Below are 57671 nucleotides of genomic sequence, written 5' to 3' on the forward strand. Positions count from 1 at the left end.
CGCGCGGCAAAAAAGTTGCTAAATGCGGTTTGTAGGTGTCTTAACCCCTGTTGCAAGGGGACACAACTGACTTCGTTTAAGAAATCTAACTCTTCTTGTTTTTTCCAGGCAGTCAACATTGAAGAGGTTTGAGCGTAATCGATTCTTTCTTGTAGTGAGTACCAAGCCTGAGTTCTTTCATGGAGCGCTTTGTTGTAAACTAATCTTACACAACCCAAAGTGCGCCGCAATAGCGAGTCTTGCTCTAAGGTTGGGTAAAATCGGTAGTTAAATGCTCTTTCCATGTGGGATTCAAAGGAGTTCTCACATTGTAGCACCTAAGATGTAATTGTGGTAGTCTATGGTTAGTAAAGCCGCCCTGGAAGGGCGGGGTTTCAGACCCAATTTTTCTGATGAGTTTCAAATTGCCCAGTAAACTGCATGAATCGTGGATAGTTTTTTTGATTACTTCTTGCTTATTATTTTGGGGAATAGTTGAGAATACTGGTCAATATCGAGCCGATCTGGAGGATTAAGACTGTCTGTTTGCAGTTGAGTCAGTAAAGTTTTGCTCTTCAGGAGTAGTTGGCGAATATCTAACCCTGCATATTCCGGTTGATAGCGACTTAAGCGGCTGATCCCTTCACCGAGTAGAATCATGGCCCCCCGTAAATTTTGATTGCCCAGATGATAAATAGCGACAGCAATTTGTAAGATACCTTGATAGAGGGTGCGTTCGGGTTCCGAGGCTTCGAGCCAAAGGGCTTCTAGGGTATCGTGACAGGCATAAAATTCTTGTTGGTTAAATTGTTGAATACCGTGCCAAAATTCAGGGGGCAGTTGATTAGACATAGGATGGGATTTTATTCTGACTCTGGATCGTCTTGCTCTAAGTGTTCTTGGATCTCTTCTAAGCTCTGATGACCAGAGGCGATCGCCCTCGAACAAGTCCAACTACTTGGTAACATAGCTGGCCATCCTTTGCGGATCGCTTCTGGACAGATGGCATGAATGGTTAATTGACAATCAATCATTTGTACGCCGGTTTTACAAGCTTGTTTTAAGCTTTGCTTGAGAATTGTATCATTCTTGAATTCTAGGGTTTGGTTACACTGAATGCAGACAATATGATGATGGTGATGGGGATAGGGATGATTCAATTCGTAGTGTTTATGACCCTCTGCCAGTTCCAGTTCCCGAATAATCCCCATTCTAGCCATCAATTTCACCGTGCGGTAAATGGTTGATAAGCTAATCTTCTCCCCCCTTTGTTTGAGCAGATCGTGGAGTTCTTCAGCGCTCAGATGGTTACCCCTGGGTAGATTCTGGAAAACATGCAGAATCGTTTCTCGTTGGGGAGTTAAGCGCCAACCTTTGGCATTGAGTTCAGCCTTGAGAGAGGTGGGAGTACATAAAGACATGAGAAATTCTCAATAACAGTGGTGTTCTTAAAATTATAAAGCCCCAATTACTGATTTGCAAAAAAGCAACATTATTGAGAATATCTTGCAACGTCCTCTACTGGGCTGTTTCAGCTAAAATACTCAATGGCTGGACTCAAAGAATCCCCGAACTGAAGAGACGGGGATTCTTTGAGCTTTTTAAGCACTTTTATACTCGTTTTTGGATTCCGGTAAGGTAAGGATTTCAGCTCCATTATCGGTAACGGCGATCGTATGTTCAAACTGGGCCGATAGCTTGCCATCTTTGGTTATCGCTGTCCAATTATCCTCTAAAACCTGAGCCTCATAGGTTCCCTCATTAATCATCGGTTCAATGGTAAACACCATCCCTTTACGCAGGCGTTTCCCTTTTCCTCTGACTCCATAATGGGGAACCTGGGGAGCGGTATGAAATTCACGGTTAATTCCATGGCCGACAAAATCTCGCACTACGGAAAACCCATGGGCTTCAGCATACTCTTGAATGGCTGCACCAATATCGCCAATTCTACCCCCTGGTTTCACGGCCGCAATCCCGCGCATCATACATTCATAGGTGACTTCTACCAGCTTTTTGGCGACGGGTGAAGGAGTGCCGACAAAAAACGTCCGCGATGTATCTCCATAATAGCCATCAAGGATCGGAGTTACATCGATATTAATAATGTCACCGTCCTTGAGTTTTTGTTTGCTATTGGGGATACCGTGACAAATCACTTCATTGACACTGGTACAAATGGATTTGGGGAAGCCATGATATCCTAATGGCGCACTAATGGCCCCATGTTCGCGAGTCCAACGCTCGGCTTCATCATTTAACTCTAAGGTACTGACTCCAGGTTGTACCATGGGCGCTAGGTGATCGAGTAACTGACTGGCTAAGAGGCCCGCTTTTCGCATTTTGTCGATTTCGCGACGTGATAGCAATACAATTGTTTCGCTTCCCATGTTTCTAATATCTCAAAGGTGATGTCTTCACTATTGATCTATGATACGGGAATGAGTGATGGGGAGATAGCAGGGCTGTTGTATTCTTTCCTCAACTATCCGGTGAGGATGTCAATTGGGAATTTTGGGCTAAAATCCCGTACTTGGGAGCCAAGACCATGGCGAGAATGAAGAAGAGGGTCAAGAGTACGACGATCGCCCCTCCTGTGGAGATATCGAGATGATAGCTGAAATAGGTTCCCAGGATGCACGATAGGACGCTACTGGTAATGGAGAGTCCCATCATGCGATCGAAGCGATCGGTGAGTAAATAGGCGATCGCTCCCGGAGTCACTAACATGGCAATAACCAGAATAATCCCCGCCGTTTGCAGAGCGGTGACAATGGTTAACGCCAACACCGACAACAACGTATAGTACATCAATTGAATATTTAACCCGATCGCCTTGGCATGATTGGGATCGAAACAGAATAATAACAAATCCTTGCGCCGCAACCCAATCACCAATAGGGTAATTGTCCCCGCGATTAAGGTTTGGATAATATCACTGTTGGAAATTCCCAACACATTGCCAAACAGGATATGAAACAAATCTACATTACTGGGGATTTTAGTAATCAACACAATCCCAAAGGCAAAAAAACCGGTAAAGACAACCCCAATTACTGCATCCTCTTTTAACCGCGTTTTTGATTGCACATAACCGATGGCAACGGTTGCGCCAAATCCAAATAGGAATGCTCCCACCGCAAAGGGAATATTCAAAGCATAGGCAACGACTACCCCAGGAACCACCGCATGGGAAACTGCATCCCCCATCAGCGACCAACCTTTGAGGGTAATATAACAGGAGAGTACGGCACAGACTAAGCCGACAAAGGCACTCACCCATAAGGCTCGGACTAAAAACCCATATTCTAGGGGTTCGATGAGCCAATCTAAAATGGGTATAGTGGTGATTAAAGAATTCATAGATATTAAGTAATAAGTAATGAGTAATAAGTAAGAAATAAATCCTTCAGCTTGGGAGAGAGATTTAGTAGGTTGGGTTGAGGAACGAAACCCAACAAATACCTTGGGTTTGTGTTGGGTTTCACTTCGTTCAACCCAACCTACAGAACCTAAAACTGCTGGGGAATAGGGAATAGTCAAGAATCAACCTCGAAATTTGGGGAAAAAGAGCGCAAACTTTGCACGGGTAAGCCGCCAAATGTCATGGCGAGATTTTCTGGGGTAAAGGTTTCTTCTGTGGTTCCGGAGGCGAGAATGGTTTGATTGATTAAAATGGTGCGATCGCAGAATGTGGAAATCGAGGCTAAATCGTGGGTAGACACCAGAATGGTGTGTCCCTCATCGCGCAACTGCATCAGCAAATCAACGATCCGCTTCTCGGTTTTCACGTCTACGCCGGTAAACGGTTCGTCTAATAAGATGACTTTACCCTCTTGAGCGAGCGATCGGGCCAAAAATGCCCGTTTCTTTTGTCCTCCCGACAGCTCCCCTATTTGCCGATGGCGAAATTCCACCATTCCCACCCGCTCTAAACTTTCCATCACCAACCGCCGATCTTTAGCGCTGGGAATGCGTAACAAATTCATATAGCCATAGCGCCCCATCATCACCACATCAAACACGCTCACCGGAAAATTCCAATCCACTTCATCCGACTGGGGTACATAGGCCATTATCTGCCGCTTTTGAGCTATTTGCACCCGCATACCACCCACCCGAATTTGTCCTTGCTTCGGCGGTAAAAAGCCCATAATTGATTTAAATAATGTTGATTTTCCGCCCCCATTGGGCCCGACTAGGGCGGTAATCGTTCCCGGTTCCACGGTACAGGTGGCATTATAAATTGCCAGTCGAGCATTACTGTAAGTCACACTGAGTTGATCGACAGTTATATTGAGCGATTCAGTCAAAGATGGCATGGTGTTCTCCAATGGGTTAAGTTCAGGCAAATATCAATGAACAATTAACAATGAACAATGAACAATTAAATAATTGATCTGGTTTGGGGCAGGTTCACAAAGGTTATGGATAGGAATTGGGGATATTGGTAAACCTGCCCCTACAGATTACTTATTACTTATCAACAATCCCTCCGTAATCAGTTGCACATCATATTCGAGTAGCTCTAAAAATGTCGGCACGGGGCCATCTGCCGTAGACAAAGAATCAACATAAAGATTGCCGCCAAAGGTTGCGCCCGTGGTTTGGGCGACTTGCTTTTGTCCTTTATCATTCACCGTTGTTTCACAAAAAATGGCGGGAATGTTCTGACTTTTGACGCGATCGATTACCCCTGCCACTTGTTTGGGCGTAAACTGTTGCTCGGAATTAATCGGCCAAATATAAATTTCTTTCATTCCATAATCGCGAGCCAGATAAGAAAAAGCGCCTTCACAGGTGACTAAGTAGCGTTGATTTGGGGGCACTTTTTCTATGGCTTCGCGCAATTTTTGGTCAATGGCCTTGAGTTTTTCGCTATAGGCTGCTGCATTGGCGTTATAGGTTTTGGCATTTTCTGGATCGAGGGTAACAAAGGCTTGGCGGATATTTTCCACATAAATCAGGGCGTTTTGGGGAGACATCCAAGCGTGGGGATTGGGTTTGTCGGTGTAGGGGCCTTCGGCAATGGGGATGGGTTTAATGCCTTTGGTTAAGAGGACAGAGGGCACGTTGTCGAGGTTGCCTAAGAATTGTTCAAACCAGCGCTCTAGATTCATGCCGTTATAGAGAATGAGATCGGCTTCTTGTGCTTGGGTGAGGTCGCTGGGGGTGGGTTCGTAACCGTGGATTTCTGCACCGATGCGGGTTATGGACTCGACGGTTAGTTTGTCTCCGGCAATGTTTTGGGCAATGTCGGCCAGAACGGTAAAGGTGGTGAGGACTTTCTTTTTGTTTTCGGTTTCTCCGGGGAGGGAGGCTGAGTTTTCAGGGGTTGAGCTGAGGGTTGAGGGGGTAGGGGGGTCTGGGTTTGTACAGCTTGTTAGCCCTAGGGAGAGGACGAGGGAGGCGATCGCCATTAGAGTTCTTGGATAGGAGCAACACATGAAGACATCCGTCTGGTTATTTTCATAATTATTTCATCTTTCATCTTTATATCATAATTGTTTCAACTTGGATCGAAAACTCCCCCATCTCCCTCCAGTAGTGGCTTCGTTTTGCGGTACAATGATTCCGATTAAGGGATTCAAGGATTTAATTGCTGTTTCTGTGCCTGAACTTACCGATCTCGAACAACTCTCTACTGCCCTCTCATCATCGAATGGGAAAACCCAACTGAAAACCATTGAGACTCTCAGCACTTTGGGGAGTTCGGGGGAACAGGTGTTGATGGATTTTTTGGCGAAGGGCGATCGCCATCATCCCACTTGGGTACAAGGAACGGTCTTCCTCAAGCTCAGAACGTCTGAATCGGCTGCTGTGCAAGAGTTTCTCAATCGTGAGTTTCCCCAAGGGGTGGTTCCCCTAAAGAGCGATCGCGATATTGATTACAGTCCCCTACAAGCGCTGTTAATCGAGCAGAAATTTCTAGAGGGCGATCGGCTAACCCTATTAAAAATGTGTGAACTAGCCGGAGAAAGTGCCATGACTCGCAAATGGCTGTATTTCTCCGAAGTCAATCAATTTCCCCGCACCGATTTACGCACCATCAATACCCTATGGCTCGTCTATTCCGAAGGTAAATTTGGCTTCTCCGTACAACGGGAAATCTGGTTATCCTTGGGCAAAAACTGGGATAAACTCTGGCCGAAAATTCAATGGCGCACCGGTAAAGCTTGGACGCGCTATCCGAGCGAATTTATTTGGGATTTAACCGCTCCCAAAGGCCATTTACCCCTCACCAACCAACTGCGAGGGGTACGGGTGATGAACTCCCTGCTCTCCCATCCCGCTTGGACAGATTAGCAGAGTGAAAAGGAGGCCCCAATTGGGGTCACTTTTGCCCTGAAAATCTTGGCTCAAAGGTAATATCAAATAAGTTGGATTGATTTGGATGCTGAAGGTTCCTAAGTAGAATGAATCAAAATCTCGAAATCCCAAATATTACTGATTTACTAGAGAAGATTGGGGTATCAAAATGCTTAAACGATCGTGCCAGAGATCCTTTAATTGCGTCCTTAGAGGTAATGACTTTAGAACCCTTAGAAGTCTTATTCCGAGAGGCTGAAACAGGGGATGCACTCTACTTAGTTGCAGAGGGTGAATTAGAAGTTTACAAAGGGGATGAATCGAACTCCCCCCTGGTTTTGGGTCGTATTCAACCAGGGGAGTGGGTGGGAGAACTGCAAGTATTGTTAGGGGGAAAACGCACGGCCTCAATTCGATCGCTGAGTGCGAGTCAAGTGATTCGGTTTCCCAAAAGCAATATGCTCGAGGCGATCGCCCAATGTCCAGAACTGGGTCAATATTTCCTCAATCTGGTTCAGAACCGCTTAAGAGAACAGCAAATGACTGCTTTCTTCTCCCAAACCTTTGGCAGCTTAGAAGAGGGTTGTATGCAGGAATTAAAAACTAGAGGGGAGTGGATACAACTGCGTCGGGGTGAGTGTTTGTGCAAGCAAGGAGAGGAGGGGGATAGTGTATATTGGGTCTTGCATGGACGGTTTAATACCTTGTTAGAAGATGAGCAAGGTCAGATCAAAGTTTTAGGCACAATTGGTTCTGGGGAAATTATTGGCGAACTCTCGGTCATTACCCATGAACCCAGAAGTGCCAGCGTTTATGCTCTGCGAGATAGCTGGTTGATTCGGTATCGTCAAGCAGATTTTCAAGCTTTAATTCAACAGTATCCTGTGCTGCTGCTCAAGACCACAGAGCGCTTAATTGAGCGGTTTAAGCAACGGGAGCGAGAATCGAGTACCGTGAGCCAAAAAACCGATTATCAAACGATTGCTCTGTTACCGATCGAGGAACAAACGCCTCTCAGGGATTTTACGGAATCTTTGGTTACGGCCTTATCTGCCCATGGCAAGGTTTTGCATCTGAACCGCGATCGCCTGGCAGAATCGTTAGAATTCCCCGATATTGCCGATGTCGATCCCGAAGAACCCCGTGGTGTGAGGTTGCAACTGTGGCTAGAGGAACAGGAGGAAGACCATCAGTTTATTATTTTTGAAGCCGATTCTGCTCACTCTCCCTGGACAGAGCGCTGTATTCGACAAGCAGATCATCTGGTTTGGGTGGCTCACTCTTGGGCAGATCCAGGGTTAACCCCCCTAGAACAACGGGTGCAAGCAGAGCAAAATCCAGCCACCACCATTGAACAAAGCTTGATTTTAATCCATGAAGAGGGGGAAAGCTTACCCACACGAACGCGATTTTGGCTAGAGACGAGAACCCTGTCTCTGCATCATCATGTGCGATCGCACCATCAAGGAGATATAGAACGGGTGGGTCGGTTTTTAGCTGGTTGTGCGATCGGTGTAGCCCTCGGTGGAGGAGGGGGACGAGGAATGGCCCATATTGGGGTTTTACAAGCCCTAGAAATGACCGGTATTCCCATCGATTTTATTGGTGGAACCAGCATGGGATCGTTATTGGCCGCAGCATATGCCATGAATTGGGATATTCCGACCATAATTGCCAAAGGGAAGGAAAATACGGCTAGAAATGATGCTTTTAGCGATGTTACCCTTCCCATCACTTCATTTCTCAGTCACAAAAAATTCGATCGGGGACTCAAATGGTTATATGGAGACACTCGCATTGAAGATCTCTGGCTTAATTTTTTTGCTTGTTCCACCAATATCACTACAGGACAGAAAACAGTCCATCGTCAGGGATATGTTTGGCAAGCCATTCGCGCGTCTGCTTCCTTACCCGGCGCTTTTATTCCCTTTATTGCAGATGGGGAGCTGTTTATTGATGGGGGAGGACTCGATAACGATCCGAGTTTAACGATGAAAGAATTGCATTCTGGGCCGATTATCCTATCGAGTGTTGCCCCATGGTCGATGAACAAAATCACTTTTTCTTATGAAGAGTTTCCGTCCCCTTGGAAAATTCTCTGGAGTCGCATCAATCCTTGGATGAAACCGATAGAATGCCCGACACTTATGGATTTTTTGGGTTTGTCTATAGGAACAAATAGTCTTGCTAATATGCAAAAAACCTTTGCTGCTGCTGACTTGGTTCTCACACCGAATTTGCAGGATTATCCTGTCTTCGAGGTGAGTAAAATTGATGAGCTAATTGAGATTGGGCGGGAATATACCCTAGAGAAATTGAAGGATCGGCCTGATACCATTTTCCAGTATTTGTAAACACTATAGAGCGCAGCGCTATAATAGCTTTACTGTAGTGCCGTGACAACCCTAAAATGGTGGGTTACGGCGGATTGAGAGATTGCTATTACAGTCTAGGTTTTAGCCGCCTAACCCACCCTACGCTAATGCTATAGAGCGCAGCGCTATAATAGCTTTACTGTAGGGTGCGTTAGCGGCAGCGTAACGCACCGTAAAATTGACATATTGAGTGGGGAGTTAATTGGTTAAGGTTGCAGGCTCAGTTCAGGTAGACCGGGAAATAAGACGGATTCGATTTCGGCTAAGGCTCGATCGAAGTCATCATTGACAATTTTTACGTCAAACTCGTCAGCCGCCTCAATTTCAATGGTGGCACGGTTGAGGCGACGGGTAATGGCTTCTGGGGATTCACTTTGGCGATCGCGTAATCTGCGCTCTAATTCGGACATCGATGGCGGTAAAATAAAGAGTCTCATGGCTTGGGGAAAGGAGGCGCGAATCTGCCGAGCGCCTTCTAATTCAATTTCTAATAAGACTAGGGTTCCTTGCTTGACTTTCTCTTCTACGCTTGCGCGAGGTGTGCCATAATAATTACCGGCAAATTGGGCCCACTCCAACAGTTGCTCGGCAGCAATCAGGTTTTGAAACTTCTCTGGAGTGACAAAAAAATAATCTGTACCGTCCACTTCTCCCGGCCGAGGGGAACGAGTGGTCATGGAAACTGACAGATAGATATCTGGATGGCGCTTAAGGAGCGATCGCACCAAGGTTCCCTTACCCACCCCACTCGGGCCCGTAATCACCACTAATTTTCCTGTCTCAAGCGCTTGTATCATTCCCAATCTATTCTGAACGTTATCCTCTGCTCCCTTAAGATTCCCGGTTCCCCTTTTGGCTCATAAACCGTTGGGACACCGTTTCTGGTTGAATGGCAGAGAGGACAACATGGCCTGAATCCATAATTATCACAGCACGGGTACGTCTACCATAGGTGGCATCAATCAATTCTTGGCGATCGCGACATTCGGCGATCGTTCGTTTAATCGGTGCTGACTCTGGAGTGACGATCGCAACCACTCGATTGGCATTAATAATATTACCAAATCCAATATTAATCAGTTGAACCATAGGAGATGGGGAGATGGGGGGATGGGGAACTTATTGATTAATGATTCGGTTTATTATACATTTATTTATAGCGCTACGCGCCGATCTAACTGCTCTATTTTTATCGCCTATGCCTCCCCGTTGGCCTCGAAAACCCGACCGTAGAGATCCAGACTATCGCCGCTTAGATGACCGGATGAACTTTGCTCTCCATGTAGCAATCTATTTGGCAATCAACTCCGGACTCTGGTTTGTGCATCAAATTAAGCCCGATACTCTCCTATGGCTCACTTGGTTTAGTCTAGGCTGGTTGGCTCTGCTGGCGATCCATGGTATTTTTATTTTTGCGATCGCCGACTACTCCCCCTCTTCTAGTCCTAAATAAATTCCCCAAAGATTTGCCCTCATCCCCCTGCCCCCTTCTCCTGTGGGAGAGGGATATTAGGGAGAGGGCAAACCTTAACTCAACTTAAACCTTAATCATTACTGACTTGCTTCCCCGTAAACTGCTCAATTAACCAGGAAACCAGGGATAAAACAATTGAGCCAAGCACGGCTGGAAAGAACCCAGATACAGTAAATCCAGGGGTAAAATAGCCAACCAGAGCTAGGGAAATGGCGTTAACCACCAATAGGAACAAGCCTAAAGTGAGAATGGTTAACGGTAAGGTAAGAAGGGTTAAAATGGGCTTGACGATAGCATTGACTAACCCCATAACGATCGCCCCCACGGCCGCTGCTTGCCAACTGGCAATCATTAAACCGGGGACAAGATAGGCAGTGATCGCCAGGGCGATCGCCGCTAAAGCCCAAGTGAGAAAAAAGTTAATCATGATCTCAAACGTCTAAAGTTTGGACTTGCGTTCAATAATACCACCTCCCAGGAGGCGATCGCCTTCATACCCAAACGCTAGTCTAGCTTAGGTTGACAATCGCTAAAGGATAAAGCCTCTTCATCCAGATAACCGGCGATCGCAGGTTGAGTTTGCATACAATTAGTCCCTCATGTCAACGGTTGCCCTCATCCCCCTACCCCCTTCTCCCACAGGAGAAGGGGGAAAAAGTCCCTCTCCCACGGGGAGAGGGATTTAGGGAGAGGGCATGTCATCAAAATGCTATAGAAAGCCTCTAACCTTTGGACTTGCGTTCAATAATACCACCTCCCAGGAGGCGATCGCCCTCATACCAAACCGCCCCTTGTCCGGGAGTTACCCCAAACTGCGGCTCATCAAAGCGCAAATGCACCCGATTCTCCGGTAGAGGAACCACCGTCACCGGAACCGGTTGGGAGCGGTAGCGAATGCGAACCTCAGCCCGAATCGGACTATCCGGTGGCGCAATAGACACCCAATTGACCCGACAAACCGTACACTCCGGATCGGCCGCACTATCGCGGGTTCCCACAATCACCCGATTCATCACCGGGTCAAGATCCACCACATACAACGGTTCCGAATAGGCCACGCCTAAGCCGCGCCGTTGACCAATCGTATAATGATGAATCCCTTGGTGTTGTCCTAAAACCTTGCCCCCTTGGTCAACAATATCCCCAGTCTTCTGGTTAATATACTGATCCAAAAACGACTGCATCGAGCCATGGGCCTCCACCAAGCATAAATCTTGACTTTCCGGTTTTTCTGCCGTCGTCAAATTAAACTCAGCCGCTAGGCGACGAGTTTCCGTTTTTGGCGTTTCTCCCAAGGGAAACAACGTAGAAGCCAAAATTTCTTGGGACAAATCATACAAAAAATAAGACTGGTCTTTTCGCGGGTCAATGGCCTTCAAAAGCTGATAGCGCCCCGACTGCTCATCAAACGCAATTCGCGCATAATGGCCCGTAGCAATATAATCAATCCCCAGCTCCGATTTCGCATAATGAATCATCGGGCCAAACTTCACCGCCCGATTACACTGGGAACAGGGTAGGGGTGTAATTCCCTCCCGATATCCCGACACCAAATAGTCAATAATATTCTGCTCAAACAAGTCCCGACTATCCACAATATGGTGGGGGACTCCAAGCTGTTCGCAAATTTTCGCCGCATCCACCATACCTTCCGAGCAGCACTGTCCCTTCCCCTTCATCAACCAAAGGGTTAAGCCCACGATATCGTATCCTTGATGATGAAGAACGGCTGCGGCAGTAGAACTATCTACTCCTCCAGAGAGTCCGACGACAACCTTTTTCATGGTGGTCACTTAGCTAACGGTGAACAAAAGCATTATTTTTGTGTACCCTTCTAAGGTAACACCTCCCTCCTTAATCCGGAGATCTACATTTTTAGCCGACCATGAACGACCAAAAACACCATTCAAGACTCAATCTGGCGATCCTTCTGGGGAGTTTGGGCTTAGGATTAATGGTCAGCCCTAGCGCTCGGGCCCAACCCTTCCTTTTACCTCCACCAGAAATTCAACAACAACCGATGAATTTTCCCCCTCCTCCTCCGAGTAATGCTCTACCCAGGATTCCGGGTAATCCTAATCCACCCTATGTAAATCCCAGTTTCTATCCCTATGTGGTTGTGGTTAATGGCAATTCTCCCCTGTTATTAGAGCAAGTGCAACGGATTGTCCCGGATGCTTTTGTGAGGCAAATGGGTGGCCGCACCGTGATTCAAGCGGGTGCGTTTCAATTCAATGGTTCGGCCCAGGAGCGTTTGTCCGAGTTGCGATCGCGCGGTATTTTAGCTGAAGTAGTGACTCGACAAGGGGAAACTCTAGCCGGTGGTTCAACTTATCCCGCTCCAACCTATCCTACCCCAACTCCCCCTGCCAATCCCATCAATCCTAATCCTGCTGGAGTTTGGGATAAAGGTTATTATGTGGTGATTCCTAGCTCTCAAGATAATGTTACTGTAATTGCTAATCGAGTGCGGCAAATCGTTCCCAATACGGTCAGTGTGATGGCTAAACGCTCTCGTCGGGGAATGCATGTTGCTGTTGGCCCCTATGCTAACCGCAGCGAAGCCGCAGAAATGATGTTATTTTTACATAATTCTGGATTGAATAATGCTCGCGTTTACTTTGGTCGTTAAAACCTTTTCTTCTTCTGTCTATGAGACCCCCAGATGATGATTTTTCTGGATCTGTTCAAGGTTGCTTGGGACAAGTGGTAACTTATCTTGTGGTTGCCGTAGTTCTCTTTTTCTTGGTCTTGTTTGCTTGCGGTTATTTCCATACCACCTTTAATACGGTATTACTGGTTTGGTTGGGATTAATGATGTTTGTTTCTCTTGCATTTATCCTCAAAATGACTGAGGATTAAATTTCATGTTTTGGTCAGGGTGTCATTCAAATTATAAGGAATATTCTTATGGGCTTAGGATTATTAGTCGATGGTCAATGGGTTTCTCGACGGGAACAATCCGATCGAGAAGGAAACTTTGTTCGCCCTCAAACCACTTTTAGAAATGAGATTACAGCCGATGGTTCGAGTGGCTTTAAGGCAGAATCGGGGCGGTATCATCTCTATATTTCTTGGGCTTGTCCTTGGGCCCATCGCACGGCGATTATGAGAAAATTAAAGGGATTAGAATCGGCTATTGGTTTATCCGTGGTCGATCCAGAAATCGATCAAAATGGTTGGGAGTTTTCTGAAGCTGTGGGTTGTATTCCGGATATGATTAATCAGGCTGACTATCTCTGGCAAATATATCTCAAGGCCGATGCTAATTATAGCGGTCGGGTGACGGTTCCGGTTTTGTGGGATAAGAAAACGGAAACTATAGTTAATAATGAATCGCGGGAAATTATCCGCATGTTGGATACGGAGTTTGAGCGACTGGCACAACGTCAAGTTACATTTTACCCGGAAGAATTAAGAGATATTATTGATGGTACGATTGATACCATTTATCAACCGATTAATAATGGAGTGTATCGGGCTGGCTTTGCTACAACTCAAGCAGCCTATGAACGAGGGTTGATGGATCTGTTTGATGCCCTAGAGCATTGGGATCGGGTGTTAGAACAACAACCTTATTTATGTGGCGATTGCATCACTCAGGCGGATTGGTGTTTGTTTACAACCCTGATTCGCTTTGATCTTGTATATTATACTCATTTTAAGTGTAATCTCCATCATATTAGCGATTATCCTAATTTATGGAGCTATTTGAAAGAACTGTATCAAGTGCCAGGAGTATCTGAAACTTGTGATTTTGACCATATTAAGCGCCATTATTATCGCAGTCATACGGATATTAACCCAACCCAAATTGTGCCTAAAGGGCCGATTTTGGATTTTGAAGCTCCTTACGATCGCAAGGTGTTGATGCATTAGTGAGGAGATATTGTTAATTATGATAGATCGCCGAAATCAAATCTCTGAAGTGGTCGTCACTGCGGAGGAAATGCGAGCCATTGAAAACCGCATCTTTGCGGCAGGTATGCCCGTAGCAGCGTTGATGGAAAAGGTGGCGGGGTTGGTGGCTCGGCGGATGATGGCCGAATGGGAAACATTAGGGTTAACTTCGGCTAAAATTGGCGTGATTGTGGGGCCAGGTCATAATGGTGGGGATGCTTTGGTGATTGCGAGGGAATTGCATTGCCAAGGGTATCAAGTCGCCATTACACAACCGTTGGCCAAGTTAAAGGCATTGACCCAAAGCCATGCCCAGTATGGCAAAAGTTTGGGGATTCCTTGGGTGAGTTTAGGGGAATTGCTGCCAAGTTGCGATATTCTGATTGATGGCTTGTTTGGATTTGGTCTAGAGCGCCCCATTTCTGGAGATCTGGCCGAGCAAGTGGAGCAGATTAATCAATCCCAAAAGCGGGTTTTTAGTGTTGATTTACCCTCTGGCATCCATACGGATACGGGGGAAGTTCTCGGCCATGCCATTCGTGCTGATTATACGTTTTGTTTGGGACTGTGGAAAGCGGCTTGTTTGCAAGATGGGGCGGTTGAGTATTTGGGGAAGGTGGAGTTGGTTGATTTTGGGATTCCGTTAGGGGATATTGAGGCGGTTTTAGGGGAGTCTTGCCGATGTTATCGTATCACCAGAGAACGGGCGATCGCCGGTTTGCCCCTTCCCCGTCCTCTCCTATCCCATAAATACAAAGCGGGTCATCTCTTGCTGGTGTGCGGTTCTGAGGAATATGCCGGTAGTGCCATTTTAACCGGTTTAGGGGCCCGCGCTTCTGGGGTGGGGATGCTTTCAATTGCGGTTCCTGGGAGCTTAAAACCCCTGCTCGTTCCCCAGCTCCCGGAAGCACTGATTATTCCTTGTCCAGAAACCGACAGGGGGGCGATCGCCGAATTTCCCGATCCTCTAGACTGGGACAAGTATCAGGCGATCGCCTGCGGCCCGGGAATTGGGCGATCGGCTGAACCCATTATTTCCACTCTCCTCCAAGTTCCCACACCCCTGATCCTCGATGCCGACGGTCTAAATAACCTCGCCAGTCTCGGTATTTCCCAGCTCAAGGGGCGATCGGCTCCCACCCTCCTCACCCCCCATGCCGGAGAATTCAAGCGCCTCTTTCCGCAAATTAACCCCAATGTAGACCGCATCCAAGCCGTTCGCGCAGCGAGTCAACAAACCGGGGCGATCGTTCTTCTTAAAGGCGCAAGAACCGCCATTGGTAGTCCCACCGGAACCGTTTACCTCAACCCCGAAAGCACCCCAGCCCTCGCCAGAGGAGGCAGTGGCGATGTTCTCACCGGCCTTTTGGGGGGCCTGCTGGCCCAACTCCCCAAAGCCCCAGAAATCGCCATCCAAACCGCCACCTGGTGGCACGCCCAAGCAGGAATCTTAGCCGCCCAACACCGCACCCCTTTAGGCGTAGATGCCTTTCATCTCACCGAATACTTGAGTCAAGTTATAGCGCTGCGTGCGGTAATCGGTAATCGGTAATCGGTAATCGGTAATCGGTAATCGGTAATCGGTAGCGTAGCCTGTCCGCAGGAAAAACATCTACCCATTTTTGGGCAATTCCAAAAATCCCAAAGCTATGATGGGAAAAGTTCGCCTCCCCACCCAACCCGATCATGTGGAAATCCATTACTTCCCTCTGTGTCTTCCTATCCTGTGCAGTACCTGCCTACGCTCAACCCTCAATTACCCCAGCCCAAGACGCAACCGGAACCCAAGTTACTCCTAGTGGCCCTCAATATCACATCACCGGCGGAACCCAAGCGGGTTCTAATCTTTTCCACAGCTTTCAACAGCTCGGTTTAAACCCTGGAGAAGTAGCCAACTTCATTGCTAGGCCCCAGATTCAGAACATTCTCGGTCGGGTTGTGGGGGGTGAAGCGTCCCTGATAAACGGCCTCATTCAAGTCGTTGGAGCTAATGCCAACCTCTATCTGATGAACCCTGCGGGCATCATTTTCGGGCCCAACGCCCAGCTCAACGTCCCCGCAGACTTCACTGCCACCACCGCAACGGCGATCGGATTTGGTCATGATACCTGGTTTAATGCCCAAGGAGACAACACTTACGCCAACTTAATCGGTACGCCCCGTGAATTCCAATTTCCCTACCATAATCCCGGCACAATCATCAACGAAGGCAACTTAACCGTTAATCCCCAACAACAGCTCACCCTCCTCGGCGGAACCACCATTAACCTCGGAACCCTAGAAGCACCTGGCGGAAAAATCACCATTGCCGCCATTCCCGGCGAGCAAGTTGTCCGTATTTCCCAAGAAGGCCATTTACTCACCCTAGATTTACCCTTATCCGCAACACCCACAACCGAAGAAAACCCCATTCAACCCGCTTCACTACCGGAATTAATTACCGGCGGTTTTGTCAGTCATGCCAGCCAACTCCAGGTTAATCAACACGGACAAGTTGAATTAACCGGCAGTGGCATCACCTTACCCCCACCAAGCGGACTCAATATTACATCAGGCAGCCTAGGGGTTTCGGGAAATGAAGGGGGAGAAATTCAGATTTTAGGCGAACAAATAGGAGTCATTGATGGCAACATTAATGCATCTGGCATCAATAGCGGTGGTGAAATTTTTATTGGTGGAGATATCCAAGGACAAGGCATTTTACCCAACGCCTCCCGCACCTTTATCAGCCCAGATTCCGTTATTTCTGCCGATGCCCTAGCAGAAGGCAATGGCGGACAAATCATCATTTTTGCCGAAGAAACCGCCAGGATATACGGAACCCTGAGCGCCAGAGCCGGGCAAATTTCCGGCAACGGCGGCTTCATCGAAACCAGTGGCTTACAGTCCTTAGACCTCAGCCAAACCCCTGATACTTCCGCCCCCTTTGGCGAGGGGGGCACATGGTTAATCGATCCCTATAATGTGGAGATTGTTCCAGCAGGGTTTGGAAGTAGTAATATTAACAGCACCAATCCCTTTTCCCCCACGGGAGATTCCGCAAAATTAGAAGTTGGCTTACTTATAGATGCCTTAAAAAACAGCTCAAACGTTGAAATCATCACAGGAACTGGAGGCACTCAACTCGGTGATATCACCTTATCCACTGACTTAGATTTTAATGGCATTGGCAATAGTTCCTTAACCTTAAATGCAGAAGGTGGAATATTTATCAATCGGCCAATTTTTGACAGTAATCTCACTACTCCAGACTCCCTTAATTTAAACTTCCAAGGTCAGAGTCGATCTGTAACCGTCAATGCGCCTATTTCCACGCAAGGCGGTAATATTAACATGACAGCAGAAAGTAGCGGTAATGGTATTCATCTAACTGTACCTCTCAACTCTAGTGGTGGAGCCATTCATCTCACAGGAACCAGCGTAGGATCGGGAGATGGAGTATATATTGAAGGGAGTGCGAGTATTGACTCTGGAGGAGGAGACATTAACATTGAGGCAGCCACAGCTACAGGTGGCACTGCCTTAAATGTTCAAGCTCCCATTAGTGCTGGCACGGGTAACATCAGCCTTATTTCTGATTTACCCTCTATTAACAATAAAATTTCCGGCATGGGTGATTTACTGATCCGACCTCAAAATCCAAATGCCACCATTTTTCTCGGCCCAAATTTATCCGCACCATTCTTTAGTTTGAGCCAAGGAGAACTTGCCCAACGGATTGATATTTCAGGAACTGTCACCATTGAAAATAACAGCACGATTAATATTTCAGCCTTAGATCTCAACAATAGCAGCAACCCTGCTCCTGCACGACAATATACCTTAATCCTCCAAGGACAAACCCTAAATTTTAACAACACTCTAATCTTAAGTCCCAATCAAAACGGACAATTCATTGCCACTGGAAGTATTTTAGATAGCTCCCCAGTTAATTCGGCAATATTTAATGGCAGGGTTCTTTTAGATGCCAATACCATCGGCACAGAAGCCGCTCCCCTCTACATTAAAGGCAGTCAACTAGCTGCCATTACTCGTTCTGGCGATCTCTTTCTCGACACCGGTGATATCTCCATTAATCCCCCTCAAAATACCGTCAGCACCGTTTCCGGAATTAGCGGTATCCAAAGCGCTGGTCAACTCAACATTCAAGGCAGCCAAAACCTTAATTTAGATGCAAATTTGACCTCTAATGGAGCCATGACCATTGCTCCACCCTTGAATTTAGTCAATGATATCACCTTAGAAAGTAACGGCGGATTAATTAATTTAGAGAATACCATTAATGGCAATCAAGACTTAATCCTTAACTCAGGAAGCGTAACCTTTGCTAGTCCTGTCGGCAACACAGCACCCTTAAATAACTTAACCGTTACTGGAGCAACTCAACTCAATGCAGAGATTACCACCACAGACACCCAAACCTATAATAATTCCGTCCAATTAAACGATAATCTCACCCTCAGTAGCACCCATACTATCACCTTTGGGCAAACCCTTGATGGCGCTCAAGATTTAACCCTAAATAGTGATAGTATTACCTTTGCAGATGCGGTGGGAAGTATCGACCCCTTAAATCGTTTAACCGTTAATGGCAATACCAGACTCAATAACACTATTACCACCACCACAGCCCAAATCTATAATGGTTTAGTGCAATTGGATCACTCGGTAATTTTGGATAGTGGTAATGGGAATATCAGCTTTGCCAATACAGTTGATGGGGCTGAAGATTTAACCCTTAATAGTGACAATATTACCTTTGGGGATGAGGTGGGCAGTATCGACCCCTTAAATCAGTTAACCCTGAATGGAAACACGACCCTCAATGGCAATATTACCACAACTGGAGCGCAAGCCTATAACGGCTTAGTGGAATTAAATAACTCGGTTATTTTAGACAGTAGTGGCGCTAATATTACTTTTTCTGATGCAGTGTCTGGCGCTCAGGATTTAAACGTTAATGGGGGCGAAATCAACTTTTCTAATCCGGTGGGAAGTCCTAACCCTTTAACCAGTTTAACCCTGAATGGAAATACGACCCTTAATGGCAATATCACCACAACCGGAGCGCAAACCTATAACGGTTCAGTTCAATTGAATAATAACTCGATCTTACAGAGTGGCAATGGGGATATTACCTTTGAAGGGACGGTTGATGGAACCCAAAATTTTAAGTTAGATGCGGGGACAGGAAATATTACTTTTAATGGACAAGTCGGCAGTACAAATCCCTTAGCTGATTTCACCCTGGAGAGTACGGGATTAACCCAAATTAACGATACGGTGAATGCCAGTCAAATCAGGACAAATGCAGGGGGAACGACTGAAGTTAATGGAGATATCACTACGACAGGAGAGCAGGTTTATAATAATCCCGTTATTTTAGGCAATAGCATTACCTTCAGAACCGATAATAGTAATCTTACCTTTGACAATACGGTTGATGGCACAACCGCAGGAGCGCAAAACTTAACGGTAGAAACGGGTACAGGTAGCCTGAGAGGGTTTGGTGCAGTGGGGAATTCGGTTCCCCTCGGTGACATTACTTTAATTGCTGATGACATGAGTTTTGACAGTTCCCTGGCTGGTACGGGGACTCTAACCCTGGAACCGTTCAGCAATACGCAAAATATTCGACTGGGAGGAACGGATAATAATGACCCGAATACTTTAGAGTTAAGTGCTACGGATATTCAAGGGTGGCAAAATGGATTTCAGTCGATTACTGTGGGACGCAATACTTTATCTGGAGCAATCGTTACTGAGGGGAATTTAACATTTCAAGACCCGATCGCACTGCAAACGGGATCGAGTATAACGGTAAATGGCACACTGACAGGAGCAGATGATGCTTCCATTGGTTTAGAGGGTTCTGAAATCAGGTTGAATGCCGATATTACCACAGCGAATAACGATATTAATCTCAATGGTGCAATTAATCTGGGTGCAGATGCAACCCTGAGTACGGGCACTGGAGAGGGCAATCTCAATATTGCGGGGTCAATTGATGGTAATGCGGGACTCACTTTAGAATCGGGTACGGGAGAGATTAGCCTCAATGGTAATATCGGTGAAATTAACCCGTTAAATCGTTTAAATATTCAAGGTAATGTGACGACAGGGGCGAATGGTTCATCTATTACTACTGTTAATGATATAACGACAGGAGAGATCAGTACCAGTGGCCAAGCCCTGAGTTTAACCAGCAACCAAGGCAATATTCAAACCGGAGATTTGGATACAGCAGCCATAGGAAGCGGTGGCAGTCTTACCCTAAGCAGTCCCACTGGTAGCATCACCACAGGAAATCTGACTTCTGCGGGAGATACAGCCGGAGGCGATATTAATGTACAAGCGCAAGTTTCAATTACGACCGGTGATATTGACTCCAGCGCCACTACAGGAGATGGAGGTTCCGTATTTCTTGACCCCATTGGTAATGTGCAAGTTGGTTTTATTAATGCTCAGGGAGGAACCGCAGGCACGGGGGGCAATGTATTTGCCGAGTCTACGGGGGGATTTTTCCAATCTACGGGAACATTTGTAGACCAAAATGGGCAAAACGCCAGCATATCAACCGCCGGGGGACTTGGTGGGGGAACGATTGAAATTCGTCATCAGGGGGGGACGTTGAATGCACCGATACAACCCTTTGGGGTGGGCAATGGGGGAGTGAATGGCACTCAAGGGGTGATGACAACGGGAGCGTTTACCCTATCCAATCAAGAGTTTGCCGATTCGTTTACGTTGGGAACCATACGAATTGTGACGGATGATGGGGTAATACCGACTGCTGTAACTACTCCGCCAACACGGACTACGGTTCCTTCATCAGTTGTAGTGGAGCCAACGATTGAGCCAAGTGTGCCCATTACGCCTGTACCCACGCCAAGGGTTTCTATTCCTTTGATTCCTACAGAAAGTCCTTCTATTTCCGAGTTTCCCCCGCCAACTCCCTCTAGTTCTGGTGGTGATGGTGGGGGTAATGGTGGGAATGGTAGCGGTAATGGGGGTGGTGCTGCTGTTGCTGTTCCTCCGTCGGCGTTGCCAGTAGTCGGGGTTGCTGTTTCTGAGGAGGAAGGTTCAGATGATGGTGTGGGGAGTGCGGTGAATGCGGTGTTACTGGGACGGGAGAATGGGGCGCAACCCATGGTGATTTCTACAGATGAGGTAAGTTTAGATCAAACCATCGCCGCTTTGGAAGCTCAATTTACCCGTGAATATGAGGTGTATTTGGGTTTGGAGAATAATACGCGGATTTTGCAGTTGCGGGAAATTCAGAGTTGGTTAGAGGAAGCGAGTCAAGCGCCTGTAAACACTGGGTTGATTTATGTGGTGTTTGGTCGTCGGCAGTTGGAAGAGAATGCGGCGCTGGTATGTCCGGTTCCCACTGCTGTAGAGGTAGAAGGGGCCCGGCAACCCCCCGCTTGTCTGCCCCATCCAGAGGATACGTTGCATTTGATTTTGGTTACGGCGAATGAGGAGCCGATGCAAGTGGATTTTCCAGAGGTGAAGCGGGAGGAGGTGATGGCGCTGGTGAATGAGTTGCGTCAGGAGGTGACGAATCAGTTTAAGTTGCGAACGACGAGTTATTTGCCACCAGCGCAGAGGTTGCATGAATTGCTGATTGAGCCATTGGAATCGACGTTAGAGGAGCAGGGGATTGAGACGCTGGTGATGATTCCGGATAGGGGACTGAGGTCTTTGCCAATGGCGGTTTTGCATGATGGGGAGCAGTTTTTGATGGAGAAGTATAGTTTGGGGTTGGTTCCCAGTTTTAGCCTGACGTTGCCAGAGTATCGGAGTTTGCAGGGGGTGGAGGTTTTGGCTATGGGGGCTTCGGAGTTTGAGGACATGCCGCCTTTACCTGCTGTGCCGGTGGAGTTGCGAGAAATTGGGGGGGAGGATGCGTTTCTGAATGAGGGGTTTACGATAGAGAATTTGCGGGCAGGGCATCAGACGGGGCGGTTTCCGATTGTTCATTTGGCGACTCATGCGGATTTCCAAGAGGGCGCTCCAGAGAATTCGTTTATTCAGTTGTGGGAGTCGCAGATTCAACTGCCGGAGATGAGGGGGTTGGACTGGGGGAATCCTCCTGTGGATTTGTTGACGTTGAGTGCTTGTCGAACGGCGATAGGGAATGAGGAGGCGGAGTTGGGGTTTGCAGGGTTGGCGGTGATGTCTGGGGCTAGGTCGGCTTTGGCGAGTCTTTGGTACAGTAGCGATGTGGGCACGTTGGCGCTGATGAGTAAGTTTTATGACCAGTTGGAGTCTGCGCCGACTCGTGGGGAGGCTCTGCGTCGGGCGCAGTTGGCGATGTTGGAGGGTGAGGTGAGTTTGGATGGGGGACAGTTGCGGGGAACGAGGGGACAGGGGGGGATTACTTTGCCGAAGGAGTTGGCTCAGGGGAGTGTGTCTTTTTCCCATCCCTATTATTGGGGAGCGTTTACGATGATTGGTACGCCTTGGTGATGGGTAGTGCGGGCATCTTGCCCGCTTTTTAACCCAATTAATTTCAGGAGATGGGGACAACTCCTCGATCGAAAACCTGGTGATTTGTGCCGATTCCTTGGATAATTAGGCGATCGCCATAAACTTCATAGGCAGCAAAACTCAGACGAGAGGCAGAATGGGCTGTCCATTCTGAACGACCGACATCTCGTACCCCTGCCCCTGCGCCACAAATGAGGTAGGTTGTACCATTAATGGCGCGGGTGCGTTCGTAGACATGATCGTGGCCATTAATATACAGTTGCACTCCGTATTTCTGAAATAAGGGGGTAAGGATGGGAATCAATTTATTGTTTAAGCCATAGTGGGCGGAAGAATAGATTTGGTGATGGCCAAACACAATTTTCCAGGGCGCGTCAGATTGTTTTAAGCCTTGCTCTAACCAGGCTAGTTGGTTGGCCCAGTCTGCATTAGAATTGGTATCTAAGGCCCAAAATTGCACCGCTTTCTGACGGAAGCTATAGTAACGTTTGCCTCCCATGTTGAAGAGAGGATATTGGGTTTGAGGGACACCATTATCCGTGCGAATATCGTGGTTTCCCAAACAGGCGTAAAAGGGAATGCCTTGTTGTAGTAGGGGGCGATAGGGGTCTTCAAAAACGGCTTGAATTTTTTCTATTTCACCCTCGTTGTAAATATTATCTCCGGCTAGAATAACTAATTCACAGGGAAAGCGTTGAGCATACTGGGCCATGGCGGAAGCCACTGCATATTGACCCTGGGCCCCGGTTCCGGTATCTGCTACGGAGATAAATCGCAGCAGGGGGGAATCAGGGGTGAGAGGATTTTGGGCGATCGCCTTTTCTAAGGGCGGTTGAGAGCGATTCAAGGTAATCTGTTGACTGATGACCCATCCCAGAGTCATCCCGGCTCCCCACTGGAGAATTTGACGACGTTTAATATTCATTACCGTTTGGGTTGATCTATAATTTACAAATTTTAGAACCGATTGTCCCTTCTTCAATAGATGTCTATTCTATCGAATCCTGCCATTCTCCGCGTCTGCGCGTCTGTGTGTCCCCCTGTCCCTATTCGTCCCCCGATCTTCACCCTTGCCTTTTTGCCTTAAAATCAGAGAGGCGCTCTCTGTTGCGAATCGATCATGGCTGCACCTTCTGACTGTCCGTTTTCCCCCCAAGATATTGCCTCTGAGGGGCTGAAACCCTCGGAATATGAGGATATTGTCCAACGCCTGGGCAGACACCCTAACAAGGCGGAATTGGGGATGTTTGGGGTGATGTGGTCGGAGCATTGTTGCTACAAAAATTCTCGGCCGCTGCTGAGTCAGTTTCCCACCAAAGGCGATCGCATCCTGGTGGGGCCGGGAGAGAATGCGGGAGTGGTGGATCTTGGTGAAGGACTGCGGTTAGCGTTTAAGATTGAGTCCCATAATCATCCGTCGGCGATCGAACCTTTCCAAGGGGCTGCCACTGGAGTCGGCGGTATTCTCCGCGACATCTTCACCATGGGCGCTCGCCCCATTGCCGTCCTCAACTCCCTGCGCTTCGGTTCCCTGGAAGATAGCCGCACCCGTCGCATTTTTACTGGTGTGGTGGATGGGATTGCCCATTATGGCAACAGTGTGGGCGTGCCCACCGTGGGCGGTGAAGTCTATTTTGACCCTGCTTATACCGGCAATCCCCTGGTAAATGTTATGGCTCTGGGATTGATGGAAACCCCGGAAATTGTGAAATCGGGAGCCTCTGGCAGGGGTAACCCGGTTCTCTATGTCGGTTCGACTACCGGGCGCGATGGCATGGGAGGCGCGAGTTTTGCCAGTGCCGAACTCAGCGACAGCTCCATGGACGATCGCCCCGCAGTGCAAGTGGGCGATCCCTTCCTGGAAAAATCCCTGATTGAAGCCTGTCTCGAAGCCTTCAAAACTGGTGCAGTCGTCGCCGCTCAGGACATGGGAGCGGCTGGAATTACCTGCTCGACCTCGGAAATGGCGGCTAAAGGGGGTGTGGGAATTGAGCTGGATCTCGATAAGATTCCCGTGCGCGAAACCGGTATGGTTCCCTACGAGTATCTCCTGTCGGAATCCCAAGAGCGGATGTTATTTGTGGCTCACAAGGGCAGGGAGCAGGAACTGATCGATATTTTCCACCGTTGGGGACTGCAAGCGGTGGTTGCTGGGGAAGTGATTGATGACCCCATTGTGCGGATTCTGTTTCAAGGGGAAACGGCTGCGGAAATGATGGCTACGGCTTTGTCGGATAATACGCCCATTTACCGCCATGAATTGATGAGCGAGCCGCCGGAATATGCCCAAGCTGCCTGGAAATGGACGGAGGCTCAACTCCCCCCCTGTACTGCTGAAGGGATTGAAATTGGGGGAGCGTTCAAATCTTGGAAAGATTGCCTGCTGGATCTTTTGGATACACCCACGATCGCCTCGAAGCAGTGGGTCTATCGCCAATATGACCATCAGGTACAGAATAATACGGTGGTTTTCCCTGGTGGCGCGGATGCGGCGATTATCCGTTTGCGACCGGTGAATGATGGTGCTGAACCTCAACCCTTGCCTGCTGTGCAGTCGGGAGTTGCTGCTACTGTAGATTGTAACTCCCGCTATGTCTATCTCAATCCCTACGAAGGGGCAAAGGCTACGGTTGCAGAAGCGGCGCGGAATCTAAGTTGTGTGGGGGCAGAACCCATTGCTGTGACTGATAATCTCAATTTTGGCTCTCCAGAAAAGCCCATTGGCTATTGGCAACTGGCACAAGCCTGTCGGGGACTCTCGGAAGCTTGCGGGGAATTCTCGACTCCGGTGACTGGGGGGAATGTTTCTCTGTATAATGAGACGCTCGATAGTCAGGGTAATCCCCAACCGATTTATCCGACTCCGGTGGTGGGAATGGTGGGGTTAGTGCCGGATTTAGGGCGCATTTGCGGTCAAGGATGGCGGAAAGAGGGCGATCGCATCTACCTGTTGGGTTCCGGTTCTCCTTTAACATTGGGCGCTTCGGAATATCTCGCTAGTCTCCATAAAACCGTCGCCGGACAGCCGCCGAAAGTGGATTTTGACCTAGAACGTGGGGTGCAAGGGGCTTGTCGCCATGGCATTCGTCAGGGATGGATACAGTCAGCCCATGATTGCGCCGAAGGGGGGTTAGCGGTGGCGCTGGCAGAATGTTGTATTGCTGGAGGCTTCGGAGCGCAAATTGACACTACCCCTGGAGAGCAACGCCCAGATCTGAGTTGGTTTGGGGAAGGGTTAGCCCGAATTGTGGTGTCGGTTGCGCCAGAGTTTGGAGAAGCTTGGGAAGCCTATCTTCAGGAACAATTGCCCCATCAATGGCAGGTTATGGGCACAGTGGAAGGTGGAGCAGCCCTGGAGATTAAGGGCATTTTAACCGCTACAGTCTCGGAAATGGGCGATCGCCATCAACAAGCTATTCCCCGCCGTCTGCACATTTAGCCCATTCCGTCCTGCAATTATCCCCCGTAGGGGCGGGTTTTACCCAAATCTATAACACCCACCGATAACTTACCTGAACCCGCCCCCACCCCACCCATACACGCAGAATCGATCATCCTTTATCGCCGAGAATAGGGCGGGTTTACTCCATTGGTTGGTGGGTTTCCTAAATTTGGGTTAACCCGCCCCTACGGTATGAATGTTAACGCCGTTTCAACAGGGAACCGAGACCCCCAACGGCTAACAGTGCCAAGCTATAGCTTTGATATCGAACAAGCGGGCAAGATGCCATTTTCCAGTATTTGTAAACACTATAGAGCGCAGCGCTATAATTTTATAAATAATTTATCCCTCTATGGCACTATACTCCAACTGAGTCAGCAGGCTGGTTAGCTGTGTAGTCAAAATTGAGGAACATAATCACAGACACCGTTGTAAAGTAATAAGTAATAATTCCGGTAGCCAGGTGAAGGAAAGCTGCGGCAGCAATTTCTAACCCAATGACGCTGAGTAGACCGCTAACGATACCGATTATAGAAGCCAAAAGTAGAATAGGGATAATCAGTAAGATCGCTAAAAGTAGGAGTCGTCCAAATACACCCCACCAACGACCTTTAACTAGAGTTTGACTATAGCTCATGGCATTGAAACCACAATCGCGTAATGCAACAGCATAGTAGGCAAAGCTGTACCGAATGGCCAGCCAGATGCCAGGAATAATAAATACAACCAAGCCCAGTGCAACAGCAATCGATACCAGGAGACTGACACCGAAGGCGATAAAAAACTTGGGTGCAGCATTTTGTAATACTGTCATCGTCTCTACACTCTGACCTCGAATGGAGCGCTCAACGACATTGGGTAGAGCTAGTCCAACGATTATAACCAGAACACTAGAGATAATAGAGAGCAGTACCTCTAAACCATCTGGAATCTGCTCGAATTCTTCCAGAATTAAAAGAGGTATATTCGTGATTAGAGTAAAAATACAAAAGATTTGAATATTCTTTCTAAACTCTGACCAGCCTATACTCAGGTATTCTGGAACCCCAAGTAGAGACTGTTGCAGAGAACTTTGCAGGTTTGATTCCATAATCGTAGACTCCCTTTCAATTGGATAATGAGTTACCTAATAGAACTTGACCAGGATCAATAGGGTATCTAATCCCTGGCACACTCAGCGTATCACATCCCTCTAATCGTCAAATATATGTATGGGGTTGACCGTGTTGTACGCTTCAAGCCCCCCATCTCTCTATCTCTCCATCCCCATCAATTCGTTATGTCATTGTGTTAAGAAAACATTAAAATAAAATTAGGTATCCACGCTTACATTTTGAGCAACAGGTTTTTTAATCTGAGCTACCCTAAATTGAGAAAACAACACCGACAACGTGATACCGCTTACCTATCCCCATCGAACCTATGGAGCTTGATGTTTTGAATCCCAACCGTGCCGATAAACCCGAAGAAGCCTGTGGTGTGTTTGGCCTATACGCCCCCTCAGAAGAGGTGGCCAAACTCACCTATTTTGGTCTCTATGCCCTCCAACATCGGGGACAAGAATCCGCAGGCATTGCTACTTTTAACAATAGACAAGTGCATTGGCATAAGGATATGGGCTTAGTGTCCCAAGTTTTTAATCAACCTACCCTCAATCGTTTGGTGGGGGAAAGTGCGGTGGGTCATGTCCGCTATTCCACAACCGGTTCCTCACAGGTGTCGAATGCCCAACCGGCCGTGGTAGACACCCGGCTAGGGTCTCTTGCTTTAACACATAATGGCAACATTGTCAATGTGATAGAACTGCGGGATAAATTGATCCAGGAAAATCATTGTTTCCTGACAACGACAGACTCAGAAATGATTGCTTTGGCGATCGCCACAGAAGTCGATCGCGGTAAAGATTGGTTAGAAGGCGCAATCTCGGCCTTTAAATATTGCAAAGGAGCCTATAGTTTAGTCATTGGCACACCGGACGGTATTATGGGAGTCCGCGACCCCCATGGCATCCGTCCCCTGGTGATTGGCACATTGGGGCAAAATCCTTGTCGCTATGTGCTGGCCTCGGAAACCTGCGCCCTAGATATTATTGGGGCCGACTATTTGCGGGATGTGGAACCGGGTGAACTGGTTTGGATCACCGAAGAGGGGTTAGCCTCCTTCCATTGGGCCCAAAAACCCCAACCCAAACTTTGTATCTTCGAGATGATTTATTTCTCCCGTCCCGATAGCGTGGTGGAGGAAGAGACCATCTATAGTTATCGCAAACGGTTGGGTCATTATTTGGCTAAAGAATCCTATGTGGATGTGGATCTGATTATTGGTGTACCCGATTCGGGGATTCCGGCGGCGATCGGATTTTCAGAAGCTTCTGGTATTCCTTATGCCGAAGGTCTCATTAAAAACCGCTATGTGGGTCGCACGTTTATCCAACCGACTCAAGCCATGCGCGAATCGGGAATTCGCATGAAACTCAATCCCCTCAAGGATGTGCTATCCGGGAAACGGATTATCCTAGTCGATGACTCCATTGTGCGCGGAACCACCAGTAAGAAACTGGTCAAGGCTATCCGCGATGCGGGAGCAACGGAAGTTCACATGCGAATTTCGTCGCCTCCCGTCACTCATCCCTGTTTCTACGGTATTGATACGGACAATCAAGACCAATTGATTGCGGCGACTAAATCTGTAGATGATATTTGCCAACAAATTGGTGTAGACTCCTTAGCCTACCTCAGTTGGGAAGCCATGCACCATGCCACTGGCGATCATCAAGAAAACTTCTGTTCGGCTTGTTTCACGGGCAATTATCCCATTGACATCCCCGAACCCCTGAAGCGATCGAAACTGATATTAGAAACGACCCATTCCTAGTTAAATGGGGTGCGTTATCAACGCACCCTACTGGTGATATCAAGTCCGGTTTCCGCAAGCGGACATGAAAGGGGGATCAAAATGTACCTCACTCCATGGCTCCATTGGCTTGAAGGGTAGAGATCGCGGCTGGAGTTAAGCCTTCAATTTCGGCAATCTTCATCTCTGCATAGGGACGTGCTACCCGCAGGGTGTTCATCAATGCTCCCTGGTTCACATCCCAGAGTTTAATCGTCTCGTCTTCGCTGCCACTGGCTAAGGTGGTAGCGTTGGCACTCAAGGAGAGCGATCGCACCCCTTCGTTATGTCCAGTTAAGGTATGCAGGCAGTTCCCGGTGTTTGGATTCCAGATTTTGATGGTGCGATCGCTGCTCCCACTGGCTAAAATTGCTCCATCTTGACTCATCGCTAACGCATGAACCCAATGATGATGAGCGGGCAACGTCTGCAAGCAGTCCCCCGTTTCCCAATTCCAGAGCCGCACCGTAGTATCATCACTACCACTGGCTACAATTGATCCTTGCGAACTCGCAGCCAAAGACCCCACCCAATCCTGATGTCCGGTTAAAATGCTCAGGCATTCCCCCGTTTGCAGATTCCAGAGGCGAACGGTCAGATCGTCGCTGCCGGTTGCCAGCACTTCCCCATTGCCACTGAAGGCTACCGTGCGCGTGGGGCGAGTATGTTCCTCGAATGTATACAAACACTCCCCCGTATGGGTATTCCAAACCCTAGCCGTTTCATCCCCGCTTCCCGTGGCTAGAAGTTTCCCATCGGGGCTGAAGCGCACGCACCAAATGGCATCTTCATGACCGGTGAATGTGCGAAGTAAGCGCCCCGTACTCACTTCCCATAACTTCACCATGCGATCGCCGCTCGAACTGGCCAAAAGCTGACCATCCGGACTAAAATCCACCGATTGCACCGTAGCCAAGTGACCTGCCAACGTCTTCAAGCATTCCCCGGTTTTCACGCACCAGAGCCGCACCATACGGTCTAAACTACCACTAGCCAACAGTTGACCATCCGGACTCAAGGCTACCCCCCAAATCCAATTGGTGTATCCCTGCCAAGATTTTTGGCACTTTCCCGTCCGTACATCCCACAGTTTAACAAAATTATTGACGCTGCTACTAGCCAGGGTTTTGCCCCCATCATGGGGATTAAAAGCTACTTGCCAGATCCAGTTGGTATGGCCGTATAAAACATGCAGGAGTTCCCCCGTACCCACATCCCAGATAACAATGGTTTTATCATCGCTTCCACTGGCTAAAAGATTGCCATCGGGACTAAAGGCTACGGAATGCACCCCATTCTGGTGTCGGTGCAGGGTTTGCAAGCAGTCCCCCGTGTCCACATCCCAGAGCTTGACGGTGCGATCGTCACTGCTGCTGGCCAGCAGATGACCGTGGGGACTAAATGCTACCGACCACACCCAATTCTCATGACCTTCTAACACCTTCACCTCGCCGGTTTCTCGATCCCACAGGCGGATGGTCATGTCATTACTACTACTGGCGATCAGGTCACTTTCTTGGCTCAAGGCGACACAACACACCCCTTCCGTATGACCGGTGAAGGTATGCAGACATTGGGGCTGTTCGGGGTGGGAAAGACTCCAAAGTTTCACTAAGCGATCGGCTGCTCCGGTGGCTAAATTTTGACTATCGGCACTAAAAACCACGGAGCGCACGGTTTCTTGATGCTCTGTTAAGGTGGCAATACAGTCCCCATTGGAGAGATCCCAGAGTTTTACGGTTTTATCGGCGCTGCCACTGGCTAAAAGATTACCATCGGGACTAAAAGCGATGGAGCGCACCCAACCTTGATGACCTTGAATGGTTAAGAAGGGTTGACTGTCGTCGAATCCCCAAAGGCGAATGGCTCCATAGCCATCACCGATCGCCACTAATCGTTCTTTAGGGCTAACGGCGAGGCAAAAAACGGGGCCGAAGACATCGGTAAATACGGAGCCAACAAAGTGACATTGGCTAAAGTCGGTGTGGTTGAGGTTGTGTCCTTTGAGGTAGGCTTGGCGGATGGGGAGTTGGGAAAAGTTGGTATGGGAGAGGTTGATTTTCAGTTGACAGAGGAGGTTGATCAGGTTGCCAGCAGCGTATCCGAGAAATTTGGGGTTGGTAGGGGCGGGTTTGAAACCCGCCCCTACGCGCAATTTGTGTAAAAATTGTTCGATCCAGGGGCGGGGATTTTGCAGGTCGATGAGGTTCGTCAGGTAGTCGGCAATGGGTTGGAGAATCAGGCGGATTTGACTTTCGCGCACGTAGTCTTTGGCGGTGGCTTTGATCAGAGCATGGCTGTTGAAGAGGTTGAGATTTCCGGTTTGCAGTTCGGTGCAGATTTCTTGGATGAAGCGGTTGGTGAGGTATTCCATCACCACGTTTTGCAGGGTGGTGGTGATGGGGGTAAGACTGCTGGAAATGGATTCAACCAGCGATCGCCCCACTAAAGAGTATAGAATTTCGATTAGTTGGCGGCGATCGGGCTGTAGGGGTTGCCCCATCATGTCTTCTTGCAGGGTTTCTGGGGTGACGGGTTCCCGGTTGATGGCTAACCAATAGAGGATATGTTGTTCTGGGAGGGAGAGGCGCTGCCATTGTTGATCGAGGACTTCGCAGACATCCTGAATGGCGATCGCCTCCCCACGGTTTAAGTAGTTTGCCGCACTCCCCCCATACAGCTCCTGAATGCGAGTGGCAATCAGTTTCAGCACCAGGGGATTCCCATTGCAAGAGTCCGTGAGTTGCTGGTTCACTGTGGCACTTGCATCCAAACCCTTAGCTTTCAGAATCTCCGCAATTGCCCCCTCATCTAACCCCTGTACTTTCCACACCCTCACCGGTAATTTTGGCCCTTGCAGCGCGTTAATCGCCTTCGGTTTTTCCCGACTGGTGAGCATTAAGCAGCCTTGATGCTCCGTTTCCCCCAACCGCGTCAGGAAATCGCCATAATCCTCATATCCTGGGCGATAGCGTCCGGCAGTCGTTTGCGGTTGCAGAATGGCTTCCACATTATCAAAGACCATCAAACAGCGATGTTCCTTCAGATGGTCAATCAGTTGGGTAATTCTGCGGTGGATGGGGACATCTTCTGGGTTGTCCGGTTCATAGTTGAACAACTGGTTGATTTCGTCGAGCATCTCGCTCAAAGGAGGAGCTTCTCGCAAGGAGCGCCAAATAATGGCTTCAAAGTCCCCAGCGACTTCCTGGGCGAGTTTCACCGACAGGGCGGTTTTGCCAATTCCCCCAATACCTAACAGCACCAGCACCCGACAGCGATCTTGGGTAATCCAGGTTTGCAGGGTGTCTAGTTCGTCGTTGCGTCCATGGAAAATGGAGACATCGGGCGCTTCTCCCCAGTGTTGTTTGTTCGTTTTGGGTGACCTAGGGGCGGGTTCTGTAGGGGCGGGTTTGAAACCCGCCCCTACGTCGGAATGGGAACCGAAACCCGCCCCTACGTCGGAATGGGAACCGAAACCCGCCCCTACGTCGGAATGGGAACCGAAACCCGCCCCTACGTCGGAATGGGAACCGAAACCCGCCCCTACCTGGGAATGGGAACCGAAACCCGCCCCTACAAGGTTGGTTAAGGGCGGAATATTAAGCAATTCCGGCTTGTATTTAAAGAAGATCGGGATCAGATAATTTCGTTGAGTCGTGCTATTCCCGCGAATGCCAAATTTGTGATAGATGTTACGGATCTGTTTGCGGATCGTTCCGGGGTTTTTGTTCAGGGAGGTGGCAATTTCTTCGTCGGTTTGGTTCTGGAGGAAGAGCTGTAAAACCGGTTTTTCTTGGGTAGAGAGGCGATCGCAAATTTCCTCAAAGTCTTCTGCACTCATGCTCTGGAAGTTCTTCAAGTAGGGAATATTCACCAACTCCGGTTTATATTTGAAAAATAGAGCAACCAGAAAAAAGCGCCCTCTCCTACGCCCATCATCTTTCTTGATGCCAAAAGAGTGATAAATACCGCGCCGAATTTTCTGCACATCTGATTTATTACTGGCTACCGTCGTAGCGATTTCCCGATTATTAAGCAATTCGTGCAAAACTTGCCGCTCTGTAGGGTTGAGTCCTGCGAGTATGCGATCGAACTGCTGTTGATTCATGGCTCTATACCGATGCTATAGGAATGACTGGCTCAGAGGTCAACATTCGCCTGTTCTGTGCTGTTGAAGTCTGAGTTTTTTTGTCTGAGGCACACAACCATATATTACACAGTCTTTCTCCTTCTTTACAGTCCCTCAGCTTATGGAACATCCGGATGTTTACTCTCAGAGATTGGGTATCATTCCGGTTTTTTACCTCTGTAAGGGAAAGTGGGTTGATAGTTTACTTATTTTATACTTAATTTTTTCCCTCATCCCCCTCCCCCCTTCTCCCACAGGAGAAGGGGGTACAAGTCCCTCTCCCGTGGGAGAGGGATTTAGGGAGAGGGCAAGATCATTAGTCATTTTTTCCCCAGTTGACGACAAAAATAGATAGGGAGTCAATGTTGTTTTTTTTATTTAATGTTTTGTGGCGATCGCCCGCCCCTCTCCCAGCATTTTGCCCATCTCTTGCCCAAAAGAACATTCGGATGTTTACTTTTTGGGAGGCGATCGCCGTTGGGTTGGTTATATCAAGTTCGCTTATTCATGTCCGCGAAGCGGAAATACCCTAATTAAAAATCCAGGGAGCAAGATGCTCCCACTCCAGTCATATCAAAGAATTCGAGGAGTGCGGGCATCTTGCCCGCTTCTTAACAAATTTTCATGTCCGCTTTAACAAATTTTCATGTCCGCTTGCGGAAACCGGACTTGATATGAGATGAGATATAGCATTTCTCTCTTGCATGAGGTATAGCCCTCACCCCCAACCCCCTCTCCCACGGGAGAGGGGGCTAAGTCTGTATCTTATCTATTTGAGAAACGCTATAACCTAAAGAAGTATAGCAATTCTAAATGAGTTATAAATCATTGCCCCTCATCCCCCTACCCCCTTCTCCCACAGGAGAAGGGGAAAAGTCCCTCTCGGAGTGGGAGAGGGATTTAGGGAGAGGGCTTTTTCTATTTCACAACTCAAATGGACTTGCTATAGCTTGGAAAAACAGCCATGGGTATTTCTGAATTGCTGCCAATCCTGCAAAATTTAATTGAAACGGGTTCTTTGGCTCACATTAATTTTAATCAATCGAGCGGCGATCGCCCAAATGACTCAAGTTCCTGAATAGGCGATCGCCTTTTGCTCCCACTTTTACCAAATCAAGTGAAGATTCAAAACAAATCCCGGTAAAATATCCCCTCCTGATAAGGTGAGAGGATTGTCTAGAACTTGTTTGGCTTGTCCCTGACGATAAATTTCGACTTGACGGTTCTTCGGGTTAATGAGCCAACCTAACCGAGTGCCATTGTCCATATATTCCTGCATTTTTGCTTGTAGTAGCTTTAAGGAATCGCTCGGCGATCGCAGTTCAATCACAAAATCTGGAGATAAGGGTAAAAATTTAGTCTTTTGTTCTGCGGTTAAAGCCTCCCATTTCGCTAAGGGTATCCAAGACGCATCGGGGGAATAATCTGCCCCATTCGGAAGAGTAAACCCACCCGATGAATCAAAGACAATTCCTAATTGAGTTTGTCTATTCCATAGGGCTAACTCTAGGTTAAGGTCAGAATTACGCTTACTGGTTTCCCCTCCTGTGGGTGGCATAACGATCAAGTCCCCTTTAGCGGTTCGTTCTAATCTTAAGTTACGGTTGGCAGCACACAGTTGATAAAATTGTTCATCCGTAATCGAGGCGGTTTCTGGATTGTTCAAAATCAATGCTGTCATGTTTTTATCTCGCTGAACCTATCAAAATCCTAACAGATCCCATGCAGCGAAGACTAATCTCTAGGGGGTGCTGATGCCCAGGAGGGCGATCGCCCAAATGACTCAAGTTCCTGAATAGGCGATCGCGAAGCGATGAGTCCCATTATCGCCAACCCCTCAAAATAACATTCAGATGTCCATAGACAGCCTGGGAACGACCTGCTTTAATCTAAGAAATGCCAAGAAAACAAGCAAAATATTATTTTTATGCTCAAATTCTTAAGAAATTCTAAAGTCCTCGCTTCGGAACGACTTAATCCCTTGGGACGGAATGATATTGCTTGAGTTCCAACAGTAGATTTTTATCTAGTCCATTCGGGTGTGAGGGGTATTGTGTCTCTAAATAAATCGGGGAAAGGAACAGACTTGAGATTCCTGATCTACCAAGATTTCTGAAGTTAACCCAATCAAAATTATGAAATTTAAATTCAATCGCTCCAACTGGTTCTCTCGCGTGTTGATGGGAACCGCAATTCTCGCAACTTTGGGCGTTATGGTTCCTGAAGTCGTCAATGCAAACGGTGCTGAAAGTCAGGATACCTTGGCTGTTTATCCGCGACTTTCTGCCCAAGAACTGGCAGAACATCGGCGCAAGCAAATTGAGGAACTGGTCAAGGAGATCGAAAAAACTCAGGCAGAAATGAACGCCAATCCTCAACAGTTTTGTCAACAAGAAAATGGGCAAAAATGTGCGGTTTTGAGTAACCAACTTCAGGTAACCGCCGGACTCTTCTATAGTATGGGAGAAGCCTTGCAAGAGCAAAACAATCCACAACAAGCACAGAGGCAGTTTGAAAAGGCAGGTAGCTTTACGGAGCAGGCCAATCGAATTCAATCACTAACTCGTGGTATCCAAAGTGGCTATTACACTGAAGGCACTGGAGGTTCGTATCCAGGTTTAGATGAAAATCTGGTGAGCTATCAGGAGGCTGAAAAATCAGATTTGCAACAAGAAGCAACTGGATTCTTCCAACAAGGTGAGAACCAATTAGCTTATCAAAGTATTGGCCAAGTTTCTAAAGTTGGGAAACATTTCGACTGTCGCCAAAATAATGGTCAGTGGCAAACAGTTGTCAACAAGAATTCTCAAAGTCACCCTCTGATTCTTTGGGGCGATCTAGGAGGATACTCAACTGAAGCTCGCTGTAACGCTGTTTCAGCACGTTTAAACAATCTGGAATCTCATGTTGTTCAAGATGTAGCTCAAACATTTAAGGTGGATGAGATCGAGGTCGATCAGAAGAAAGTTACGGTGGTTTGCGTACCCGATCGCGGTCGATGCAACAGCGAAAATGCAATCTTTACTCTGACGCGAGCCTCTAGACCCAGTAACTGGGAGATTCAAGAGCAATTTATCGGTTTGGTTAACGACCCCGGATCGGAGGCTCCCATCCGCAATTAATTCAGTTCATTCCGTAGATTGGGCTGGAATACATAACCCAATCTACCCTCTACCATTCATCTTTTGCACAACTATCCAAACTGACAATGTTTAATTTTCTTCGTTTTCCAAAAATTCTGCCCATGCTCGCTGGAGCGATCGCCCTATTTTCTGTAACTGGAATCGTTCCTGAAGTCGTTCGCGCTGATAGCTCTTTAGCGACAGGAAACTACCGAATTGCACAAAGCTCAATTGAGGGACTTGAGGGACTTGGTGCGATTGAGGGAGTGGAAGCGCTTCAGCAGGTCATGGAAAAAATGCTCAAGACGTTGGCAGAAACGTCTTACGCTCAGGGCGAAACTGCTCTAGAGGAACAAGATTTTCAACAAGCAATGAACCACTTTAATGAGGCAATTGAACGTTACTCAGAATATGCCGAAGCTTATGTTGGGAGAGGGGCAGCCCGCGCTCAATTGGGCGATCAATCCGGCGCTGTTTCTGATTTACAAACTGCCGCCAGTTTGTTCCAAAAACAAGGCAATACCGAAGCCTACCAGCAGATTCAGCAAGTCTTACAAGGACGGTAAGTAGTCAAATGATATCAAAATTTCTTCGCAAATCATTGCAAAACACATTGAAAATTATGGTCATTGCTCTGGCTATATGCGGAGCGATCCTTCTCCCACAAAGCATTCAAGCTCATACTTCTAGTTTGGTTCCTGCTAACTCATCGCAACTTGAAAATACCCCAGATATCTCTCAACTAATAGCCCAACGTTATTATAGGGATGTAGTACCTACCGATTGGTATTTTCAAGCTTTACAAAGTTTAGTAGACCGCTATGGAGTCATTCCAACTCCAGATCCTGACGACTCACTTGAGCGATTTAGACCAAACCAACCAGTAACACGAGCAGAATTTGCTTCTGTGCTAAATCAGGCTCTCGATATCATCTCTAGCCGCTAAAAACACAACGCGATCGCCTTTCTGGGTGTCGAGGGGGCGATCGCCACAACCCAAATAATTTTTTGTACACAATCAGCCACATTATCAACTCATGAAAAACCTAAATGTTTTGCACAAATTATTGCAAAATACATTGAAAATTATGGTCATTACTCTGGCCATATGTGGAGCGATCCTGCTTCCACAAAGCATTCAAGCTCATACTTTTAGTTTGATTCCTGCTAACTCATCGCAACTGGAAAATACTCATTACCCAGTTGAGTCACTCGATATCGAAAATGCACCTGAGATATCCCAAATAACGAGCGTGAGTCAATATAGGGATGTAAGACCTACTGATTGGTATTTTCAAGGTTTACAAAGTTTAGTAGAACGGTATGGTGTAACTGTTCCTGGAGATTCAGATGGGCTATTTAGAGGAAATAAGCCAGTAACACGAGCAGAGCTAGTTGCCACACTCAATGCTGCTCTCGATCGCATGAATCAACTCATTGCTGCTGCGACTGCTGACTACTAAAGGTCACCGATCGACTAAACCATGTCAAGCGATCGCCTTTCTGGGTGTCGAGGGGGCGATCGCCACAACAAGCCCCTTAAATTTGAACTGGAGACACGCGATCGCATTCCGAACCCATCAGGATGCGATCTTTTTCTTCCCTCCCTCAGTTCAGGCAAACATAGATAATCTCTGCATTTCCTAAAATTTCTTCGCGTCGCAGCCAATTTTCACTACGCTCTATCGCCCTTTTACTGACAAAATCAATCGGCCTGCTCACCAAATTTTCCAGTTCTTGCTGCATCTCCATCACCTTAAATAATCCCCAACGAGCATCCGGAGAGAAGGTAAACAAGAAATCAATATCGCTGTTCGGGTTGAAATCATCGCGCAGAATAGAGCCAAACACCGATAATTCAACAATTTTCCAGCGCTGGCAAAACTGGGCTATTTCTGGTTCTGGTAAGTTGATTTGTCGCTTCATTTTCTGAGACTTATTTCAGGCATTCCCAATCGTTTTCATCCACAATAGGACTGACCAAATCTCCTGTAATTTTAGCTTTACCCGCAATCAAAGGTGAAGGTTGGCGGCGTTGTTTTAACTCTGCAATGCTTTGAAGATCTCGTTCTAGTTCCGCTTCATCATAGTTTAAATAAACTCCCATGCTCTTCAAAAAAGCATGAGTCTCTAGACGCGAAGAAATCCCAAGAGTGCGGCCAACTTCTGCGGTACTCAATGCTCCAGAACTGTAGGCATCAGCCACAAGTATTTCTAAAACTCTGCGCTCGATAGGTTTAGACTCTCCACCTAATCTTTGCGCGATTCGATCCGGTATTTCAAGGGTAATTTGCATCGCTCTCTCCATTGGATGGGTCTCAATAGTATAACACCTAGAACGGCGATCGCCTCTAACGACACCTCAAGATTAGACTGCCACATCCTTCTACCTCCAGCCTACGCTAAAGCCAATCTTCCAACATCAAATCTTCAACCCTGTGCATATCGGAATCATGGGAAACTAGAAGCAGATTATGGGCGATCGCCGTTGCTGCAATTAAAATATCCGCATCTTCCATTGGCTCTCCTTTCCGTTTTAGATTGGCATGAATTTGTGCCGCTCTCTCGAAAATTGCCAGATCGCCCACGATTACTTGATATTTCTGACATAAGTCCTGAAAATCCTTAAGCTGACGAGTTGCCCCATTCGCAATCAATCCTCGTTTGATTTCATAGTAAGTCATTCCGGCGAGGAAAACGCTTTCACCTAAAACATCTAGGTTTCCCATTTTTTCCTGGACTTTTCTATTATTCTTCAAAATTGCTGTGACAATATTCGTATCCAGTAGATAACCCATGGTGACTTACCATTTACCTTCCACTGCGGCATCAAAAATAGCCATCTGTTCTGGCGTTAGCTCGTTCAACGTTCCCGCAACAGCCTCTCTCACCATTACCCGCTCAACTCGATCGGTCAATTCCGACTCATCCACAGCACAAAGCTCCTGGGTATCCACTTGTGCCAATAGGTTAGAAAAGATGCTCATCACCTCATCTTTTTCTAATCGCTCTCTGAACTTCTCGTTTTCTTGGAATAAGCGATCGACAATTTCAGAAATTCGACTGATGACGACATCTTGCGCTGGAAAAACTTGGGTCATAATCTTCTCCCCTACAATATGGACAGACTATAGATAGTATAACTTCCAGAAGTCAGAGGCGCGATCGCTCCCTGTCCTCCTCCAGCTAAAGCCAATCTTCCAACTTCACATCTTCAACCCTCCGCATATCCGAATCATGGGAAACCAGAATCAGATTATGGGCGATCGCCGTTGCTGCAATTAAAATATCTGCATCTTCCATTGGCTCTCCCTTGCGTCTTAAATTGGCATGAATTTCCACAGCTTTCTGGAAAATATTGAGGTTATCCAAATACAACAGAGGAATGCGAGCGCACCAAATCTCTAAATTCGCCAACTGCCGAGTGGCATTAATATACAAAAGTCCTCTTTTAACTTCATAGTAACTTACGGCACTCAGATAAATCTCTGCACCTTGACCTTCGATATACTGTAATCGAGTCACTACCCTTGAATTTCTCTTCACCAGTGCAGTAATAATATTCGTATCGAGCAAATAACCCAATCCGATTATCTCCCGGCAACTGCCGCATCAAATTGTGCCATTTCTTCTGGTGTCAGTGTATCTAACATGCCATAAACTAATTCCGTTGCCATTAAGAGATCGACTCGGCGGAGTAACTCCTCTTCTTCTAGCAATAAAATGCTATCGCGATCGACACTTTCAAAGACATTCAACAACATCTCCATTATTTTCTGTCGATCGAGTTGCTCCCGAAAACAAGGGTTCTCATCCATTAATTTTTGAACGATATTGGAGAGACGGAAGGTAAGGGTATCCGTAGCAGGAACTCGATTTATCATAATTTTTTGAGGCTAACTATACCTTTGATAACAGCCAGAAATCAGAGATATTATAACTCCCAGACGTGAGAGGGGCGATCGGACTCCGTATCCCATTGGCGATCGCCCCCCAGACTGTGAGATACTGAGAAAATTAGGGTAAGCGTCCTCTAAAATGAGGAAATATTTCTATCCAGAGAGGGCTATGGGATATCTCACTGTCATTAGCGAAACCGGTTTTCCTCATTCTGTGTGTTGCTTTGAATACAACCATAAATCAGAATGGTATGCCTTCAAACCGAAAATCCCCAAATTCCCCCTCTGTCCTGGCTATATCGATCGCTCCGATAGAACTCCCTACATCAAACACTGGGTCAAATTTGCAATTCCTGACTCCGACTTAGAGCAAACGATTAAGCAAATGTTCAGTAAATACCGAGGATTAATCTATTGCATTGGTAAAGGCCCCGATTGCGTTACCCTATCTGTAGATGTAGCTCAGTGGTGTGGTTTAACGCTCCCACCCCCCCCTAATCTGATTCCCGGTCATCTGGTATCGAAGTTAGCTAAACTCAATTCCAGTTTAGTCCAAGAATACTATTAAACGAAGCTGACAAAATTCGGCGATCGCCGATCCTGCAAGAGTTCTAGAATTTCAGTTAAGACAAGGGTTTTACCCTTTTGATAGAACAGGGATCAAACAGGGCTAAATGCTGCAACTTAAGCCACCCGCTTTTTTACTGAAACGGGCATTTTCTCGATAGTCCACAGGGCAGTCAATCACCGCAGGAACGTCTTGCGCTAGAGCTTCTTTAAGGATGGGAAGCAAGTTTTCCGAGGTGTCAATTCGGTATCCTTTTAATCCCATACTTTCCGCTAATTTAACGAAGTCAGGGTTGGTAAATTTAATGAAGGCAGATTCGCCATATTGGTCTTCTTGTTTCCACTCAATTAAACCATACCCCCCATCATTAAAGATGATCGTCACAAAGGCTGTTCCCACTCGCAGAGCAGTTTCTAGCTCCTGACAGTTCATCATGAATCCGCCATCACCAGTCACGGCAACGACTTTGCGATCCGGATAAACCAATTTGGCGGCGATCGCCCCTGGAATGGCAATCCCCATGGCGGCAAATCCATTAGAAATAATACAAGTATTAGGGCGATCGCAGTGATAATGGCGAGCCATCCACATTTTATGAGCGCCCACATCAGAAATTACCACATCTTCGGGCCCCATCACTTGCCGCAAATCATACACAATTTTTTGCGGTTTCACCGGGAACCCCGGATCGTTAGCATATTGTTCGTAATCTTCACGAATTTCTCCACGCAATTGATGAATATAAGGATCGGGTTTTTCCGATCGCTCGCAGCGCCGCAAAATTTCCAACAGCGCATCCGAAATATCTCCCACCACTTCCACTTCGGGAATATAGCTGCTATCAATTTCAGCCGGTTTTGCCCCAATATGAACGATGGGAATGTTTTTATTAGGATTCCATTTTTTCGGGGAATATTCAATCAGGTCATAACCAATGGCAATCACTAAATCCGTGCGATCAAACGCACAACTGATAAAATCCCGTTGTTTTAATCCCGTTGTCCACAAGGATAAGGGATGACTATAGGGAATTGCCCCCTTACCCATAAACGTATTAGCCACTGGAATATTCAAATGGGTAGCAAACTCCGTTAAGGCTTCGCTGGCATTGGCGCGAATCGCTCCATTGCCCACTAAAATCATGGGAAACTTGGCTTTAGAAATCACTAAAGCCGCTTCATTCAGGCTATGATAAGCGGCATAGAACTTATCTTTTTTGTCTCGTTTTAAGGGGTCACCTTCTGCGGGCATATCGGCAATATTTTCCGGTAAATCAATATGGACTGCACCGGGTTTTTCCGTTTGGGCAATTTTGAAGGCGCGGCGCACAATTTCCCGCGTATTGCTGGGGCGGACAATTTGGGTATTCCACTTGGTCACCGCCGTAAACATGGAGACCAAATCGAGGTATTGATGGGATTCAATGTGCATTCGGTCTGTACCCACTTGGCCGGTAATGGCCACTAGGGGAGCGCCATCGAGGTTAGCATCGGCAACCCCGGTCATGAGGTTGGTGGCTCCTGGGCCGAGGGTGGATAGACAGACACCTGCTTTACCGGTGAGACGACCATAAACGTCGGCCATGAAAGCGGCCCCTTGTTCGTGGCGGGTGGTAATAAATTGAATGGGAGAGTTGGTGAGTGCTTTTAGCACCGCCATGTTTTCTTCTCCAGGAAGGCCAAAGATGTATTTAACGCCTTCGTTTTCTAAGCAACGGATGAGTAATTCTGCGGTATTCATGGGGATGGGATGGGATAGAGGGATGGGGGGATCGGGAAATGGGGGATCGGGGGATCGCCTATTCTATTAAGTCCGGTTAATAGGTTAAGAAGTTGGGGGTTAAGAAGCGGGCAAGATGCCCGCACTCCTTGAGAAATTGGATATTTTGTAGTGGGAGCGTCTCGCTCCCTAGCTCCTTAATTAGGGTTGGTGAACCTGCCCCTACTCATTACTCATTATTTAATCCAAACGGTTTTGAGGTTGACAAATTCGCGGATGCCTTCGACACTGAGTTCTCGGCCATAGCCCGATCGCTTGATGCCACCGAAGGGAAGACGGGGGTCAGATTTAACCATGCCATTGATGAAGACGGCTCCAGCTTCGAGGTCGCGAATGAGGCGATCGCACTCTTCTCGATCCGTTGTCCAAGCACTGGCTCCTAGTCCTAAAGAGGTGGAGTTAGCCAGGATAATGGCTTCGTCGATGTCTTTAACCCGGAACAGGAGGGCGACGGGGCCGAAAAATTCTTCGGTGTCGGCGGGAGTGCCGGGGGGAATGTTGGCTAAAATGGTGGGCGGGTAGTAGTTTCCGGGGCGATCGCTCAGAGCTTGGCCACCAATCAGAACTTCTGCCCCTTGACTCACACAGGCTTGCACCAGTTCATCCACTTCTTTCAGGATACTGGGGGTCGCTAGGGGGCCAATATCATTAGCCTCGTCCATGGGGTCACCCATACTGAGCTGACGGTATTTTTCTACCAGGGCATTTTGGAAGCGATCGGCGATCGCCTCCACCACAATAAACCGTTTAGCGGCAATACAGGACTGGCCATTATTTTGCACTCTTGCAGTCACCGCAGTAGCCACCGCAGCATCGAGATCGGCGCTCTCTAACACAATAAAGGGATCGGTTCCACCGAGTTCCAAGACCGTTTTCTTAATGTGTTTTCCGGCAATAGAGGCTAAACTGGCTCCAGCCGGTTCCGATCCGGTTAAAGTCGCGGCTTTTACCCGGTCATCGGCCACAATTTGGGCTACCTTATCCGCACCCACGAGGAGAGTTTGAAAAGCGCCAGGAGGGAAACCCCCTTGGGTAAAAATCTCTTCCAAGGCGATCGCACATTGGGGCACATTAGAGGCATGTTTGAGCAGTCCCACATTACCCGCCATCAGTGCCGGAGCCGCGAAGCGGAAAACTTGCCAGAAGGGGAAATTCCAAGGCATCACCGCCAGAATCGCCCCCAAGGGATGGTAAGCCACAAAGCTTTGACTGGCATCGGTTTCCGTATAAGTCGGACTGAGGAAGCTTTCAGCGTTATCGGCATAGTAGCGACAAACGAGGGCACATTTTTTCACTTCGGCGATCGCCTGTTTAATCGGTTTTCCCATTTCTGTGGTAATGATTTTGCCAAACTTTTGGGCATCTTTTTCCACAATGTCCGCCGTTTGCTTTAACCAGGTGGCTCTTTGGGCAAAGGATGTTTGCCGATAATCTAAAAAGGCTTGTTGGGCTAAAGCTAATTTCTTCTCTAATTCAGCATCTGTGAGTGCCGAAAACGTTTTACAAGTTTCTCCGGTTGCTGGGTTAACAGTGGCAATGCCCATGCAGTTTCTCCCTAAGAGTGTCTCATGCGATAAAAAAGCCTTTTGCCCGATCGCAGATTGGTCTTTCCGGCAAAAGACGTTTACGGATTGTCTTCATTTAAATTTTAGATACAATAGAGGGTCAACAGATTTAAACTCTACAATTTGTATCACTTTTAGAGTGTAGGTATCTCCTCTAAGGTTAAGAAATGTGTCTTATCGCCAGGATTCGGGATCAGTATTTCCTCACCAGTCCCCGCAGTTCAGGCACTTGTGCCGCAATTTCCCGACCAATTTCCAAAGAAGCCGTTGCCGCAGGAGAAGGGGAAAGTCCCTCTCCCTATATCCCTCTCCCTTGGGAGAGGGACTTTTTTCCCTTTAGAAATCATACAATTGCCGATATTTATGCTGAATATAATCCACAAATGGGGCAATTTTCAAATCGCTACCGGTGACGTTTTGCATTAACTCCAGTGGGGTGTAGACACTGCCAAATTGATAGATATGGTCGATTAACCACTGGTGTAAGGGGGCAAAATGACCTTGGGAAATGTCGTCTTTCAGGTGGGGTAGATCCTGGAGAGCTGCTTGATAAATTTGGGCGCTCATGATGTTGCCTAGGGTGTAGCATTGGAACATGGCTCCCAGGGTGGAGGTATACCAATGAACATCCTGAAGCACGCCCAGGCGATCGCTCGGTGGACAGACTCCGAGATCGGACTGATAGCGAGCATTCCAGGCATCCGGAAGATCTCGCACTTCTAGAGAACCTTCGAGTAATTCTAACTCTAGGTCAAAGCGAATCATCACATGGAGATTATAAGTAACTTCATCGGCATCCGTGCGAATGAGCGATCGCTCCACCCGGTTAATGGCTCGGTAAAATCGATCTAAACCAACATCCTTGAGCTGTTCGGGAAACATTTCCTGCAACTGAGGATAAAAATACTGCCAAAATTCTGGCGATCGCCCCACCAAATTTTCCCACAGCCGCGACTGACTTTCATGGACTCCTGCCGATGTGCCTTCTGCTAACGGCGTACCTTCCAAGCTGCGATCTAATCCCTGCTCGTAGAACCCATGGCCCATTTCATGAATTGTACTAAACAGAGCCTCCGTCAGATCGTTTTCCCGGACACGGGTGGTAATTCGCACATCGCCAATAGAAAAACTGGTGGTAAACGGATGCAAGCTCTCATCCTGACGACCGCGATTAAAATCATACCCCACTTGCCGCAACAGATTCAGAGTAAACTGCAATTGTTTTTGGCGATCGAACCCTTGCTGCACGCAGGAAACATCCGGTTGGGGACAAGAGGATATAGCCTCCACCAGAGGCACTAACTTCTGACGCAACTGGGCAAACAACGGTCTCAGCGTCGCCGTCGTCATCCCATAATCAGCCTCTTCAATCAAGGGATCGGCAACATGATCGTAGCCAGCAAAAAAACTGGCATACTCGCGCGTATAATCCAGAGTTTTTTCCAGATCCGGTTGCACCAGAGCAAAATTATCCCCTTCCTTCGCTTTAGCCCAAGCTTCATAACACTGACTGCGATGGGCCGAAAACTGGGCCACAAAATCCCCAGGCACTTGTACCGCTCTCTGATAATTCCGGCGAGTGATGCGAATTAAACTCGCTTCTGGGGAAGTATAGTCCCAGCTTTGAGCTTGATCCTCTAAATCTGCTAACAACTCTCCTAATCTAGGGTCTGTCAACTTTTGATGGGCCATTTGGCGCAACAGGGCCATCTGTCGTCCCCTCGCCCCGGCCCCTCCAGAGGGCATATAGGTGGCTTGATCCCAATAGAGTACAGAAACAGCCGCATGAAGATCTACGATCTCGGTGACCCGCGCTTTTAGGTCGTCTAATTTAGGGCTTTTGGACTTCAGGGTTGCTATCATCGTTAACCAATAATGGGGTGAATTTACTGTTAATTGAGCCTTGGGAAAGAGTCACTCCAGGCTTTCCAGAATTTGATGACACCCTGGATAAAGTTATGATGTTCACTCAAGCATTGGGTTAAGAGTGAATATAGAGATCGTTCGCACTTACACGCACTTAAAAATGATAGGTCGTTTGGCTGCGATCGATCCAATTTACCGTGCGTAACCAATGCCATACTCCCGTCGGTCTACGGGTGGAAATTCCCTTGCTTTCTTCATGGGCAACCTCTTCGAGTTCTCCCGTTTCAAACTGGTATCCCAACTGGTTTACCATCTGAATAAACGCCTCTGGATCGGCCGCTTGTTCCAAGGATTCCCGTAAATCATGATCTTTATTGACATCCCTTAAAAAGCGCATCACTTCTTCTTTCGACATAACAATCCTCTCCTCCTGCTTTTATACCAGGATAGCAACATTTGAGAAGCTTAAGCTATTATCATGTTACTGCTCATTTTACTGGATCGATCGGCTCCGGAACTGATTTTTTTCAATCTTAACCAATGACTTACTGCCAATCCCGTGGAGACTGGTGAGCATCATAACCTCCAGTTCTCATTAACCGATCTAACTCACCCGGATCGGAAGAAACCTTTTGTGCTTCCTCAATCGTAATTCGTCCCTCTAAAATCAATTTATACAGGGATTGATTCATCACACACATCCCATCCATTGCGCCCGTTTCCATTAATTGAAACGCTTCATCTTCAGACCCTTTTAATAAATAATCTTGCATCGCTGGCGTATTGACCAAGATTTCATGGGCCGCTGTCCGTCGTCCATCAGTGGTTGGTAGCAATAATTGGGCGACCACACCCACAAGAGAGTCGGCCACTTGAATGCGAACCGCTTGCTGTTCCTCTGCACTATAGAGATTTAATAGACGATTAATGGCATTAATGGCATTACGAGTATGGAGGGTTCCCAGCACTAAGTGACCGGTTTGGGCAGCTTGCAGAGCCGTATTTACCGTAATGCGATCGCGCATTTCTCCAATTAAAATGACATCTGGATCTTCCCGCAAAACGGCCCGCAGAGCCTGGTAAAAATCATGGGTATGCAATCCCACTTCCCGTTGACTGAGTAAACATTTATGGGAGGGATGGACATACTCAATGGGGTCTTCAATGGTGACAATATGTTTATGTTCGCTTTTATTAAGAAAATCAATCATCGCTGCCAATGTGGTTGATTTTCCTGAGCCGGTTGGCCCCGTGACTAAAATTAGACCTTGTTGACTACAAATGAGATCCTGTAGCACTTCGGGTAAGCCCAATTGCTCGATGGTGGGAATCTCCAAACTAATCAACCGTAATACCATGGCTCCCCCAGTTAGGGAGTCAAAGCAATTAACCCGACAGCGTACTAATCCTTCATAAAAGATGGCTGTATCTAATTCTTTATCTTGGGCAAATTTTTGACGTTGTTCTGGGGGCAGAATATCTGCCAGGTACTGATCGAATTGTTCGGGGGTGACGGGATTTTGATCTTTTAACTTCATCATCTTGCCCCGCACTCGAAATCGGGTTACCTGTCCTACGCGAATATGAATATCCGAGGCTTTATTGGTGTGGGCGTGCTGTACAATTTTTTTGATTAAGTTTCCCAGTTGAAAGGGTTGAGGGCTTTTGGATGGATGAGGAGGGGGAGGTAAGGGTTTGTGGGTGTGTTGAGTGCGATCGGAATCAGAAACTGTCATGATCTGCTTCTCCTATCTTGAGTTTGCCTATCTTATCCTATTTTTTTTGAAGCTTGCCCTCAATCGATCCTTATTTCCTATTCCCTATTCCCTAGCGCGAAGCGCTATAGATGAAACAATCTACTACCCACTTAAGGCTTAAACTTGAACGGTTTTCAACTTCTGGACTGCTGAAGTAACAAAAGATTGCACAAAAGCAGTGCGCTGGTTTTGTTGAAAGACTTGTTTGATAATTGAGGTCAATTTCTCTAGATTTAGTCCCTGTTCTGGGTTAAAGTCTTGGGTTTGGAAATATTCAATTAAACTTAATCCGGCAATGCGAGTTAAATAGGCCGCGCTGATGCCTTGTACGAGTCCGCCCGCCGTATAGGTGATGGCGTTGGTTTTGAGAATATGAGTAATGGTTTGGGTGGAGAGTTCGACTAAGCCGAGTTTGACGATTAGTTCTCCCACGATTCCGGCGATGTTTTGACCTTGCTGGAGAGTAAAGGATTGGTTGGGTTGATAGATTTTGGCTAGGTCTAAAATCAGTTGACCGGTAATTGCGCCGGTTGTCAATAAATCGAGGCTGGGAATGGGGTTAGCGAAGGCGGTAGTGGCGGCGATCCATTGATATTGCTCGATCGCCGGCAAAGCGCGATCGCGGCGTTTTTGGTTCCAGACGGCTTGAATCTCGCGCTGTAAGGCTTCTGCTTGGCGCTGGATCGTCCCTAAAATCGGCACATTGGAAGCCTTAGCCACTTGCGCGAGACGGGTTTTCAGGGCTTCAATTTGGGGCGCTCGATGTTCCATCCATTCGTCTACAGTGCCATCGGGTTCGTGTTTGCGGACTTTGATGGGTTGGGGGATAGCGGCGATCGCCACCACATCCTCTTTCTCTAGTTTACCAGTAATCCGGCTGTTAATTTGTTGCAGAATGCTGGGCAGTTCTTGGGGTAAGTATTGGTCTTGTTTATTCAGAGCTAAAATAACGTGATGATGATTTTTTTTGAGCTGTTGTAGGGTTTGATATTCCGAGTCGGTTAAGTCTCCAGCAATGACCAATAAAATCACGTCACTGTTGCGGTGTTGCTCTTCAATCTGGCTTTGAATTTCTTCGCTCGGATTGGGCGTAAATAGGGCAGGTGTTTCTACGAGCTGCCAATCTGGGGAGAGGAGATTAAACAGGCTGGTTTTGCCCACATTTTTACCGCCCGTAATCGCAATTTTGAGGGTTTGGCGATTGATTTCTGCTCTCAGTTCATGCAAGCGGTTTTGCCAACTGGAAACATCAATATCTTCTGTGGCTAACTCGGAGATCGCCCCTTCAACCTGGGTAAACGTCCGCTCTAGTGTTTCCCTATTTACCGGTGAAGTAACTGTTTCCACCGGGATAGAGGCAGAATTTTGCCGCCACCACCAAATGCCACCCCAGGCGATCGCCCCCAGGGTAACCCATTCTCCCCATTCACTCACGGAACTTTGGATATTTGCCCACAACCACAGGATAGCTCCTAATCCTAAGCCACCAACTAACAGAGGACGACGTATGAGTGTTGCCATCGATTTCTCCACTAAACCCAACCCGATCTCTAGCTTAACTCGATTGGGGGGCGATCGCCTAATCGCCTAATCAGACTCCCCAAATTCAGTGTTTGCTCGTGGAGTATGTATCGATCGCTTGAGATAAGGCAGATTATAACGGGCGAAGGCTCGTTTGGCTCGGCGAATTAACTCGGTTTTATACATAAATTCATCGCGAGCATCCATGGGATAAGAGCGCAGCTTAAATTTAGTTCCCCAACGTTCTTCTTCCATGATAACAACAATCGGAAGTTTTAGTTGGGTGTATTTGCTGCTGTAAGCAGCTTGATAGAGAATCTGAATCACCCGTTCATCATCCACATCATGATCGAAATAAAAATCGGTGGCCACTTGAGCTTCTAACTGGCCGCCGTTAGAATTAGAAACCGCTTCTGTCCAGGTTTTATTGTGGGGAATGGTGACTGTATTATCATCGGGGGTTTGGATTTGAATTCCCCGCAGTCCATAACTGACCACTTCTCCATAATGCTCTTGGATTTGAATGCGATCGCCGACGCGATAGGGAGCTTCAAACAAGGCAATAATTCCGGCAATAATGGAACTGACATAATCCTTAAAGGCAAAACCGAGAGCAACGGCAATGGTTCCCGTTAAGGCGATCAGATTGGCTTCAGATAGGTTGAAAAATAGGCGTAGAAGATAGGCAATGACTAGGATTAAAATCAACCCTTTCCAAAACGGGACAGATTGTTTAATTAACAGCCGAAATCTTCGAGCCACTCGCTCGGAACTCCAGGTGGTTAGTTTTTCTACTAAATAGGTACTGCCATAGGCGATCGCCACAGCAAGCAGCGATCGCAGAATTTTCGGCATTGTAAAATCCGTCAGCAGTTCCTCCGAGAGGTTAGGGGATGACTCCACTTGAGCCAATAACGATAGAGTCTCCCCGGATAATCTAGCGATCATTTAGACTTTACCCACAAAAAAATTATTATTACTGAGTTCCCGAACCACTTTTTGATAGTGACTCGGTTGTAGAGATAATCCACCCTGTTTTGCTTCGAGAAGATCGGCGCGTAAGAGCCACTGTACTCTCGCCTGAATTTGACTTTCCGATTCCCCTAAACTGAGGGCAAGATGCCTACGGGTGATGGAACCATGAATAAGGACAGAATGGAGTAAATAGCGATCGCTCGGCTCTAACGTAGGCAAGCTGGGTAAAGAAGGTTTGGTTTCATACAAAACCATTTCCGGATCATTGAAGGAAGGTACTCGATCGTCTGCCACCGCATCAGGTTTAATCCGCAAACTTTGCAACCACAAGTAAGTAGCAATTTGACTGACTCCCGATGATTGAGAGGCTAACGCTTCCCAATAGGTTTTTGTCGGTTCAGTCTCTTCTCCTGAAAGGAACTTAGGAACCACAAGGGTTTGAGTGATGGGGTTTAACCACTCTTCAAGTAGGGTAGCATCGAGTTTAGGTAACGTCTGAATCTCACTAAAATAAGCGCTCACCTGACAGACAAAATCTAGGAAATCCCAGGCCCAATGATTACAACCGATTGCCCAAAAGCAATGTGGATTCTGGATCATCAAGTCTCGGAGTAATTCTACACTCTCCCAACCCCCGATCGATCGCAGAAAACATTGCTCTAAACAGGGAATCACAATCAGGGTTTGCCGCTCTTCGAGTGCGTCTACATCCAGGGAATGATCGGCCTCTTGGCTAGGGTTGAGATGGATGTGAGGATAGGGTTGTAGGGCTTTTTGAATACGTTGGCTTAGGGTGAGGGGGTTGCGGGGACGATGGAGAGCAGGAAAAGGGGTAACAATCTCTAAAGCGGGGGGGTTCTCCCAATGAGCGAAACTATCTTCTAGGATTTTGGCGATCGCCTCTACGGGATGAGCGAGAATGACCACATGATTGGCTGCCTCTAAATTTTTTTGCCAGGTTGCCACCCTGGTAGCGATCGCCTCTTGAATCGTGGTTTGATACGTTAAAGGACTTGATAAAGTCTCCAGACGTTGGCTTAACTCTGCCAAGAGAGTGTCCGGCAATCCGATTAAATCTTCATCGGGTTCAGTAACCTTTTGAGCCTTGGTAAACCAGGATTGAATCTGTTGGCGAACATGGGGTAAAACACTCTGAATCATCGATCTGTCCCTGATGGTTAATTCCTAACACTCACTCAACCCTACTTTTTCAGCACTCCCGCTTCCCAATTGCCCTCCAACTTCGTGCCATTGGTATAAGTAAATACTCCCCAACCCTGTTTCATGCCATTGCGAAAATTACCCTCATAACGATTGCCACTGGGAAAAATACAAGTGCCAAAGCCATTCAATTGACCATTCTGAAACGCGCCACTGCATTGGGTTCCATTGGCAAAATTGAGAGACCCGCGACCATCCGGGCGACCGTTACGAAAAGCACCTTGATAGCGATCGCCATTTCGATAGACACAAGTCCCCATACCATTCAACTGTTGATTCTGAATCGTTCCTTCACAGCGCGTTCCCGTACTCAAAACGATCGCCCCTTGTCCCAAACGCTGGCCATTCTGAAACTGTCCTTCATAGCGATATCTTCCCGGAAACGAACATACCCCATCCCCTTGCAAACGGCCATTGCGGAAGGTTCCTTGACATTGAACCCCATTCCGGAAGCGTAGAGTTCCTTGACCGTGAAAAATGCCCTCCACCAATTGTCCTTGATACTGAGTACCACTCGGAAGCGTACAAGTCCCTTCTCCGGTTAAGGTTGGGCCGCTAAAATTCCCTCGACAGAGAGAATTCGGGTTCGCTTGTGCAGAAAGGCTAAACCCGGCGATCGCCGCTACTGTGCTGGCAATTAGAGCGATCGCGAAGCGACTGGGCAAGAGTATCGCGAACCCATGAGCCAATCCGAATTGGGGTTGTTCTATCATCCGTTTCATTGCCCTATATCCCATGATCTGGTCTTAATGTTCAAACTTCTCTATCATATAGGTTTAGACTTAATCCGGTTAATGGAAAAAGTTCCAGACAGCAGCGATCAAAACTTCCCCGATCTCAATCGAGACCCAAGGGAGTAATGTAGAGCGCCAGGTGCTGGTAATCGGGACTTGATGGAGCGATCTCCTAATATCGCCTAATCAAGTAAACCCTTGTACACCTTTGGAGTTATCGTTAATTAACCCTACCGCAACCCCATGCTGCCATTAGTTTCTTTGTTGATTTTTTCCCAAATTCCGATTCCGCTTTCTGAACCCGCTCCCATACCCATCGATCCCGCTCCTCAACCCACTGCTGAACCCACCCCTGAACCGACTCCTAAACCCACCCCTCCCCCTCTCCCCCCTCCAGAACGCCTAAGTCCCCTTGAACAAATTCCCAAGCTTCCTCCCTTGCCAACATTTGAATATTTACAACCGACTGAAATTCGACCCCTATCGGGCCAACTCGATCGGGTTCCGGTCTTTAATAGTAATAGTCCCGAACTGGTGAAAACGGAAGGCATTCTCCTCTCTACCTTTCCCAAACAGGGAATGCGCTATCCCCAAGCCCACCTGGATTATCCCTTAGAGGGACGATTTGATATTTTTGCCCATCACATTTCTCGCGCGAGAACACGAGCGGAAATTCGCTCCTTTTTTCAAGGGATTTTAATCTATAATCCCACGGATAAACCTGTTACCCTAAGAGTCTTGGAAGGAGCCAGTTATTTAACTCGCCCGGATGCGATTTTTATTGACTTACCCCCAATTGTCGATAATCGTTTAGGAACCATCTTTTCCGGGCCGGGAAGTCGGGCCGCTGGGGATGTGTTGCGCGGCCGCAAACAAGGGACTTGGCCCGATGTGATGGTGATTCAACCCAAAGAAATTCAACAACTGATGAATCTGCCGATTCCTGCGGGAACGGTGCTGCCGACTTCTAATGGTCGCTCGACCCTGTTGCGGGTGGAAACCGATGGGCCGGTTTATGTGGCGAATTTGGCCATGCTTTCCCCAAAAAATCCGGATGGGACGGAGCGGGTTCCGACCCTGCAAGAATGGCAGAATTTATTGGTCAATGGCACCTTATCGGGGCCAAGAGATTTACGACCGACTCCCATTGATAAGAAAACAACGAACTTTCCCGCTCGGTTCATTTATGGTCGCGTGGCGGGCATTTCCGAGGGGTCTCAATGGACAACGACGTTAACAGATACTCCCCAATCTGAGGATTTAACGATTCCAGAACCCGGACGGGCGATCGCCTATGGCCTAAGTTTACTCCATCGGGGACGGCTGGGTACAGGACAAATTCAAAGCGCCCCCATGTTAACTCGCTATCCGGATACGGCCTATTTTGGCCATGGCAATTATGGGGTTGAATATAATTTGACGTTGCCGCTCTATAACAATACGCAGCAATCCCAAAAGGTGACCATCGCTTTGCAAACCCCCTTAAAAGATGATGGCACACAGGGAATGCTAATGTTTTTAGAGCCTCCAGAAGACCGGATCTTTTTCCGGGGAACAGTGCGAATTGTCCATCGAAATTCCCAGGGACAAGAGACGGAACGTTATATGCATTTGGTACAACAGCGAGGACAACGGGGAGAGGCCTTATTACAGCTAACCATGCCTCCGGGCGATCGCCAACAGGTACAAGTCGATCTCATTTATCCTCCCGATGCGACTCCTCCCCAAGTGTTAACAGTTAAAACGGAGAATCAATAGTAGCCGCTATCAGGATTTACGCTGGAATATAATCTTCATCCAAGAGATTATCTAAAGTCAACTTGGGTTCAACGGGAAACCCTTCTGGGTTGAGTTCGTATTTCCTCAAGATATCCTTCCTCGCATCCCCATAACATTGAGTCCACACCTCTGCTAAAAGAACCTTGAGGCTAGGACTCTCTTCTAATAAATATTGAATTTGTCGTCGCTGCTCAACAACGCTTTGTCGCCATCCTCTGGCATTGTTGGCTTTTTCAGATTCCCAGTATTCAAGTTTTAAAAGATGTTCGATTAAAGTCGTCAGCCTGCTTTTTAACTCCTTTTTCTCTCGTTTCCCCATGCTTTCAACTTCTTCAATTAAACTCTCAAAATCAATCCGATCGAGCTTTCTTTCTTTGAGTAACTGCGCTGTTGTCTGTACCCATAAATAGAAATCTCGATCGTAAAGTTCTGATAGATTAGAATCAGCTTTTTCCTGCAACTCTGGATTCATAACCTTGGCAACATTTTCTAAGCTTGAACGGTTTGATTGGCGAGTTCTTCTAAACGCAGTTGCTGATCTTGGGTAATACAAGCCTGAATTAAGGCTTCAATATTGCCTTCTAAGGCACTTCCTAGGGAAAAGTTTTGACCCAGACGGTGATCGGTAATGCGATTATCCTTGTAGTTGTAAGTGCGGATTTTTTCCGATCGCGAACCCGTCCCCACCTGCGATCGCCGCATATCTGTCACCGCATCCTGCTGTTCTTGCAGCTTCATGTCATACAACTTCGCCCGCAAAATCTGCATCGCCCGTTCTCGGTTTTGCAACTGCGATCGCTCCTCCGTACAAAATACCCGAATCCCGGTCGGCTTATGGAACAAGTCTACCGCCGTTTCCACCTTGTTCACATTTTGTCCACCTGCACCACCGGAACGAGCCGTGCTAATTTCTACCTCTTTAGCATCAATCTCTACTTCTACCTCATCCACCTCCGGCATAATAGCCACCGTCGCCGTTGAAGTATGCACTCGTCCCCCCGTTTCCGTCACCGGAACCCGTTGCACCCGATGAACCCCTGCCTCAAACTTGAGCTTACTATAAACCTGCTCGCCTTTAATCTCCAGGATTGCCTGCTTAAATCCACCCATTTCCGCCGGGGACTCGCTCACCAGATACACCTTCCAGCCTTGCACTTCCGAATAGCGAGAATACATTCTCACCAGATCGCCTGCCCAAATACTGGCTTCATCACCCCCCGTTCCTGCACGAATTTCCAACATGATATTTTTTTCATCATTGGGATCGCGGGGCAGCAATAAAATGGTTAACCGATGCTCTAACTGATCGATTTTCGTTTCTAACTCTTGCACTTCCAAGGCAGCGATTTCTTGCAGTTCGCGATCGCCACCCGACTCCTTATAAATCTCCCTCGCTCCCGTCAACTCCTCTTGAGCCTGCTTCCAGATTTCATAAGTATTCACCACCTCCTCCAGAGACGAACGAGCTTTTGCCACCTTTTGCACCTCCTCTGGATTCGTGGCAATATCTGGATCGGCTAACCGACGAGTCAATTCATTAAACGTCTGTTCAACAGAAGTTAGTTTGTCAAGAAGATATGCTTCAGCCATTGTTCAGGTGTCCAAGATTGAGGTTGTTTACGGTTACCGAGCGGAGTCGAGGTACAGCAGGGAATAATACATGGACTGTAGGTTAAACCCCTACAACCCACAAAGACCAATCGCAATGGCTGCTACTTCTTACTTCCCATCCAGTTATACCGTTTCTGGAATCGTTCAACCCGTCCTTCCGTGTCAATAATTTTCTGAGTCCCCGTATAAAACGGATGATTTCCAGACCAAACATCCACATGAATTTCCGGTTGAGTCGAACCCACCGTCATCACAAACTCGCCATTACAATACACTTTGGCTTCCGGATACCATTTTGGGTGAATATCAGATTTAGGCATGATGATTACACTTTACAAAAACACTAACAACTAAACGGGTTTAAACCCTATTATAATCCAATCGCGATCGCTCCCCAAGGGTGTGGGGTAGGGGCGGGTTCAGTAAGATCTTGGTGGGCAAAGGGAAAGATTGGTGAACCCGCCCCTACATCTTGGTAGGAAAAGGGAAAGACTGATGAACCCGCATCTACCCTTACCGTTTCGAGTATTGAGGAGCTTTTCTGGCTTTGCGTAAGCCATATTTTTTCCGCTCTTTTGCCCTCGGATCGCGGGTCAGATACCCTTCAATTTTCAAGGGTTGGCGATTATCGGGATCGAGTTCGCACAAAGCTCTAGCCACACCCAAGCGAATCGAATCCGCTTGTCCCGTTAATCCGCCACCTTTCACATTCACCAGAACATCATAGTCATTTTCCAGACCCAAGGTTTCCAGGGGAGCTTTGGCTGCACCCAGATATTGGGGATTAAATTGGAGATACAAATCTCCCGGTTTGCCATTAATTTTTAATTCCCCTTGTCCGGGAACCAAACGCACGCGAGCAACGGAGGATTTTCTCCGTCCAGTTCCCCAATAAACAGCCCGATCTTTTTGACTCTCAGTAGCTTGCATTAGTTATCTTCTCCTGGTACAGTTTTCAGTTCCAAAACTTCGGGGTTTTGTGCCTCATGGGGATGTTTGGGCCCCGCATAGACTTTTAGTTTAGTAAACAGCTTGCGTCCTAAAGAGTTTTTAGGCAGCATTCCTTTGATGGCTTTTTCCACAATCCGCTCTGGAATTCGCCCTTGCAATTTGGCGAAGGTTTCAGTTTTCATTCCCCCTGGACGACCGGAATGGCGGCGATAGAGTTTTTGCTCCCGTTTTTTACCAGTCACCTGGATTTTTTCGGCGTTGACAACGATCACAAAATCCCCAACGTCCATATGGGGGGTAAAGGTGGGTTTATTTTTCCCTCGTAAGATACTGGCCACTTCTGTAGCTAAACGACCGAGACGCTGGCCATCGGCATCGACCACAAACCATTTTCGGTCTAGACTCTCTTGGGGAGGTAAGTAAGTTTTAGTCATAATTAATCGTTTGTTTGGATAGAGGGCTATTCAGTTGAACCCAATTTAAGCTGGGGCTGGGTGTCAAACCAAACCTCTGGGGGAAAGGGTGGGTCTGGGTAGCCCACACGCAGTAAGCATAGCCCTTGGGCTGGGGCTGCGTATTTGACTAAATCCCGCCGCTCTTCTTGCCACAGATGGGTAAATTCTGTGGGGGTCATTTCAGCCGCGCCCACTTTGACCAATAGTCCCACCAGAAGCCGCATCATCCCATAGAGAAATCCATTGGCTTGGACTTCGATCGCAACAAATGGGTCTTGGGAAGAGCATTGGGCCGTTTGGATATCGACCCAGGAGTGCTTGCGACTCGATCCGGCCCGATGAAAGGCGGATAGGTGATGGCGACCCACTAAAGGGTCGAGGGCGGCTTGAATGCGGTTGGCATCCAGAGGTTGATAATAATAATGCCAAGTCAGATGCCGCACAAATAGGTTGGGGTTGGCGTGGGTATAGAGAGTATATCGATACCGTCGCCACAGAGCAGAAAAGCGGGCGTGCCAGGTGGGGGCAACCCGAGCCGAACCGCGAATGAGAATGTCTTCGGGTAAGCGACTATTGAGAATGGTCGCCCACCGTTGGGGAGGAATGGGCCCAGAGACATCGAAATGGGCCACTTGAGCGGCTGCATGGACTCCGGTATCGGTTCGACCGGCAGCCACCACGGGCACTCGCCGATCGATTACGGAGGCGATCGCCTTTTCCAGTTCCTCCTGTACGGTTCGTTCTCCTTTTCCTTGCCGTTGCCAACCTTGGAAATGGGTTCCCAGGTACTGAATGACTAGAGCAATTCTTTGACGCTCATCCATTAAATCCTCTGAGTCTTTCAGTTGCCAATGGCATTTCATTGGTTCTCCCCT

At 47.6% G+C, this 57671-nt stretch carries 51 protein-coding genes and 1 pseudogene; 16 read left to right on the forward strand and 36 right to left on the reverse strand.

Translation table 11 applies throughout. The features are described 5' to 3' along the window. From PJF56_RS05285 to PJF56_RS05315, 7 genes are all read right to left on the reverse strand, one after another. Window positions 1-284 (reverse strand): helix-turn-helix domain-containing protein (locus PJF56_RS05285; RefSeq protein WP_283761601.1); only part of this gene is annotated, 284 nt, incomplete at its 3' end. A gap of 160 nt (window positions 285-444) precedes the next feature. Further along, window positions 445-831, reverse strand: a complete 387-nt coding sequence (locus PJF56_RS05290; RefSeq protein ID WP_283761602.1) for a DUF309 domain-containing protein — start codon at window positions 829-831, stop codon at window positions 445-447. Between the two features lie 11 nt (window positions 832-842). Next, a complete protein-coding gene (locus PJF56_RS05295) occupies window positions 843-1400 on the reverse strand; it encodes a ferric uptake regulation protein (RefSeq protein ID WP_283761603.1) in 558 nt (185 codons plus the stop codon). A 180-nt stretch (window positions 1401-1580) separates the two neighbouring features. Then, on the reverse strand, window positions 1581-2369 hold the full coding sequence (gene map, locus PJF56_RS05300) for a type I methionyl aminopeptidase (protein ID WP_283761604.1): 789 nt from the start codon (window positions 2367-2369) through the stop codon (window positions 1581-1583). A gap of 91 nt (window positions 2370-2460) precedes the next feature. Then, window positions 2461-3342 (reverse strand): metal ABC transporter permease, encoded by an 882-nt coding sequence (locus tag PJF56_RS05305; RefSeq protein ID WP_283761605.1) that lies wholly within the window; start codon window positions 3340-3342, stop codon window positions 2461-2463. Window positions 3343-3518: 176 nt separating this feature from the next. Continuing rightward, window positions 3519-4301: a metal ABC transporter ATP-binding protein gene (locus tag PJF56_RS05310; RefSeq protein ID WP_283761606.1), complete on the reverse strand. Its 783-nt coding sequence runs from the start codon at window positions 4299-4301 to the stop codon at window positions 3519-3521. A gap of 147 nt (window positions 4302-4448) precedes the next feature. Next, the gene (locus PJF56_RS05315) at window positions 4449-5426 is read right to left on the reverse strand and encodes a metal ABC transporter substrate-binding protein (RefSeq protein WP_283761607.1); all 978 of its coding nucleotides are present in this window, start codon (window positions 5424-5426) and stop codon (window positions 4449-4451) included. Between the two features lie 121 nt (window positions 5427-5547). Here PJF56_RS05315 and PJF56_RS05320 point away from each other — a divergent pair, with 121 nt between their 5' ends. Then, complete coding sequence (locus PJF56_RS05320; RefSeq protein ID WP_347179451.1) at window positions 5548-6285, forward strand: GUN4 N-terminal ARM-like repeat domain-containing protein; 738 nt, start codon at window positions 5548-5550, stop codon at window positions 6283-6285. Between the two features lie 110 nt (window positions 6286-6395). Next, the gene (locus PJF56_RS05325; RefSeq protein ID WP_283761609.1) at window positions 6396-8642 is read left to right on the forward strand and encodes a cyclic nucleotide-binding domain-containing protein; all 2247 of its coding nucleotides are present in this window, start codon (window positions 6396-6398) and stop codon (window positions 8640-8642) included. Window positions 8643-8869: 227 nt separating this feature from the next. Here PJF56_RS05325 and gmk read toward each other — a convergent pair whose 3' ends face one another. Both gmk and remA read right to left on the reverse strand, forming a co-directional pair. Further along, window positions 8870-9460 (reverse strand): guanylate kinase, encoded by a 591-nt coding sequence (gmk, locus tag PJF56_RS05330; protein ID WP_283761610.1) that lies wholly within the window; start codon window positions 9458-9460, stop codon window positions 8870-8872. 34 nt (window positions 9461-9494) lie between these two features. After that, window positions 9495-9752, reverse strand: a complete 258-nt coding sequence (remA, locus tag PJF56_RS05335) for an extracellular matrix/biofilm regulator RemA (protein WP_283761611.1) — start codon at window positions 9750-9752, stop codon at window positions 9495-9497. A gap of 109 nt (window positions 9753-9861) precedes the next feature. Here remA and PJF56_RS05340 point away from each other — a divergent pair, with 109 nt between their 5' ends. After that, on the forward strand, window positions 9862-10116 hold the full coding sequence (locus PJF56_RS05340) for a 2TM domain-containing protein (RefSeq protein WP_283761612.1): 255 nt from the start codon (window positions 9862-9864) through the stop codon (window positions 10114-10116). 91 nt (window positions 10117-10207) lie between these two features. Here PJF56_RS05340 and PJF56_RS05345 read toward each other — a convergent pair whose 3' ends face one another. Both PJF56_RS05345 and mnmA read right to left on the reverse strand, forming a co-directional pair. Next, complete coding sequence (locus PJF56_RS05345) at window positions 10208-10564, reverse strand: phage holin family protein (protein ID WP_283761613.1); 357 nt, start codon at window positions 10562-10564, stop codon at window positions 10208-10210. A gap of 295 nt (window positions 10565-10859) precedes the next feature. Next, the gene (gene mnmA / locus PJF56_RS05350; RefSeq protein WP_283761614.1) at window positions 10860-11921 is read right to left on the reverse strand and encodes a tRNA 2-thiouridine(34) synthase MnmA; all 1062 of its coding nucleotides are present in this window, start codon (window positions 11919-11921) and stop codon (window positions 10860-10862) included. Window positions 11922-12022: 101 nt separating this feature from the next. Here mnmA and PJF56_RS05355 point away from each other — a divergent pair, with 101 nt between their 5' ends. From PJF56_RS05355 to PJF56_RS05375, 5 genes are all read left to right on the forward strand, one after another. Next, entirely contained in the window at window positions 12023-12769 is a 747-nt protein-coding gene (locus PJF56_RS05355; protein ID WP_283761615.1) for a hypothetical protein, read from the forward strand. Window positions 12770-12789: 20 nt separating this feature from the next. Then, window positions 12790-12999, forward strand: coding sequence for a hypothetical protein (locus tag PJF56_RS05360; protein WP_283761616.1), 210 nt, complete (start codon window positions 12790-12792; stop codon window positions 12997-12999). 48 nt (window positions 13000-13047) lie between these two features. Beyond that, window positions 13048-14016, forward strand: a complete 969-nt coding sequence (locus tag PJF56_RS05365) for a glutathione S-transferase family protein (protein ID WP_283761617.1) — start codon at window positions 13048-13050, stop codon at window positions 14014-14016. A gap of 19 nt (window positions 14017-14035) precedes the next feature. After that, the gene (locus tag PJF56_RS05370; RefSeq protein ID WP_283761618.1) at window positions 14036-15589 is read left to right on the forward strand and encodes an NAD(P)H-hydrate dehydratase; all 1554 of its coding nucleotides are present in this window, start codon (window positions 14036-14038) and stop codon (window positions 15587-15589) included. 134 nt (window positions 15590-15723) lie between these two features. Then, complete coding sequence (locus PJF56_RS05375) at window positions 15724-22509, forward strand: CHAT domain-containing protein (protein WP_283761619.1); 6786 nt, start codon at window positions 15724-15726, stop codon at window positions 22507-22509. Between the two features lie 43 nt (window positions 22510-22552). On the opposite strand, the gene PJF56_RS05380 is transcribed toward PJF56_RS05375, so the two are convergent. Next, window positions 22553-23455 carry a metallophosphoesterase gene (locus tag PJF56_RS05380; protein WP_283761620.1) on the reverse strand — a complete coding sequence of 301 codons (903 nt, stop codon included), beginning with the start codon at window positions 23453-23455 and terminating at the stop codon, window positions 22553-22555. Between the two features lie 195 nt (window positions 23456-23650). On the opposite strand from PJF56_RS05380, the gene purL reads away from it, so the two are divergent. Further along, window positions 23651-25969: a phosphoribosylformylglycinamidine synthase subunit PurL gene (purL, locus tag PJF56_RS05385; RefSeq protein ID WP_283761621.1), complete on the forward strand. Its 2319-nt coding sequence runs from the start codon at window positions 23651-23653 to the stop codon at window positions 25967-25969. 361 nt (window positions 25970-26330) lie between these two features. Here purL and PJF56_RS05390 read toward each other — a convergent pair whose 3' ends face one another. Then, on the reverse strand, window positions 26331-27062 hold the full coding sequence (locus PJF56_RS05390; RefSeq protein WP_283761622.1) for a hypothetical protein: 732 nt from the start codon (window positions 27060-27062) through the stop codon (window positions 26331-26333). Between the two features lie 332 nt (window positions 27063-27394). On the opposite strand from PJF56_RS05390, the gene purF reads away from it, so the two are divergent. Continuing rightward, complete coding sequence (purF, locus tag PJF56_RS05395; protein ID WP_283761623.1) at window positions 27395-28846, forward strand: amidophosphoribosyltransferase; 1452 nt, start codon at window positions 27395-27397, stop codon at window positions 28844-28846. An 88-nt stretch (window positions 28847-28934) separates the two neighbouring features. Here purF and PJF56_RS05400 read toward each other — a convergent pair whose 3' ends face one another. After that, window positions 28935-32972 (reverse strand): WD40 domain-containing protein, encoded by a 4038-nt coding sequence (locus tag PJF56_RS05400; protein WP_283761624.1) that lies wholly within the window; start codon window positions 32970-32972, stop codon window positions 28935-28937. A 1126-nt stretch (window positions 32973-34098) separates the two neighbouring features. Next, window positions 34099-34674 (reverse strand): Uma2 family endonuclease, encoded by a 576-nt coding sequence (locus PJF56_RS05405; RefSeq protein WP_283761625.1) that lies wholly within the window; start codon window positions 34672-34674, stop codon window positions 34099-34101. A gap of 454 nt (window positions 34675-35128) precedes the next feature. On the opposite strand from PJF56_RS05405, the gene PJF56_RS05410 reads away from it, so the two are divergent. The 4 genes and pseudogenes from PJF56_RS05410 to PJF56_RS22055 all read left to right on the forward strand — a co-directional run. Then, the gene (locus PJF56_RS05410) at window positions 35129-36115 is read left to right on the forward strand and encodes a COP23 domain-containing protein (RefSeq protein ID WP_283761626.1); all 987 of its coding nucleotides are present in this window, start codon (window positions 35129-35131) and stop codon (window positions 36113-36115) included. An 86-nt stretch (window positions 36116-36201) separates the two neighbouring features. Beyond that, window positions 36202-36681 (forward strand): tetratricopeptide repeat protein, encoded by a 480-nt coding sequence (locus tag PJF56_RS05415; protein WP_283761627.1) that lies wholly within the window; start codon window positions 36202-36204, stop codon window positions 36679-36681. Window positions 36682-36737: 56 nt separating this feature from the next. Then, window positions 36738-37061 carry an S-layer homology domain-containing protein gene (locus tag PJF56_RS22050; protein ID WP_347179452.1) on the forward strand — a complete coding sequence of 108 codons (324 nt, stop codon included), beginning with the start codon at window positions 36738-36740 and terminating at the stop codon, window positions 37059-37061. 289 nt (window positions 37062-37350) lie between these two features. Further along, window positions 37351-37572 (forward strand): annotated as a pseudogene (locus PJF56_RS22055) (S-layer homology domain-containing protein); the annotation flags it as partial. A gap of 151 nt (window positions 37573-37723) precedes the next feature. On the opposite strand, the gene PJF56_RS05425 reads toward PJF56_RS22055, so the two are convergent. The 6 genes from PJF56_RS05425 to PJF56_RS05450 form a co-directional block, all read right to left on the reverse strand. After that, window positions 37724-38041, reverse strand: a complete 318-nt coding sequence (locus PJF56_RS05425; protein ID WP_283761629.1) for a nucleotidyltransferase family protein — start codon at window positions 38039-38041, stop codon at window positions 37724-37726. Between the two features lie 10 nt (window positions 38042-38051). Continuing rightward, window positions 38052-38411: a UPF0175 family protein gene (locus PJF56_RS22330; protein WP_283761630.1), complete on the reverse strand. Its 360-nt coding sequence runs from the start codon at window positions 38409-38411 to the stop codon at window positions 38052-38054. 106 nt (window positions 38412-38517) lie between these two features. Further along, on the reverse strand, window positions 38518-38913 hold the full coding sequence (locus PJF56_RS05435; protein ID WP_283761631.1) for a type II toxin-antitoxin system VapC family toxin: 396 nt from the start codon (window positions 38911-38913) through the stop codon (window positions 38518-38520). A 6-nt stretch (window positions 38914-38919) separates the two neighbouring features. Then, entirely contained in the window at window positions 38920-39216 is a 297-nt protein-coding gene (locus PJF56_RS05440) for a hypothetical protein (RefSeq protein WP_283761632.1), read from the reverse strand. A gap of 85 nt (window positions 39217-39301) precedes the next feature. Further along, entirely contained in the window at window positions 39302-39700 is a 399-nt protein-coding gene (locus tag PJF56_RS05445) for a type II toxin-antitoxin system VapC family toxin (RefSeq protein WP_347179449.1), read from the reverse strand. Between the two features lie 5 nt (window positions 39701-39705). Further along, window positions 39706-39999: a hypothetical protein gene (locus tag PJF56_RS05450; protein ID WP_283761633.1), complete on the reverse strand. Its 294-nt coding sequence runs from the start codon at window positions 39997-39999 to the stop codon at window positions 39706-39708. Between the two features lie 184 nt (window positions 40000-40183). On the opposite strand from PJF56_RS05450, the gene PJF56_RS05455 reads away from it, so the two are divergent. After that, window positions 40184-40582, forward strand: a complete 399-nt coding sequence (locus tag PJF56_RS05455; protein ID WP_283761634.1) for a hypothetical protein — start codon at window positions 40184-40186, stop codon at window positions 40580-40582. Window positions 40583-40684: 102 nt separating this feature from the next. Here the strand turns inward: PJF56_RS05455 and PJF56_RS05460 are convergent, their stop codons facing one another. The 9 genes from PJF56_RS05460 to PJF56_RS05500 form a co-directional block, all read right to left on the reverse strand. Further along, window positions 40685-42322, reverse strand: coding sequence for an acetolactate synthase large subunit (locus PJF56_RS05460; protein WP_283761635.1), 1638 nt, complete (start codon window positions 42320-42322; stop codon window positions 40685-40687). Window positions 42323-42537: 215 nt separating this feature from the next. Continuing rightward, a complete protein-coding gene (locus PJF56_RS05465) occupies window positions 42538-43905 on the reverse strand; it encodes an NAD-dependent succinate-semialdehyde dehydrogenase (protein WP_283761636.1) in 1368 nt (455 codons plus the stop codon). A gap of 357 nt (window positions 43906-44262) precedes the next feature. After that, the gene (locus PJF56_RS05470; protein WP_430540874.1) at window positions 44263-45786 is read right to left on the reverse strand and encodes a carboxypeptidase M32; all 1524 of its coding nucleotides are present in this window, start codon (window positions 45784-45786) and stop codon (window positions 44263-44265) included. A 160-nt stretch (window positions 45787-45946) separates the two neighbouring features. Further along, window positions 45947-46207 carry a Nif11-like leader peptide family natural product precursor gene (locus tag PJF56_RS05475; protein WP_283761638.1) on the reverse strand — a complete coding sequence of 87 codons (261 nt, stop codon included), beginning with the start codon at window positions 46205-46207 and terminating at the stop codon, window positions 45947-45949. Between the two features lie 130 nt (window positions 46208-46337). Beyond that, a complete protein-coding gene (locus PJF56_RS05480; protein WP_283761639.1) occupies window positions 46338-47528 on the reverse strand; it encodes a type IV pilus twitching motility protein PilT in 1191 nt (396 codons plus the stop codon). Between the two features lie 138 nt (window positions 47529-47666). Then, complete coding sequence (locus PJF56_RS05485; RefSeq protein WP_283761640.1) at window positions 47667-49070, reverse strand: slr1306 family protein; 1404 nt, start codon at window positions 49068-49070, stop codon at window positions 47667-47669. 66 nt (window positions 49071-49136) lie between these two features. After that, on the reverse strand, window positions 49137-50018 hold the full coding sequence (locus PJF56_RS05490) for a mechanosensitive ion channel family protein (RefSeq protein WP_283761641.1): 882 nt from the start codon (window positions 50016-50018) through the stop codon (window positions 49137-49139). Continuing rightward, window positions 50019-51206, reverse strand: a complete 1188-nt coding sequence (locus PJF56_RS05495) for a hypothetical protein (protein WP_283761642.1) — start codon at window positions 51204-51206, stop codon at window positions 50019-50021. It abuts the gene before it with no gap. Window positions 51207-51247: 41 nt separating this feature from the next. Next, window positions 51248-51988 carry an MORN repeat-containing protein gene (locus PJF56_RS05500; RefSeq protein ID WP_283761643.1) on the reverse strand — a complete coding sequence of 247 codons (741 nt, stop codon included), beginning with the start codon at window positions 51986-51988 and terminating at the stop codon, window positions 51248-51250. A 255-nt stretch (window positions 51989-52243) separates the two neighbouring features. Here PJF56_RS05500 and PJF56_RS05505 point away from each other — a divergent pair, with 255 nt between their 5' ends. Further along, window positions 52244-53758 carry a DUF3370 domain-containing protein gene (locus tag PJF56_RS05505; RefSeq protein ID WP_283761644.1) on the forward strand — a complete coding sequence of 505 codons (1515 nt, stop codon included), beginning with the start codon at window positions 52244-52246 and terminating at the stop codon, window positions 53756-53758. 16 nt (window positions 53759-53774) lie between these two features. Here PJF56_RS05505 and PJF56_RS05510 read toward each other — a convergent pair whose 3' ends face one another. The 6 genes from PJF56_RS05510 to truA all read right to left on the reverse strand — a co-directional run bounded on the left by PJF56_RS05510 (window position 53775) and on the right by truA (window position 57659). Beyond that, window positions 53775-54251, reverse strand: coding sequence for a DUF29 domain-containing protein (locus PJF56_RS05510; protein ID WP_283761645.1), 477 nt, complete (start codon window positions 54249-54251; stop codon window positions 53775-53777). 17 nt (window positions 54252-54268) lie between these two features. Then, the gene (gene prfA, locus PJF56_RS05515; protein ID WP_283761646.1) at window positions 54269-55369 is read right to left on the reverse strand and encodes a peptide chain release factor 1; all 1101 of its coding nucleotides are present in this window, start codon (window positions 55367-55369) and stop codon (window positions 54269-54271) included. A gap of 122 nt (window positions 55370-55491) precedes the next feature. Further along, complete coding sequence (rpmE, locus tag PJF56_RS05520; RefSeq protein ID WP_283761647.1) at window positions 55492-55710, reverse strand: 50S ribosomal protein L31; 219 nt, start codon at window positions 55708-55710, stop codon at window positions 55492-55494. 193 nt (window positions 55711-55903) lie between these two features. Then, window positions 55904-56320: a 30S ribosomal protein S9 gene (gene rpsI, locus PJF56_RS05525; protein ID WP_283755965.1), complete on the reverse strand. Its 417-nt coding sequence runs from the start codon at window positions 56318-56320 to the stop codon at window positions 55904-55906. Beyond that, entirely contained in the window at window positions 56320-56775 is a 456-nt protein-coding gene (rplM, locus tag PJF56_RS05530; protein ID WP_283761648.1) for a 50S ribosomal protein L13, read from the reverse strand. The genes rpsI and rplM overlap by 1 nt, the downstream gene beginning before the upstream one ends. Window positions 56776-56801: 26 nt before the next feature. Beyond that, window positions 56802-57659, reverse strand: a complete 858-nt coding sequence (gene truA / locus PJF56_RS05535) for a tRNA pseudouridine(38-40) synthase TruA (RefSeq protein ID WP_283761649.1) — start codon at window positions 57657-57659, stop codon at window positions 56802-56804. Between the last annotated feature and the right edge of the window lie 12 nt (window positions 57660-57671).

It is taken from the genome of Roseofilum halophilum BLCC-M91 (genome assembly GCF_030068445.1).
GTDB lineage: Bacteria > Cyanobacteriota > Cyanobacteriia > Cyanobacteriales > Desertifilaceae > Roseofilum > Roseofilum halophilum.

Coding starts and splice junctions, on each gene's coding strand:
- PJF56_RS05290 (WP_283761602.1), bottom strand. CDS start 831: ATGTCTAATCAACTGCCCCCTGAATTTTGGCACGGTATTCAACAATTT.
- PJF56_RS05295 (WP_283761603.1), bottom strand. CDS start 1,400: ATGTCTTTATGTACTCCCACCTCTCTCAAGGCTGAACTCAATGCCAAA.
- map (WP_283761604.1), bottom strand. CDS start 2,369: ATGGGAAGCGAAACAATTGTATTGCTATCACGTCGCGAAATCGACAAA.
- PJF56_RS05305 (WP_283761605.1), bottom strand. CDS start 3,342: ATGAATTCTTTAATCACCACTATACCCATTTTAGATTGGCTCATCGAA.
- PJF56_RS05310 (WP_283761606.1), bottom strand. CDS start 4,301: ATGCCATCTTTGACTGAATCGCTCAATATAACTGTCGATCAACTCAGT.
- PJF56_RS05315 (WP_283761607.1), bottom strand. CDS start 5,426: ATGTGTTGCTCCTATCCAAGAACTCTAATGGCGATCGCCTCCCTCGTC.
- PJF56_RS05320 (WP_347179451.1), top strand. CDS start 5,548: ATGATTCCGATTAAGGGATTCAAGGATTTAATTGCTGTTTCTGTGCCT.
- PJF56_RS05325 (WP_283761609.1), top strand. CDS start 6,396: ATGAATCAAAATCTCGAAATCCCAAATATTACTGATTTACTAGAGAAG.
- gmk (WP_283761610.1), bottom strand. CDS start 9,460: ATGATACAAGCGCTTGAGACAGGAAAATTAGTGGTGATTACGGGCCCG.
- remA (WP_283761611.1), bottom strand. CDS start 9,752: ATGGTTCAACTGATTAATATTGGATTTGGTAATATTATTAATGCCAAT.
- PJF56_RS05340 (WP_283761612.1), top strand. CDS start 9,862: ATGCCTCCCCGTTGGCCTCGAAAACCCGACCGTAGAGATCCAGACTAT.
- PJF56_RS05345 (WP_283761613.1), bottom strand. CDS start 10,564: ATGATTAACTTTTTTCTCACTTGGGCTTTAGCGGCGATCGCCCTGGCG.
- mnmA (WP_283761614.1), bottom strand. CDS start 11,921: ATGAAAAAGGTTGTCGTCGGACTCTCTGGAGGAGTAGATAGTTCTACT.
- PJF56_RS05355 (WP_283761615.1), top strand. CDS start 12,023: ATGAACGACCAAAAACACCATTCAAGACTCAATCTGGCGATCCTTCTG.
- PJF56_RS05360 (WP_283761616.1), top strand. CDS start 12,790: ATGAGACCCCCAGATGATGATTTTTCTGGATCTGTTCAAGGTTGCTTG.
- PJF56_RS05365 (WP_283761617.1), top strand. CDS start 13,048: ATGGGCTTAGGATTATTAGTCGATGGTCAATGGGTTTCTCGACGGGAA.
- PJF56_RS05370 (WP_283761618.1), top strand. CDS start 14,036: ATGATAGATCGCCGAAATCAAATCTCTGAAGTGGTCGTCACTGCGGAG.
- PJF56_RS05375 (WP_283761619.1), top strand. CDS start 15,724: ATGTGGAAATCCATTACTTCCCTCTGTGTCTTCCTATCCTGTGCAGTA.
- PJF56_RS05380 (WP_283761620.1), bottom strand. CDS start 23,455: ATGAATATTAAACGTCGTCAAATTCTCCAGTGGGGAGCCGGGATGACT.
- purL (WP_283761621.1), top strand. CDS start 23,651: ATGGCTGCACCTTCTGACTGTCCGTTTTCCCCCCAAGATATTGCCTCT.
- PJF56_RS05390 (WP_283761622.1), bottom strand. CDS start 27,062: ATGGAATCAAACCTGCAAAGTTCTCTGCAACAGTCTCTACTTGGGGTT.
- purF (WP_283761623.1), top strand. CDS start 27,395: ATGGAGCTTGATGTTTTGAATCCCAACCGTGCCGATAAACCCGAAGAA.
- PJF56_RS05400 (WP_283761624.1), bottom strand. CDS start 32,972: ATGAATCAACAGCAGTTCGATCGCATACTCGCAGGACTCAACCCTACA.
- PJF56_RS05405 (WP_283761625.1), bottom strand. CDS start 34,674: ATGACAGCATTGATTTTGAACAATCCAGAAACCGCCTCGATTACGGAT.
- PJF56_RS05410 (WP_283761626.1), top strand. CDS start 35,129: ATGAAATTTAAATTCAATCGCTCCAACTGGTTCTCTCGCGTGTTGATG.
- PJF56_RS05415 (WP_283761627.1), top strand. CDS start 36,202: ATGTTTAATTTTCTTCGTTTTCCAAAAATTCTGCCCATGCTCGCTGGA.
- PJF56_RS22050 (WP_347179452.1), top strand. CDS start 36,738: ATGGTCATTGCTCTGGCTATATGCGGAGCGATCCTTCTCCCACAAAGC.
- PJF56_RS05425 (WP_283761629.1), bottom strand. CDS start 38,041: ATGAAGCGACAAATCAACTTACCAGAACCAGAAATAGCCCAGTTTTGC.
- PJF56_RS22330 (WP_283761630.1), bottom strand. CDS start 38,411: ATGCAAATTACCCTTGAAATACCGGATCGAATCGCGCAAAGATTAGGT.
- PJF56_RS05435 (WP_283761631.1), bottom strand. CDS start 38,913: ATGGGTTATCTACTGGATACGAATATTGTCACAGCAATTTTGAAGAAT.
- PJF56_RS05440 (WP_283761632.1), bottom strand. CDS start 39,216: ATGACCCAAGTTTTTCCAGCGCAAGATGTCGTCATCAGTCGAATTTCT.
- PJF56_RS05450 (WP_283761633.1), bottom strand. CDS start 39,999: ATGATAAATCGAGTTCCTGCTACGGATACCCTTACCTTCCGTCTCTCC.
- PJF56_RS05455 (WP_283761634.1), top strand. CDS start 40,184: ATGGGATATCTCACTGTCATTAGCGAAACCGGTTTTCCTCATTCTGTG.
- PJF56_RS05460 (WP_283761635.1), bottom strand. CDS start 42,322: ATGAATACCGCAGAATTACTCATCCGTTGCTTAGAAAACGAAGGCGTT.
- PJF56_RS05465 (WP_283761636.1), bottom strand. CDS start 43,905: ATGGGCATTGCCACTGTTAACCCAGCAACCGGAGAAACTTGTAAAACG.
- PJF56_RS05475 (WP_283761638.1), bottom strand. CDS start 46,207: ATGTCGAAAGAAGAAGTGATGCGCTTTTTAAGGGATGTCAATAAAGAT.
- PJF56_RS05480 (WP_283761639.1), bottom strand. CDS start 47,528: ATGACAGTTTCTGATTCCGATCGCACTCAACACACCCACAAACCCTTA.
- PJF56_RS05485 (WP_283761640.1), bottom strand. CDS start 49,070: ATGGCAACACTCATACGTCGTCCTCTGTTAGTTGGTGGCTTAGGATTA.
- PJF56_RS05490 (WP_283761641.1), bottom strand. CDS start 50,018: ATGATCGCTAGATTATCCGGGGAGACTCTATCGTTATTGGCTCAAGTG.
- PJF56_RS05495 (WP_283761642.1), bottom strand. CDS start 51,206: ATGATTCAGAGTGTTTTACCCCATGTTCGCCAACAGATTCAATCCTGG.
- PJF56_RS05500 (WP_283761643.1), bottom strand. CDS start 51,988: ATGAAACGGATGATAGAACAACCCCAATTCGGATTGGCTCATGGGTTC.
- PJF56_RS05505 (WP_283761644.1), top strand. CDS start 52,244: ATGCTGCCATTAGTTTCTTTGTTGATTTTTTCCCAAATTCCGATTCCG.
- PJF56_RS05510 (WP_283761645.1), bottom strand. CDS start 54,251: ATGAATCCAGAGTTGCAGGAAAAAGCTGATTCTAATCTATCAGAACTT.
- prfA (WP_283761646.1), bottom strand. CDS start 55,369: ATGGCTGAAGCATATCTTCTTGACAAACTAACTTCTGTTGAACAGACG.
- rpmE (WP_283761647.1), bottom strand. CDS start 55,710: ATGCCTAAATCTGATATTCACCCAAAATGGTATCCGGAAGCCAAAGTG.
- rpsI (WP_283755965.1), bottom strand. CDS start 56,320: ATGCAAGCTACTGAGAGTCAAAAAGATCGGGCTGTTTATTGGGGAACT.
- rplM (WP_283761648.1), bottom strand. CDS start 56,775: ATGACTAAAACTTACTTACCTCCCCAAGAGAGTCTAGACCGAAAATGG.
- truA (WP_283761649.1), bottom strand. CDS start 57,659: ATGAAATGCCATTGGCAACTGAAAGACTCAGAGGATTTAATGGATGAG.